This window comes from Nocardia sp. NPDC059240 (assembly GCF_042753865.1).
Taxonomy (GTDB): domain Bacteria; phylum Actinomycetota; class Actinomycetes; order Mycobacteriales; family Mycobacteriaceae; genus Nocardia.
This window is the reverse complement of sequence record NZ_JBHZAC010000006.1, coordinates 455766-510095: the sequence shown is the minus strand read 5'-3', so window position 1 is coordinate 510095 and position 54330 is coordinate 455766. Positions and strand designations below refer to the sequence as shown.

The 54330-nt window shown below is 67.7% G+C and carries 64 protein-coding genes (2 of these 64 running past the window's edge); 40 read left to right on the top strand and 24 right to left on the bottom strand.

Features of this window, described 5'->3' with window-relative positions:
* Positions 1-21 carry the 3' end of a CocE/NonD family hydrolase gene (locus tag ACFXHA_RS24435; RefSeq protein WP_379360445.1) on the top strand. Its footprint begins 2028 nt before the window's first position, so the window shows 21 of its 2049 coding nt (coding positions 2029-2049); its start codon lies off the left edge, out of view; it ends in the stop codon at positions 19-21.
* 93 nt (positions 22-114) lie between these two features.
* On the opposite strand, the gene ACFXHA_RS24430 is transcribed toward ACFXHA_RS24435, so the two are convergent.
* The 3 genes from ACFXHA_RS24430 to ACFXHA_RS24420 form a co-directional block, all read right to left on the bottom strand.
* A complete protein-coding gene (locus ACFXHA_RS24430; RefSeq protein WP_379360443.1) occupies positions 115-1152 on the bottom strand; it encodes a medium chain dehydrogenase/reductase family protein in 1038 nt (345 codons plus the stop codon).
* Positions 1153-1233: 81 nt separating this feature from the next.
* Positions 1234-1797 (bottom strand): TetR/AcrR family transcriptional regulator, encoded by a 564-nt coding sequence (locus ACFXHA_RS24425; protein ID WP_379360441.1) that lies wholly within the window; start codon positions 1795-1797, stop codon positions 1234-1236.
* 16 nt (positions 1798-1813) lie between these two features.
* Positions 1814-2485 carry an NADPH-dependent F420 reductase gene (locus tag ACFXHA_RS24420; protein WP_379360439.1) on the bottom strand — a complete coding sequence of 224 codons (672 nt, stop codon included), beginning with the start codon at positions 2483-2485 and terminating at the stop codon, positions 1814-1816.
* 88 nt (positions 2486-2573) lie between these two features.
* Between ACFXHA_RS24420 and ACFXHA_RS24415 the strand changes: the two genes are divergently transcribed.
* From ACFXHA_RS24415 to ACFXHA_RS24405, 3 genes are all read left to right on the top strand, one after another.
* Entirely contained in the window at positions 2574-2981 is a 408-nt protein-coding gene (locus ACFXHA_RS24415; RefSeq protein WP_379360437.1) for a winged helix-turn-helix transcriptional regulator, read from the top strand.
* A 164-nt stretch (positions 2982-3145) separates the two neighbouring features.
* A complete protein-coding gene (locus tag ACFXHA_RS24410; RefSeq protein WP_379360435.1) occupies positions 3146-4396 on the top strand; it encodes a sensor histidine kinase in 1251 nt (416 codons plus the stop codon).
* A complete protein-coding gene (locus tag ACFXHA_RS24405) occupies positions 4393-5082 on the top strand; it encodes a response regulator (RefSeq protein WP_379360433.1) in 690 nt (229 codons plus the stop codon). The genes ACFXHA_RS24410 and ACFXHA_RS24405 overlap by 4 nt, the downstream gene beginning before the upstream one ends.
* A 172-nt stretch (positions 5083-5254) precedes the next feature.
* Here the strand turns inward: ACFXHA_RS24405 and ACFXHA_RS24400 are convergent, their stop codons facing one another.
* From ACFXHA_RS24400 to ACFXHA_RS24380, 5 genes are all read right to left on the bottom strand, one after another.
* Positions 5255-5611, bottom strand: a complete 357-nt coding sequence (locus ACFXHA_RS24400; RefSeq protein ID WP_379360431.1) for a hypothetical protein — start codon at positions 5609-5611, stop codon at positions 5255-5257.
* Positions 5612-5804: 193 nt separating this feature from the next.
* Positions 5805-6260 carry a hypothetical protein gene (locus ACFXHA_RS24395; RefSeq protein WP_379360429.1) on the bottom strand — a complete coding sequence of 152 codons (456 nt, stop codon included), beginning with the start codon at positions 6258-6260 and terminating at the stop codon, positions 5805-5807.
* A 26-nt stretch (positions 6261-6286) separates the two neighbouring features.
* Complete coding sequence (locus ACFXHA_RS24390; RefSeq protein WP_379360427.1) at positions 6287-6850, bottom strand: hypothetical protein; 564 nt, start codon at positions 6848-6850, stop codon at positions 6287-6289.
* 51 nt (positions 6851-6901) lie between these two features.
* Positions 6902-7558 (bottom strand): hypothetical protein, encoded by a 657-nt coding sequence (locus tag ACFXHA_RS24385; protein ID WP_379360425.1) that lies wholly within the window; start codon positions 7556-7558, stop codon positions 6902-6904.
* Between the two features lie 100 nt (positions 7559-7658).
* Positions 7659-8567, bottom strand: coding sequence for a hypothetical protein (locus tag ACFXHA_RS24380; protein WP_379360423.1), 909 nt, complete (start codon positions 8565-8567; stop codon positions 7659-7661).
* A 65-nt stretch (positions 8568-8632) separates the two neighbouring features.
* Here ACFXHA_RS24380 and ACFXHA_RS24375 point away from each other — a divergent pair, with 65 nt between their 5' ends.
* From ACFXHA_RS24375 to ACFXHA_RS24335, 9 genes are all read left to right on the top strand, one after another.
* Positions 8633-9625, top strand: coding sequence for a hypothetical protein (locus ACFXHA_RS24375; protein WP_379360421.1), 993 nt, complete (start codon positions 8633-8635; stop codon positions 9623-9625).
* Positions 9622-11409 carry a hypothetical protein gene (locus ACFXHA_RS24370; protein ID WP_379360419.1) on the top strand — a complete coding sequence of 596 codons (1788 nt, stop codon included), beginning with the start codon at positions 9622-9624 and terminating at the stop codon, positions 11407-11409. Before ACFXHA_RS24375 ends, ACFXHA_RS24370 begins: the two co-directional genes overlap by 4 nt.
* A 13-nt stretch (positions 11410-11422) precedes the next feature.
* On the top strand, positions 11423-12352 hold the full coding sequence (locus ACFXHA_RS24365; protein WP_379360417.1) for a sugar phosphate isomerase/epimerase family protein: 930 nt from the start codon (positions 11423-11425) through the stop codon (positions 12350-12352).
* Positions 12353-12506: 154 nt separating this feature from the next.
* Positions 12507-13328, top strand: coding sequence for a thioesterase family protein (locus tag ACFXHA_RS24360; protein ID WP_379360415.1), 822 nt, complete (start codon positions 12507-12509; stop codon positions 13326-13328).
* 179 nt (positions 13329-13507) lie between these two features.
* The gene (gene proC, locus ACFXHA_RS24355; RefSeq protein ID WP_379360413.1) at positions 13508-14326 is read left to right on the top strand and encodes a pyrroline-5-carboxylate reductase; all 819 of its coding nucleotides are present in this window, start codon (positions 13508-13510) and stop codon (positions 14324-14326) included.
* Between the two features lie 213 nt (positions 14327-14539).
* Complete coding sequence (locus ACFXHA_RS24350) at positions 14540-14782, top strand: excisionase family DNA-binding protein (RefSeq protein ID WP_040813644.1); 243 nt, start codon at positions 14540-14542, stop codon at positions 14780-14782.
* A 197-nt stretch (positions 14783-14979) separates the two neighbouring features.
* Complete coding sequence (locus tag ACFXHA_RS24345) at positions 14980-15081, top strand: 30S ribosomal protein bS22 (protein ID WP_003402602.1); 102 nt, start codon at positions 14980-14982, stop codon at positions 15079-15081.
* A 227-nt stretch (positions 15082-15308) separates the two neighbouring features.
* Positions 15309-16340, top strand: a complete 1032-nt coding sequence (locus ACFXHA_RS24340) for an NAD-dependent epimerase/dehydratase family protein (RefSeq protein ID WP_379360411.1) — start codon at positions 15309-15311, stop codon at positions 16338-16340.
* Entirely contained in the window at positions 16337-17359 is a 1023-nt protein-coding gene (locus ACFXHA_RS24335) for a lysophospholipid acyltransferase family protein (RefSeq protein ID WP_379360409.1), read from the top strand. Before ACFXHA_RS24340 ends, ACFXHA_RS24335 begins: the two co-directional genes overlap by 4 nt.
* Positions 17360-17427: 68 nt before the next feature.
* Here ACFXHA_RS24335 and ACFXHA_RS24330 read toward each other — a convergent pair whose 3' ends face one another.
* Positions 17428-18462, bottom strand: a complete 1035-nt coding sequence (locus ACFXHA_RS24330) for an HAD family hydrolase (RefSeq protein ID WP_379360407.1) — start codon at positions 18460-18462, stop codon at positions 17428-17430.
* 101 nt (positions 18463-18563) lie between these two features.
* Between ACFXHA_RS24330 and ACFXHA_RS24325 the strand changes: the two genes are divergently transcribed.
* From ACFXHA_RS24325 to ACFXHA_RS24300, 6 genes are all read left to right on the top strand, one after another.
* The gene (locus tag ACFXHA_RS24325) at positions 18564-18824 is read left to right on the top strand and encodes a glutaredoxin family protein (protein WP_379360405.1); all 261 of its coding nucleotides are present in this window, start codon (positions 18564-18566) and stop codon (positions 18822-18824) included.
* Between the two features lie 329 nt (positions 18825-19153).
* Entirely contained in the window at positions 19154-19972 is an 819-nt protein-coding gene (locus ACFXHA_RS24320; protein WP_379360403.1) for a redox-sensing transcriptional repressor Rex, read from the top strand.
* Positions 19969-21369: a glutamyl-tRNA reductase gene (locus ACFXHA_RS24315; protein ID WP_379360401.1), complete on the top strand. Its 1401-nt coding sequence runs from the start codon at positions 19969-19971 to the stop codon at positions 21367-21369. Before ACFXHA_RS24320 ends, ACFXHA_RS24315 begins: the two co-directional genes overlap by 4 nt.
* Before the next feature lie 8 nt (positions 21370-21377).
* Entirely contained in the window at positions 21378-22406 is a 1029-nt protein-coding gene (hemC, locus tag ACFXHA_RS24310; protein ID WP_379360709.1) for a hydroxymethylbilane synthase, read from the top strand.
* Positions 22403-23965 carry a uroporphyrinogen-III synthase gene (locus tag ACFXHA_RS24305; RefSeq protein WP_379360399.1) on the top strand — a complete coding sequence of 521 codons (1563 nt, stop codon included), beginning with the start codon at positions 22403-22405 and terminating at the stop codon, positions 23963-23965. Before hemC ends, ACFXHA_RS24305 begins: the two co-directional genes overlap by 4 nt.
* 155 nt (positions 23966-24120) lie before the next feature.
* Positions 24121-24405: a hypothetical protein gene (locus ACFXHA_RS24300; protein ID WP_379360397.1), complete on the top strand. Its 285-nt coding sequence runs from the start codon at positions 24121-24123 to the stop codon at positions 24403-24405.
* A gap of 206 nt (positions 24406-24611) precedes the next feature.
* Here the strand turns inward: ACFXHA_RS24300 and ACFXHA_RS24295 are convergent, their stop codons facing one another.
* Entirely contained in the window at positions 24612-24929 is a 318-nt protein-coding gene (locus ACFXHA_RS24295) for a hypothetical protein (RefSeq protein ID WP_379360396.1), read from the bottom strand.
* A gap of 187 nt (positions 24930-25116) precedes the next feature.
* Here ACFXHA_RS24295 and hemB point away from each other — a divergent pair, with 187 nt between their 5' ends.
* From hemB to ACFXHA_RS24270, 5 genes are all read left to right on the top strand, one after another.
* Positions 25117-26094 (top strand): porphobilinogen synthase, encoded by a 978-nt coding sequence (gene hemB, locus ACFXHA_RS24290; RefSeq protein WP_379360394.1) that lies wholly within the window; start codon positions 25117-25119, stop codon positions 26092-26094.
* A 31-nt stretch (positions 26095-26125) separates the two neighbouring features.
* Positions 26126-26629, top strand: a complete 504-nt coding sequence (locus ACFXHA_RS24285) for a hypothetical protein (protein ID WP_379360707.1) — start codon at positions 26126-26128, stop codon at positions 26627-26629.
* Positions 26630-26907: 278 nt separating this feature from the next.
* Positions 26908-27420, top strand: a complete 513-nt coding sequence (locus ACFXHA_RS24280; RefSeq protein ID WP_379360392.1) for a hypothetical protein — start codon at positions 26908-26910, stop codon at positions 27418-27420.
* Entirely contained in the window at positions 27420-27656 is a 237-nt protein-coding gene (locus ACFXHA_RS24275) for a hypothetical protein (RefSeq protein ID WP_379360390.1), read from the top strand. The genes ACFXHA_RS24280 and ACFXHA_RS24275 overlap by 1 nt, the downstream gene beginning before the upstream one ends.
* A 124-nt stretch (positions 27657-27780) precedes the next feature.
* Positions 27781-28002, top strand: coding sequence for a hypothetical protein (locus ACFXHA_RS24270; RefSeq protein ID WP_379360388.1), 222 nt, complete (start codon positions 27781-27783; stop codon positions 28000-28002).
* A gap of 49 nt (positions 28003-28051) precedes the next feature.
* Here the strand turns inward: ACFXHA_RS24270 and ACFXHA_RS24265 are convergent, their stop codons facing one another.
* Complete coding sequence (locus tag ACFXHA_RS24265) at positions 28052-28435, bottom strand: hypothetical protein (protein ID WP_379360386.1); 384 nt, start codon at positions 28433-28435, stop codon at positions 28052-28054.
* A 249-nt stretch (positions 28436-28684) separates the two neighbouring features.
* On the opposite strand from ACFXHA_RS24265, the gene hemL reads away from it, so the two are divergent.
* From hemL to ACFXHA_RS24230, 7 genes are all read left to right on the top strand, one after another.
* Complete coding sequence (gene hemL, locus ACFXHA_RS24260; protein WP_379360384.1) at positions 28685-30022, top strand: glutamate-1-semialdehyde 2,1-aminomutase; 1338 nt, start codon at positions 28685-28687, stop codon at positions 30020-30022.
* Between the two features lie 836 nt (positions 30023-30858).
* Positions 30859-31458, top strand: a complete 600-nt coding sequence (locus tag ACFXHA_RS24255; RefSeq protein WP_379360705.1) for a histidine phosphatase family protein — start codon at positions 30859-30861, stop codon at positions 31456-31458.
* Entirely contained in the window at positions 31455-32057 is a 603-nt protein-coding gene (locus tag ACFXHA_RS24250; RefSeq protein WP_379360382.1) for a TlpA family protein disulfide reductase, read from the top strand. The genes ACFXHA_RS24255 and ACFXHA_RS24250 overlap by 4 nt, the downstream gene beginning before the upstream one ends.
* 5 nt (positions 32058-32062) lie before the next feature.
* Positions 32063-32887 (top strand): cytochrome c biogenesis CcdA family protein, encoded by an 825-nt coding sequence (locus tag ACFXHA_RS24245; RefSeq protein WP_379360703.1) that lies wholly within the window; start codon positions 32063-32065, stop codon positions 32885-32887.
* Positions 32887-34506: a cytochrome c biogenesis protein ResB gene (locus ACFXHA_RS24240; protein ID WP_379360380.1), complete on the top strand. Its 1620-nt coding sequence runs from the start codon at positions 32887-32889 to the stop codon at positions 34504-34506. Before ACFXHA_RS24245 ends, ACFXHA_RS24240 begins: the two co-directional genes overlap by 1 nt.
* A complete protein-coding gene (gene ccsB / locus ACFXHA_RS24235; protein WP_379360378.1) occupies positions 34506-35486 on the top strand; it encodes a c-type cytochrome biogenesis protein CcsB in 981 nt (326 codons plus the stop codon). Before ACFXHA_RS24240 ends, ccsB begins: the two co-directional genes overlap by 1 nt.
* A 142-nt stretch (positions 35487-35628) precedes the next feature.
* Positions 35629-36819 carry a Rieske 2Fe-2S domain-containing protein gene (locus ACFXHA_RS24230; protein ID WP_379360376.1) on the top strand — a complete coding sequence of 397 codons (1191 nt, stop codon included), beginning with the start codon at positions 35629-35631 and terminating at the stop codon, positions 36817-36819.
* 73 nt (positions 36820-36892) lie between these two features.
* On the opposite strand, the gene ACFXHA_RS24225 is transcribed toward ACFXHA_RS24230, so the two are convergent.
* Entirely contained in the window at positions 36893-37315 is a 423-nt protein-coding gene (locus tag ACFXHA_RS24225) for a 4-oxalocrotonate tautomerase family protein (protein WP_379360374.1), read from the bottom strand.
* Between the two features lie 92 nt (positions 37316-37407).
* Here ACFXHA_RS24225 and ACFXHA_RS24220 point away from each other — a divergent pair, with 92 nt between their 5' ends.
* Positions 37408-37971, top strand: coding sequence for a TetR/AcrR family transcriptional regulator (locus ACFXHA_RS24220; RefSeq protein ID WP_379360372.1), 564 nt, complete (start codon positions 37408-37410; stop codon positions 37969-37971).
* Positions 37972-37973: 2 nt separating this feature from the next.
* Here ACFXHA_RS24220 and ACFXHA_RS24215 read toward each other — a convergent pair whose 3' ends face one another.
* Positions 37974-38321, bottom strand: a complete 348-nt coding sequence (locus ACFXHA_RS24215) for a hypothetical protein (RefSeq protein ID WP_379360370.1) — start codon at positions 38319-38321, stop codon at positions 37974-37976.
* 71 nt (positions 38322-38392) lie between these two features.
* Positions 38393-39019 carry a TetR/AcrR family transcriptional regulator gene (locus tag ACFXHA_RS24210; protein ID WP_379360368.1) on the bottom strand — a complete coding sequence of 209 codons (627 nt, stop codon included), beginning with the start codon at positions 39017-39019 and terminating at the stop codon, positions 38393-38395.
* A gap of 112 nt (positions 39020-39131) precedes the next feature.
* Between ACFXHA_RS24210 and ACFXHA_RS24205 the strand changes: the two genes are divergently transcribed.
* Positions 39132-39842, top strand: a complete 711-nt coding sequence (locus ACFXHA_RS24205; RefSeq protein ID WP_379360366.1) for a Dabb family protein — start codon at positions 39132-39134, stop codon at positions 39840-39842.
* Positions 39843-39908: 66 nt separating this feature from the next.
* Here ACFXHA_RS24205 and ACFXHA_RS24200 read toward each other — a convergent pair whose 3' ends face one another.
* Positions 39909-40139 carry a BldC family transcriptional regulator gene (locus ACFXHA_RS24200; protein ID WP_379360364.1) on the bottom strand — a complete coding sequence of 77 codons (231 nt, stop codon included), beginning with the start codon at positions 40137-40139 and terminating at the stop codon, positions 39909-39911.
* A gap of 220 nt (positions 40140-40359) precedes the next feature.
* Here ACFXHA_RS24200 and ACFXHA_RS24195 point away from each other — a divergent pair, with 220 nt between their 5' ends.
* Both ACFXHA_RS24195 and ACFXHA_RS24190 read left to right on the top strand, forming a co-directional pair.
* On the top strand, positions 40360-40671 hold the full coding sequence (locus ACFXHA_RS24195) for a DUF4229 domain-containing protein (RefSeq protein WP_379360362.1): 312 nt from the start codon (positions 40360-40362) through the stop codon (positions 40669-40671).
* Positions 40668-41753, top strand: a complete 1086-nt coding sequence (locus ACFXHA_RS24190) for a PLP-dependent cysteine synthase family protein (RefSeq protein WP_379360360.1) — start codon at positions 40668-40670, stop codon at positions 41751-41753. Before ACFXHA_RS24195 ends, ACFXHA_RS24190 begins: the two co-directional genes overlap by 4 nt.
* Before the next feature lie 37 nt (positions 41754-41790).
* On the opposite strand, the gene ACFXHA_RS24185 is transcribed toward ACFXHA_RS24190, so the two are convergent.
* Complete coding sequence (locus tag ACFXHA_RS24185; RefSeq protein ID WP_379360358.1) at positions 41791-42675, bottom strand: helix-turn-helix domain-containing protein; 885 nt, start codon at positions 42673-42675, stop codon at positions 41791-41793.
* A 207-nt stretch (positions 42676-42882) separates the two neighbouring features.
* On the opposite strand from ACFXHA_RS24185, the gene ACFXHA_RS24180 reads away from it, so the two are divergent.
* The 4 genes from ACFXHA_RS24180 to ACFXHA_RS24165 all read left to right on the top strand — a co-directional run bounded on the left by ACFXHA_RS24180 (position 42883) and on the right by ACFXHA_RS24165 (position 44438).
* Positions 42883-43068 (top strand): hypothetical protein, encoded by a 186-nt coding sequence (locus ACFXHA_RS24180; protein ID WP_379360356.1) that lies wholly within the window; start codon positions 42883-42885, stop codon positions 43066-43068.
* Between the two features lie 98 nt (positions 43069-43166).
* A complete protein-coding gene (locus tag ACFXHA_RS24175) occupies positions 43167-43388 on the top strand; it encodes a helix-turn-helix domain-containing protein (protein ID WP_379360354.1) in 222 nt (73 codons plus the stop codon).
* On the top strand, positions 43388-43978 hold the full coding sequence (locus tag ACFXHA_RS24170) for a Clp protease N-terminal domain-containing protein (RefSeq protein WP_379360352.1): 591 nt from the start codon (positions 43388-43390) through the stop codon (positions 43976-43978). The genes ACFXHA_RS24175 and ACFXHA_RS24170 overlap by 1 nt, the downstream gene beginning before the upstream one ends.
* Before the next feature lie 79 nt (positions 43979-44057).
* Positions 44058-44438 (top strand): phage holin family protein, encoded by a 381-nt coding sequence (locus ACFXHA_RS24165; RefSeq protein ID WP_379360350.1) that lies wholly within the window; start codon positions 44058-44060, stop codon positions 44436-44438.
* Positions 44439-44454: 16 nt separating this feature from the next.
* On the opposite strand, the gene ACFXHA_RS24160 is transcribed toward ACFXHA_RS24165, so the two are convergent.
* Complete coding sequence (locus ACFXHA_RS24160) at positions 44455-45330, bottom strand: 1,4-dihydroxy-2-naphthoate polyprenyltransferase (protein ID WP_379360348.1); 876 nt, start codon at positions 45328-45330, stop codon at positions 44455-44457.
* Positions 45331-45390: 60 nt separating this feature from the next.
* Positions 45391-45846, bottom strand: a complete 456-nt coding sequence (locus ACFXHA_RS24155) for an SRPBCC family protein (protein ID WP_379360346.1) — start codon at positions 45844-45846, stop codon at positions 45391-45393.
* Between the two features lie 145 nt (positions 45847-45991).
* On the opposite strand from ACFXHA_RS24155, the gene ACFXHA_RS24150 reads away from it, so the two are divergent.
* On the top strand, positions 45992-49552 hold the full coding sequence (locus ACFXHA_RS24150) for a BTAD domain-containing putative transcriptional regulator (protein ID WP_379360344.1): 3561 nt from the start codon (positions 45992-45994) through the stop codon (positions 49550-49552).
* 9 nt (positions 49553-49561) lie between these two features.
* Here ACFXHA_RS24150 and ACFXHA_RS24145 read toward each other — a convergent pair whose 3' ends face one another.
* From ACFXHA_RS24145 to menE, 6 genes are all read right to left on the bottom strand, one after another.
* Positions 49562-50398, bottom strand: coding sequence for a cytochrome c biogenesis CcdA family protein (locus tag ACFXHA_RS24145; protein WP_379360342.1), 837 nt, complete (start codon positions 50396-50398; stop codon positions 49562-49564).
* Positions 50395-51129 carry a DsbA family protein gene (locus ACFXHA_RS24140; protein WP_379360340.1) on the bottom strand — a complete coding sequence of 245 codons (735 nt, stop codon included), beginning with the start codon at positions 51127-51129 and terminating at the stop codon, positions 50395-50397. Before ACFXHA_RS24140 ends, ACFXHA_RS24145 begins: the two co-directional genes overlap by 4 nt.
* Positions 51130-51191: 62 nt before the next feature.
* Positions 51192-51533 (bottom strand): hypothetical protein, encoded by a 342-nt coding sequence (locus ACFXHA_RS24135; RefSeq protein ID WP_379360338.1) that lies wholly within the window; start codon positions 51531-51533, stop codon positions 51192-51194.
* 161 nt (positions 51534-51694) lie between these two features.
* A complete protein-coding gene (locus tag ACFXHA_RS24130; protein ID WP_379360336.1) occupies positions 51695-52534 on the bottom strand; it encodes an ABC transporter permease in 840 nt (279 codons plus the stop codon).
* On the bottom strand, positions 52531-53538 hold the full coding sequence (locus ACFXHA_RS24125) for an ATP-binding cassette domain-containing protein (protein WP_379360334.1): 1008 nt from the start codon (positions 53536-53538) through the stop codon (positions 52531-52533). Before ACFXHA_RS24125 ends, ACFXHA_RS24130 begins: the two co-directional genes overlap by 4 nt.
* A gap of 285 nt (positions 53539-53823) precedes the next feature.
* Positions 53824-54330, bottom strand: the 3' portion of a protein-coding gene (menE, locus tag ACFXHA_RS24120) for an o-succinylbenzoate--CoA ligase (RefSeq protein ID WP_379360701.1). 630 nt of this gene lie beyond the right edge of the window; 507 of the gene's 1137 nt are visible here — the last part of the coding sequence; its start codon lies off the right edge, out of view; the stop codon is at positions 53824-53826.

Here is a 54330-nt window from a genome sequence, read left to right as displayed (position 1 = left end):
CGCGGTAACACCGGCTGGTGAATCCGTCCCTCCGGGATTGAAGCCCCGGGTGTGCACAACGGCGTGCACACCCGGGGTTTTGTTATTGGACACCGTATTTTGTGGCATGCCTTTTCAGGCTTCGGTGTCGCCGACCAGGACGACTTTGCCGGTGACAGTGCCGGATTCGGCGAGCGTCAGTGCACGGGCGGCCTCCCGCAACGGGATTCGGGCCGCGATCTGCGGGTGCAGCGCGCCGCGCTCGGCCAGCTCGAGCACCGCGCCGAGGTCCTCGGCGATCCGCGAACGGAACCGGCTCAGCCGACGGCGTCCGGCCCAGATGTTGTAGAACGACGCATTCCGATTGTTGGGCAGCGCATTCCACCACAGCAACCGGGCGAACAGCTTCAGCACCGGCAGCCGGGAAGCGCCCTCCTCGTTCTTGGTGGCCGCGCTGCCGTACGAAACGAGGGTGCCGCCGGGCGCGAGCAGCTCGAACGAGTCCACGATTCCGGGCCCGCCCACGTGATCGAAGACGGCGTCCACCCCGCCCGGCGCGAGCGCCCGCACCTGCGCGACGACATCCCCGCGATAGTCGACCGGCTCCGCGCCCAGTGCCGCCACCGCGGCCGCATTGCGTGCCGACGCCGTCCCGATCACCCGGATGCCGGCCGCGCGTGCCAGCTGCACCAGCGTCGAGCCGACGCCACCGTTCGCGCCGTGCACCAGAATGGTCTGCCCGGCACGGACTTTCGCGTTGCGGTGCAGCATCTGCCACGCGGTGATGCCATTGACGACGAAGGTCTCGGCCGCGTCCGCCGCCAGCCCGTCCGGCACCGGCACCAGATCACCCGCTTGCACGGTCAGGTGACTGCTCCAGCCGCCGATCTTGGTCAGTGCGGCGACCCGACGGCCGATCAGTGCCGGATCCACCCCGGCCCCGACCTCGAGCACGGTGCCGACCACGTCGTAGCCGGGCACGAACGGGAACGCGGGCTGGTCGTAGTACTTGCCGCGCCGCATCTGCTGCTCGGCGAAGGACACGCCCGTCGCCTCCATCCGCAGCAGCGCCTCGCCCGCTGCGGGCGGCGGCAGTTCACGGTCGGTGACGGTCAGGCCCTCCGGCTCGACGCGGCCCGGCAGCACGATCTCGGTGGCGGTGATGTTCGACATCGGTCTTTCCCTTCAGGATGAGTGACTGGTCAATCACTCGATGGTCGAAAGAAAGCGCCCTCGTCGGAGGGCGCGTGCAGCTCAGTTGAAGTGGCGGATTCCGGCGGTGAGAGTGGCGGCCCAGGGGCCTTCGCTCGCGTCCAATCCGAGGGTGGTGATCAGGTGACACAGCTGGCCGTAGGCCATGAAGTGCTGCACCTGTTCGCCGCTGCCCTCGGACCGGGACTCGGCGAACTCGGTGACCCGTTGCAGGCCGCGGCGCACGGCCTCGGCGATATCCGGCACATCGGCCGCCGAGAGGGCGTGCACCTGCAGCATGAGCAGCGACTTGTCGACGATCAATTCGGCGTAGGCGCCGCCCATTTCATGCAGCACCTGCTCCGGATCGCCGCCCGGTACCCGAGCGGCCCCGGCGGACAACGCCCCCTCGACCCGCTCGAAACACCGGTCCAGCGCGGCGACGAACAACTCCACCTTGCTGGGGAACAGCTTGAACACGTACGCGGGCGAGATCCCGGCCGTCACGGCGACGGTATTGATCGGGGTCCCGTGGAAGCCGGTCTTGGCGAACTCGGTGATGGCCGCGTCCAGGACGGCTTCCCGTCGAACATCCGAGGTGGAGAGTGCGATCCCGCGTCGGTTCATGTGAGTGACCGTACACTCACTCTTCGTTGCCGCGCAACCCCTCCTCATCGTCCGGAACCGCGAAAGCGGCCTCCACCGGCGGAAACATGGCCCGCGCGTCCTGACCCGAGAACCACAGGCCGACAACGAAAGCCGACGTGGCCTCGAGATACCGGGCCCGGCTCAAACCACCCGCGTGGATGGCGTGCAGCTTCAGATCGCTGGCGAGCGCGGCCACCGTCGCGATGGCGTCCGCATCGTCGCCGCACAGCGGGACGGTCAACGGTCGACCCTCGAACTCGCGATGCGGACCCGCCCACACCTCGGCCGCGAGCAGATTGAACGCCTTCACCACCCGCGCCCCGGGCGCGCTCGCCGCGATCCGTTCGGCGACAGCCGGTTCCGAGAGGCCGAAGCCGCCGGTATCCGGTGCGAAGGCATTGGTGCAGTCGATCAGCGTGCGGCCGCCGAAATCGCCCGCCCGCAGTACCGGGGTGAGCGCTTCGACCGGCACGGCCAGCAGTGTCACCGCTCCGAATCCGGCCGCCTCTTCGATGCTCGTGCCGCGCGCGCCGTGCCCGACGGCGGTCGCCGCCTCCCGCGCGCGGGCCGATGTGCGGGCCCCGAGTGCGATGTCGTGCCCGGCCGCGGCCCACCCGCCGCCCAGTGCCCGTGCCATCGCTCCGGCCCCGATGATTCCGATTCGCATGTGAACTCCTTGGTCTCGCTGGTGGATTCGACGCTAGGAATCCCGATGCGCACCCGCGGGTGCGCATTGCCGGTGGCAGGCTGTATTCATGACGGCCGAGAGCACCGAAGCGGAGGCATCAGCGGCGGAGCCGGTGGAATTCGCGGAATACGGCGGCCTCGAATCCGACTGCCCGGCACGCCTCGCCGTGGACGTTTTCGGCAATTCGTGGCTGACTGTGATCGTTTACACACTTCGCGAGGGGCCCATGCGACCCGTGGAGCTGCGCCGGACCATCGGCGGCATCAGTCAGAAGATGCTCACCCAGACCCTGAACCGGATGACCGCGATGGGGTTGCTGGAACGTCGCCGCTACGCCGAAGCTCCACCGCGCGTTGAATATTCGCTGACTCCCGCCGGCCGCGATCTGCTGGTCCCGATCTTCGCGCTGGGGGAGTGGGCGGACCGGCACGGCGACTCCGTGCGCACGGCTCTCTACGGCGATCCGGAGGACTGAACGGTCGTCCCGAACGCGGTTGCCGCGAGGCCGCTCACCAGCGAGGACACGCTGACCGAACATTGCGTAAACGCCGGGCTAACAAGGGTGGAAGTGCCTATGACCTGCGTGAAACTTCCAGCACCCCGGGTTGGACCCTGCTTAGTCGACCGTACGATTCAGATGTGAGCGTTCCACAGGCCGTGCTTTTGGCAGTCCTGGCGGCCGTAGTTGGACTGGCCGTCGGCGGACTGCTCATTCCGTATGTGAATGCTCGCCAGGAGCGGCTGCGGGCCGCCACCGACACCGGGCTGACCATGTCGCAGGTCCTCGACCTGATCGTGCTCGCCTCGGAATCCGGCATCGCGGTGGTCGATCAGTACCGCGACGTGGTGCTGGTGAACCCGCGCGCCGAGGAACTGGGCGTGGTCCACGACCGCCTGCTCGACGAACGCGCCTGGGCCGCGGTCGAACAGGTGCTGTCCAACGGCCAGGACGTGGAGTTCGAACTCACCGCCAAGATCCCCATGCCCGGCCGCGCCCGCCTCGCTGTCCGAGGAGTTGCTCGATCGCTGTCGCAGGAGAACCCGAACTTCGTGGTGCTCTTCGCGGACGACGATTCCGAGCAGGCCCGCATGGAGGCCACCCGCCGCGACTTCGTCGCCAATGTGAGCCACGAGCTCAAGACCCCCGTCAGTGCGATGAGCCTGTTGGCCGAGGCGTTGCTGGAATCCGCCGACGATCCGGATTCGGTGCGGCACTTCGGCGAACGCCTGCACGGCGAATCCCGCCGCATGGGCAAGATGGTCACCGAGCTGATCGCGCTGTCCCGCCTGCAGGGCGCGGAACGACTGCCGGAGCTGGAGGCCGTGGACGTCGACACCGTCGTCACCCAGGCCCTCGAGCGCTCCCGCAATGTCGCCGAGGCCGCGGGCATCACCGTCTCCACCGACGCCACCAGCGGCCTCGAGATCCTCGGCGATCAGACGTTGCTGGTGACCGCGCTGTCCAACCTGGTCGAGAACGCCATCGCCTACTCCCCGCGTGGTTCGCACGTGTCGGTGAGCCGGGCGCTGCGCGGCGGCTACGTCAATATCGCGGTCACCGATCGCGGTATCGGCATTTCCAAGGAGGACCAGGAGCGCGTTTTCGAACGTTTCTTCCGGGCCGACAAGGCGCGCTCGCGTGCCACCGGCGGTACCGGCCTCGGGCTGGCTATCGTCAAGCATGTGGCCGCCAACCACAACGGTGAGATCACCCTGTGGAGCAAACTGGGCACCGGATCGACGTTCACCCTGCGTATCCCGGCCCACCCTGCCGATTCCAACGGGCAGGTCGAAAAGAAGCTTGCCGCCGGTGTTCCGGTGGCCAAGAAAGAAAACGGCCAGCGTCCCCTCGGGCGGGCCAGAACCAACGGTGTGGAGGCAACCCGATGACGAGTGTGCTGATCGTCGAGGACGAGGAGTCGCTGGCCGATCCGCTCGCGTTCCTGCTGCGCAAGGAGGGGTTCGAGGTCACCGTAGTGGGCGACGGCCCGTCCGCGCTGTCCGAATTCGACCGTTCCGGCGCGGACATCGTCCTGCTCGATCTCATGCTCCCCGGCATGAGCGGCACCGACGTGTGTAAGCAGCTGCGCGCTCGCGGCAGCGTCCCGGTCATCATGGTGACCGCGCGCGACAGCGAGATCGACAAGGTGGTCGGCCTGGAACTGGGCGCCGACGACTACGTCACCAAGCCCTACTCCTCGCGCGAGCTGATCGCTCGCATCCGCGCGGTGCTGCGCCGCGGCGCGGGCGAGGAGCCCGACAACGGCAGCGAGACCAGCGTCCTCGAGGCCGGCCCGGTGCGCATGGATGTGGACCGCCACACCGTGCAGGTCAACGGCAAGGGGGTGACCCTGCCGCTCAAGGAATTCGACCTGCTCGAGTACCTGCTGCGCAACTCGGGTCGCGTGCTGACCCGTGGCCAGCTCATCGACCGCGTCTGGGGCGCCGACTACGTCGGTGACACCAAGACCCTCGACGTGCACGTCAAGCGCTTGCGCTCCAAGATCGAGTCGGATCCGGCCAAGCCGGAACACCTGGTCACCGTGCGTGGCCTGGGCTACAAGCTCGAGGCCTAGCGCCCCGAGCTCGAGGCCTAGCGCCCCGAGCTCGAGGCCTAGCGCCCCGAATACGAAAAGAACCCGCCCGCTTCGGTTTTCCGAAGCGGGCGGGTTTCATGCCTTCTCCCCGACAGAGATTCGTGCATCCCCCGCCCAGGTCCGTACTGCCCCCGCCGAGTTCGGGCCGGGACTACGCGTTCGGGTCGGACTGCATGGTGTCGACCCATGCGGTGCCGAGGCCCGGAAGCTCCTGCTGCTGCAGGATGATCCAGCCCAGGCCCGGGTTGTCCTGCTGCATGCAGCCGTACCACGGCACATCCGCGCCGTTGCCGCGGCAGGCGATGGTGTGGCTGGTGCCGTACGGGCTGACGATGAGCATCTTGCCCGCGTCCTTGGCGCCGATCGCGGCGGGATCGTTGTAGGGCACGAAATCGGCGGTGCGATCGGAGAACGCGGCCGGATCGGGGGTATCGGCGAACGCTTGCGGCGCAATGGAGATAACGGCACCGGCGGCCAGTGCCGCGACGGCGAGGGTTTTCTTGATCATGGCCTGGATGTCTAACACGTTCCGGTGAATTGGCAATAGCCGGACGATGTCACGCATACTTCCGGCTATTCACACGCCGAGGTCACCGGGCTGATGGGGAATCGAAATATACTTCCACGCAGCCTGATTCGATGGTCGGCCGCCGGCACCGATTGTTCACCTGCCGGACACCCCGCCTACGAACCCGGGGCCGCTAATTTCCCGTGGTACCGCTGCTCCCGCTGCCGAGCGGTCCGGCCGGGCCGAAGCCGCTCCCGGAACTCGACGAGCCCGAGCCGAGCGACGCGTCCGCCACCTGCACCACGGTCGACTGGCTGTTGGGCCCCTGCGACGCGGTGATGGTGTGCTTTCCGGCGGTATCGGGCTTCCAGCCGATCGAGGCGTGCCCCGGAGGCCACGGCATCTTGGGCGCGCCGATGTCGTGGCCGTTGTCGGTGAAGGTCACCAGCAGGCCGATCGACGCCCCGCTGAGCGTCGCCGAGACGGTGTAGGTGGTGCCGACCACCAGATTGCCCTGATCGACGCTGACGGTGTCGACCGCCGCCAGGGACGCGGGGGCGGCGATGATCGCGGCGGCCGCCAGCGCGGTAAGGCCGGTGAGCCCTACCGCGGCACGGCGCGCACCGACCCCGGATGGTGTGTTGCGCATGGTTTCTCCCGGATTCCGGACCCGTACTAGCTGCTGCCGAGGAGTCCGTGCAGCAATCCGCTGATCAGCGAGCCCGCACTGCCGGTGGCGCTACCCGTCCCGGCACTGCCCGAACCGCCACTGCCCGTCCCACCGCTGTTCGGCTGGGTGGTGGCCGGTGCGGTCGTGGTCGGCTGCGCCGGGTTGGCGGGCGTCGGCGGGGTGTAGGTCGGTGTCGGAACGGAGGTATCCGCCACGGTCAGGATCAGCGGCTTGGTGCTGCTGCCCTGGGTGAGGGTGATGACGTGCGGGCCCGCGGCGGTGGGCTTCCAGGTGACGCTGCTGTGGCCGGTCGGGAAGGGCGCCGTTTCGGCCGGGGTGTTGAGGTTGACGCCGTTGTCGGCCCAGACGACCGGCAGGCTGCTGTCGTTCCCGGAGAGGTCGGCACTGAGGGTGTAGGTGCCGCCGACGACCGGCGTGGTGCTGGAACTGCTCAAGGCGTCGACGGTGGCGTTCGCGGGTGCGGTCGTCATCGTGATCGCGGCGGTGCCGGCGACGGCCACCGCGGCCAGTCCGGCCCCGATCACACGGCCGGAAGTGTTGCTGCGCATGGGTACTCCTGTGAGGCGTCGGGCTGCGGCCCGAGGAAACTGGAAGGTCTGTCAGAGACCGAAGGGCAGGCCGTTGGCACTACCGGTGCCGCCACCGCTGGGCTGGGTGCTCGCGGTCGGCGGAGTCGTCGTGGTGACCGGCGGCTCGGTGGTGGTCGTGGGCGGCACCGTCGTCGTCGTGGGCGGCACCGTGGTCGTCGGCGGGACCGTGGTGGTCGGCGGCTCGGTGGTGGTGGGCGGCACCGTGGTCGTCGTCGGCGGGACGGTCGTGGTGGTGGGCGGCACCGTCGTGGTGGTGGTCGGCGGGACCGTGGTGGTGGTCGGCGGGGTGGACCCGTCGGTCACGTTGACGATCACCGTCTTGGTGCTGCTGCCCTGCGAGATCGCGATGACGTGCTGGCCGACGCTGCTCGGGGTCCAGTCGAGGCTGGCGTGGCCGATCGGCATCGGGACCTTGCCGACGTCGGTGAGGTTGTGGCCGTTGTCGGTCCAATAGACGAGCAGACCGAACGATGCGCCGCTGACGGTGGCGCTGAGGGTGTAGGTCTGGCCGACGATGTGATCCGTGCCCGAGACGCTGATCGTGTCGACGGTCGCGTTGGCGGCCGGTGCGGGGCTACCCACCAGAACCGCGACGGCCCCGGCCGCGACGGCGACACCGGCCACGCCGAGGCCGAGATGTCGCCGTGCGGGCGAAGTCTTGCTCATGTGTTCTCCTGTGCTGGACCCATGAGGGGTTGGGTCAGTCGCACAGTAAGTGACACTAGTTCTGAAAATCTCAGTTTTCAGAAAGTTACCGAACGGTCAGCTAACTCTTCTTGGTCTTGGGTCCAGTTTTGCCGCCGCCAGCCTGCGCGGCCTCGCTCGCGGCCTTCTCCTGCGCGATGACCGTGGCCGGGTGCACCGCCACGATGCCGAGCCCCTGTCGCCGCTTGCAGTGCGCGGCCAGCTCGTCGTACGCGGGCTTGCCGATCAGCTCGATCAGCTCGGGGGCATACGCCTCCCACACCGGCCGGGTGCCCACGTGCGCGTCCGGTGAACCCGTGCAATACCAGTTCAGATCCAGGCCGCCCGGACCCCAGCCGCGGCGGTCGTATTCACCGATCGCGGTGCGCAGGATCTCCACCCCGTCGGGCCGGTCCACCCACTCCTGGGTGCGCCGAATCGGCAGCTGCCAGCAAACTTCCGGCTTGACGGTGAGTGGCTCCAGGCCCTTGCGCAGCGCCATGGTGTGCAGCGCGCAGCCGATGCCTTCGGAGAAACCCGGACGGTTGAGGAAGATGCACGCGCCGTCGAAACGCCGGGTGCGCAACGCCGGTTCGTCGTCGAGGTCGTCCTCTTCCAGATACAGCTTCTTGCGGACCCGGCCCTTGTCGTCGGTGGCCTCCGGCATCAGCTGCCAGTCCTCGGGTGTGAGCATTTTCACAGCCTCGTGCAGCTTCTTGCCGTCCTCCTCGTCGGAGAGGAACGCGCCGTGCGAGCAGCAGCCGTCGTTCTCGCGGCCGTCGATGATGCCCTGACATGCCGGAGTTCCGAACACGCAGGTCCAGCGCGACAGCAGCCAGGTCATATCGGCCGCGATCAAGTGCTCATCATTAGCTGGATCGACGAACTCGATCCATTCCCGTGGGAAGTCGAGTTCCACCTCGGGCGTCGGGTCGATCTTCGCCGCTGGTCGCAGCCCGGTCGGTCCGCTCGCCGATGCCCCTGTCGTCACAACGCGGAACGCTAACAGCTCAGTCGCCTGGCCAGAAGTCGTGACGCACCCAGTACCGTGTTCTTGTGCGGCTCGGTGTACTCGATGTGGGAAGCAATACCGTCCACCTGCTCGTGGTGGACGCGCATCGTGGTGGACACCCGATGCCTATGAGCTCGACGAAGTCGGCGTTGCGGCTATCGGAGAGCATGGACGACGAGGGCCGGATCACGGCCGCGGGCGCGGCTCGGCTGACCGCTACGGTAGCCGAATTCGCAAGCATCGCAAAGACTTCCGGCTGTGTGGAGTTGATGGCATTCGCCACCTCCGCGGTCCGCGAGGCGACGAACTCCGAAGAGGTGCTCGCCCGGGTGCGCCGCGAGACCGGCGTCAATCTGAAGGTGCTCTCCGGTGTCGACGAGGCTCGACACACCTTCCTCGCGGTGCGCCGCTGGTACGGCTGGAGCGCCGGACGGATTCTCAATCTGGATATCGGCGGCGGCTCACTCGAGATGAGCAACGGCGCGGACGAGGTCCCGGATGTGGCGCTGTCCCTGCAACTTGGCGCGGGCCGGCTCACCCGGGACTGGCTGCGGCACGACCCGCCGGGCAAACGCCGCGTCGCCGTGCTGCGCGACTGGCTCGACGCCGAGCTCGTGCTGCCCAGCAAGCAGCTACTCGAGCTGGGCCGCCCGGATCTGGCCGTCGGCACCTCCAAGACCTTCCGTTCGCTGGCCAGGCTGACCGGAGCCGCCCCCTCTGTTGCGGGTCCCCGAGTTCGGCGTACCCTCACCAGTTCCGGCCTGCGGCAGCTGATTGCGTTCATATCGAGAATGACGGCCGCGGACCGGGCAGAATTGGAAGGCGTTAGTTCTGATCGGTCACAACAACTCGTGGCCGGCGCGCTGGTCGCGGAGGCGAGTATGCGGGCACTGTCCCTGGACACGCTCGAAATCTGTCCCTGGGCACTGCGAGAGGGATTGATCTTGCGCAAGCTGGATACCGACCTGGATAGCGAACCGATAGTCGGCAGGCCCGACAGCGGCCTGTCGGGCCCGATCGAAACGGTGTCTCGATGACCGAGGATGCAAGTCAGCTGTCCGTCGCCGAGCTATTGGCGCGGAACGGGCAGCAGAGTGGTGCCCCCGCCGGTGGTGGGGGACGCAGACGTCGAAGTGGCCGTGGCATTTCCGTCGCGGAACTGACCGGTGATATTCCGGTGGTGAAGGCGGGATCGTCCTCACACGCCGCGCCGGACGAGGACGTAGCCGCTTCCGCACCCGAACCAGCTCCGAACGAATCGGACTATTCAAACTTTTCGAATTATTCTGATTACTCGAACTTTTCGGATTACTCAGACTTTTCAGGTTCCGGATCCCCAGCGCAGCCGGACTATTCATCCCCGGCGCAGCCGGACTATTCGTCGTACGCCCCGGTACCCGATCCGGACCCCGCGTATTCGCCACTGTCCGGTCCGATCTCGTACTACAACCCGCTGGCCCCGGCCCCGCAGCCGCCATCACTACCCGAGCCGTCCGGTCAGAACTGGTCCGCCGGCCTGGACTGGCCGCCGACCGAGAACCCGCTACAGCCGGACGGTCGCTCCACCGGCGGGGGCCGCCGCCGCAAGCCGGATCCCCTCGATGCCGACGTCTCGCCGGCTCGCCTGAACGGCACCGAAACTCCCGCGCCGCCGCGCGAGGGCGGTCGCCGCCGCCGCTACGACCCGGAAGACGACACCACCGACGAGGTGCACCCCTTCCGCGGCAACGGGGCGACCCGCGACGCCGCCTCCGACGCGATGCGCGACATCGCCGCCCGCGCCTCCCGGCCGATGGACTCCGGCCCGCGCCCGCCGCTCGACGAGCCCCCGCGCACCCAGTTCAATCCCGCGGCGTTCAATCCCGCGCCCCGGCAGCCGTTCGACGATGCGGCCCGCACCCAATTCAATCCGGCCGCCCAGCCCTGGGCCCCGCCCGGCCCGGAACCGCTGCCGCGCAACGGCCGTCCGGCCTTCGATCCGCCGCAGGCCCCCGCCGCCCCGCCGATGTCGCGTTCGGCCCGCCGGCACGCGGAGGCCCAGCAGGCCCCGCCGCAGGCGCCCCCCGGTGAGCGCCGCGGCGGCGTCGATCATGGTGCGGCCGACGGCCTTCCGGCGTGGTCCGCGCGAAGACGGCCCGGCCGTGACGATCAGCCGGTCCCCGATCAGGCCGCGGTGCCGACCGCCGCGTGGTCGTCGCTGGCGGACTCCGATCAGCAGCTGCTCTCCGGTGAATCGGTTGCCGGGGATTTGATGCGTGATGCGCAGAGCCGCGAGGACGAGCGCAATTCGCGTGCCGCCGGCAACGGCGGCAAACGGCGCGGTGGCCGCGGCCATGCTCCGGTCGCGCCGGAGCCGGAGCCCGACGACCATCTCACCGATTTCTACGAGCCGCTCGACGACGACGAGTACGAGGACGACTACGACGACGAGCCTGCGCCTTCGATGGGTGCGCGGTTCTCGGCGCTCACCCGCAAGGCCGGTGCGCTCGGCCGCAAGCCCGGACGCGCGTCGTCGGCACCCGCGCGCTCCCGCGCCAAGGGCCGTTCCGACGAGGACGAGAACCGGCGGCAGTGGCTGGTGATCGCCGGCCAGAGCGTGGGTGCGGCGGTCGCGGGCATGTTGCTGTTCAAGGGCTTCGAGCGCATGTGGGAAATGCTCCCGTGGGTTGCCCTGGCGCTGGCGATGATCGTGATTCTCGGCCTGGTCGCGCTCGTGCGCGTGCTGCGGCGCACCGATGACATTTTCTCCACTGTGATTGCCGTCGTCGTAGGCGTCTTCGTCACGCTCGGACCGCTAGCCTTTCTACTCAGTACGAACTGAGCAGGGAGCAGCAGTGGGGAATTTCGGGCAGACGCAGGGGGCGGGCACCGAGAACGGGGCGGGGGGCAGGGACGTCCGGGTCGGGCTCTCGACCGCGTCGGTGTATCCGGAGAACACCGAGGCCGCCTTCCGGTACGCGGCCGAACTCGGTTATGACGGTGTGGAACTCATGGTGTGGGCCGAACCGGCCAGCCAGTCCATTTCCACCGTGCAGCATTTCGCGCACAAATACGACATCCCCGTGCTGGCCGTGCACGCCCCGTGTCTGCTGATCTCGCAACGGGTCTGGGGGTCGGACCCGATCGCGAAGCTGACCCGCAGCGTCCACACCGCCGAGGCGTTGGGCGCGGCCACCGTGGTCGTGCATCCGCCCTTCCGCTGGCAACGGCGCTATGCCGACGGCTTCGCCAAGCAGGTTGCGGAACTGGAGAATTCGAGCCCGGTCGCGGTGGCGGTGGAGAACATGTTCCCGATGCGCGCCGACACCCTGTTCCGCGGCAGTTCGATTCAGCGCCTGGAGCGGCGCGGCGGCCCCGGCCCCTCGATCACCACCTTCAGCCCGTCCTACGACCCGACCGATGTGGGTTTCCGGCACTACACGCTCGACACCTCGCATACCGCCACGGCGGGCGTGGACCCACTGCTGCTGGCGGGTCGCATGGGATCCGGCCTCACCCATCTGCACCTGGCCGACGGCCGTGGCGCCGCCACCGACGAGCACCTGATTCCCGGCGAGGGCACCCAGCCGGTGGCCGAGCTGTGTGAAATGTTGGTGCACAACGGATTCGACGGTCAGGCGGTGATCGAGGTGAACACCCAGATGGCCCGCACCACCATGGATCGTGCCGCCATGCTGGGTCGCGCGCTGACCTTCGCCCGCACCCATCTCAACGGTTTCACTCCCGCCCCGACCCCGGAGCCGACCGCCGCGCACCGCGGATAGTGATTCATCCCACCACTGTTCCGGAATGACAGCGGGATCCGTTTACGCTGTACAAACCACACGGTGGAAGGACAGCTGGATGACAACGGAGTTGACCGTCGAATCGGATTTCACGAATGAACTGGCGAATGCGCCATTCAGTCGCGTCTGCCGCATGACCGAACTCGATTCGGCGACTCCGGAACTCGGCCGCTTTTCGGGCCTGATCGAGCCCACCTGGACCATCGGCAACAAGGTGCACGGCGGCACCATCGTCGCGGGCAGCGCGGCCGCCGCCACCGAATGGCTGCGCCGCACGGCCCCCGAACAGGCCGGCATGTTCCCGATCTCGGCCAGCACCGACTTCCTCGGCGCCCCCGATCCCGGCGAGGTCGAGTACGAGGTCCGGCTGCGCAAGGTGGGCCGCCAGATCGCCCTCGCCGACGCGAGCCTGATCCAGAACGGCCGCACCCTGGTCCGCACCGCCCTCACGTTCAGCCACCTTGACGAGGCCGATCCGCAGTACGCCGACGACCACGCCGGTGACATGCCCACGGAACCTCCGGCCGACGCCCTCGCCTACGACGAGCGCAATCCCATGGGCAAGCTCGTCCATGTGGCCCAGGGCTCCTCGGTCGCCATCGACCCGAAGTGGGCCTGCTTCCTCTCCGGCGAAAAGTCCGAACCCCGCCTGCGCCTCTGGATCCGCCCCTTCGACGGCGACGAGCAGGACCCGGACGTGTCCGCCTTCTTCGCCATGATGTCCGCCGACATGAGCCCCCCGGTCCCGATGAACCTCGGCCACTTCGGCTGGGCCCCCACGGTCCAGATGACCACCTACCTCCGCCGTCGCCCGGCCCCCGGCTGGCTGCGCGTCATCGCCCACAGCCGCGAGGTAGGCCACCGCATGTTCGATGAGGACCAACTCGTCATCGACTCGACCGGCGCAATCGTCGCGCAAAGCCGCCAACTCGCCCTGATTCCGCAACCGCGCTGACCGTTTCGGGCGGATCGTCCGGACCGTGCTCGCGGTCTTCGCTCACGCTCGATCCCCGCAGCTTCCGGGGTTCGAGGGCTTGCCCCCTGTCCTCTCCGGGGGTTCGGGGGCGGCGCCCCCGAGTTGCTTCCGGGGGTTCGGGGGCGAAGCCCCCGGGAGCCTGGCGCTAGCCTTTTCCCATGACGAGGATTGCGGTAATCGGCGGCGGCCGGATCGGGGAGGCCCTGATCGCGGGTCTGCTCGAGTCCGGGCGGGCCAACAAGGATCTGGTGGTTGTCGAGCCGGTTGCGACGCGCGCGGAGTTGCTGGCCGACCGGTTCGGTATTCGGGCTACCGACAACATCGCCGATGCCGCGAAGTCCGCCGATGTCATCGTGATCGCGGTCAAGCCGAACGATGTGGACGGCGTGGTCGCCGAGCTGGGCAAGGCCGAATTGGGCGACGACCACGATCAGGTGCTGGTCTCGCTGGCCGCCGGTGTGCCGACCGCCCGCATGGAGTCCAAGCTGCCCGCCGGTTTCCCGGTGGTGCGGGTCATGTCGAACACTCCGATGCTGGTCGGCCAGGGCATGAGCGCGATCGCGGCGGGCCGCTACGCCCGCAAGGAACAGCTGACGCTGGTCGCCGAGATGCTGGAGTCGGTCGGCAGGGTGGTGACGGTCGCGGAGTCGCAGATGGATGCGGTGACCGCGGTGTCGGGTTCGGGCCCGGCGTACTTCTTCCTGATCGTCGAGGCCATGATCGACGCCTCGGTGGGCCTGGGTCTGACCCGCGATGTGGCCACCCAGCTGGTGGTGCAGACCATGCTGGGTTCGGCCGCGCTGCTGGACGAGTCGGGTCAGTCTGCTCCGGAATTGCGTGCGGCCGTCACCTCGCCCGCGGGCACCACCGCGGCGGGTCTGCGGGAGTTGGAGCGGGGCGCGGTGCGTTCGGCTTTCCACGATGCGTTGCACGCCGCAAAACGTCGTTCCATGGAACTCGGCGCGACGTCGGACTAACGTTGACGGTGCGGGTGTAAGCGTTCCCCGCATTCCAATACTGCTCGGTTGCTAGTTTGCTGCCGGAGGCCGACTCGCCACAGCAAAGGCTGATTTCTCACACCCGTCGCAGCAATCCCACTGGTCCCGCTAAGCTTCAAGGAGCACGTGCGTGTCTGTTCCGCCGGTGGGGAAGCCGGCGGCGCGGACGTGCCGGAGGTCAGTGACGCGATGATGTCTGGAAACAGTCAAGCGAGGTCCGGAAACAGCCCAATCAACGCAAGTTCGGTCATCGGCGGAGGAACCCAGTTCCTCACCGTCGCCGAGGTCGCGAATTTGATGCGGGTATCCAAAATGACGGTGTACCGGCTGGTGCATTCGGGAGAGCTGCCCGCGGTGCGGGTGGGGCGTTCCTTCCGGGTGCACGCCAAGGCGGTGCACGACTATCTGGAGACGTCCTACTTCGATGCGGGGTAGAACGCCGGGGTAGTCCATTCGGCCCCACCCGTTTCGTTCGCCGGAGAGTGGCCCGGTAGCATGGACCGGCATCCTGTACGTGCCGGTGGTGCCGCCGGGTCCATCTCGGCCCGTATACGGGTAGGGACTGTGCAGGGTCAGACAGTGTGCACCCCGCGAAAGCGGGGATGACCCGAGAGAACGCGAGGAACAACCCTATGGGTTCTGTGATCAAGAAGCGCCGCAAGCGCATGTCGAAGAAGAAGCACCGCAAGTTGCTTCGCCGCACGCGTGTTCAGCGTCGCAAACTCGGCAAGTAAGCCCGCTGCGTCGTAGCTGGAAGCCCGTCACCGTCGGTGGCGGGCTTTCGTTTTTCACGGGTGATTGAAGTCATCGTTAGATCCTGGTTAATACCCTTCGGATGGCACCTACTCGCCGGTTACCCTTGGAGCGCGGGAATACGTGCGGTGACATTTCAAGAGCTTGGGGGCTGCGAGTGGGATCCGGTGCGGCAGGGACCCGAGACGGGCAGGCGCCCAAGGTAGTGATGGTGACCGGTGCGAGCCGGTTCTTCGGCGGCAATGTGGTGGCCCGGCTCGCGGCCGACCCTGCCATCGAACGCATCATCGCTGTGGACGCCAAACAGCCCAGTCGAGAGTTGCTGCGCCGCATGGGCCGCGCCGAATTCGTGCGCGCCGATATTCGAAATCCGTTGATCCGCAAGGTGATCGACGGTAATCAGGTGGACACGGTGGTGCATCCCGCGGCCCTGTCGCGGCCGCCTGCCGGTGGCGGTCGCGCCGCCATGAAGGACATGAACGTGCTGGGGGCCATGCAGCTGTTCGCGGTGTGCCGCAAGGCTTCCAGCGTGCGGCGGGTGGTGGTGCGTTCCTCGTCCGCCGTCTACGGGTGCAGTGCCAAGGATCCGGTGAAATTCACCGAGGAAATGGGTGCGCGCACCCCGCCGCGCGGCTGGTTCGCGCGGGACATGATCGAGGTGGAGGGTTTCGTGCGCGGGCTCGCGCGTCGGCGCCCGGATATTTCGGCCGCCATTCTGCGTTTTCCACCCATCGTGGGTCCGCAGTTGGCGAAACGTGGTGTGCAGTATTTCCGTTCGCCGATCACGCCCACCATCCTGGGTCGTGATCCGCGCATGCAACTGCTGCACGAGGAGGACGGCATCGCCGCCCTGGTGCACGGGGCCATGACGGCCCCGGGTGGCACCTTCAATGTGGCCGGGGACGGCGCCATGGCGTTGTCGCAGGCCATCCGTCGGGCCGGGCGGATCGAATTGCCCGTGCCCTACGCGGTTTTCCGCAGTGTCGGGCGCACCGTGATGGGCCCGGTGATGCGGGAGTTCACCGCGGAACAGATCGACTACTTCCATTTCGGTTGTGGTCTGGACACCACCCGGATGCGTACCGAACTCGGATTCCAGCCGCGCTGGACCACGGTGCAGGCATTCGACGACTTCATAGGGGGCGCAGCGTTGCGGCCCGTGATCGATCCCACGTGGATCGACGCCGCAGAGAACAAACTTCTCGGCCTGCTCGGGGCCGGGACGGGAGCACACCAATGAGTGATGTAGCGAAGGTGATTCGACTTCACGATGTGGACTTCGAGGCCCGGCACAATCGCCCGGCTCGAGTCTGGCCGGCGGGGGAACCGGCCGCGCTGACCCCGGTGACCTCGCTGACCGATCGGCTCGCCGAAGTCGAAGCGCGTCAGCCCAAGTCGCTGGGGGACATGATTCGGGGGACGGTCGCCGACGGGGTTCGCTACACCGCCGACTTCGCGCGCCGTCGCCTCACCGGCGACTACCTGGTCGACGAATTCGGTTTGGACGAGCACCTGCTCGAATCGGTGATCCTGCCGATGCTGCGGCCGCTGTCGGAGCTGTGGTTCCGGGTCGAGGTGTCGGGCATCGAGAACATTCCCGAGGTGGGTGGCGCGCTGATCGTGGCCAATCACGCGGGCACGGTGCCGCTGGACGGACTGATGCTGCAACTGGCCGTGCACGACCGGCATCCCAAGCAGCGCGCGCTGCGCATCATGGCCGCCGACCTGATCTTCGAGACGCCGATCATCGGCGGGCTGGCCCGCAAGGCCGGGCACACGCTGGCCTGCCCCGCGGATGCCGAAAGGCTGTTGCGCGCGGGCGAAGTCGCGGGCGTGTTCCCGGAGGGCTTCAAGGGCATCGGCAAGCCGTATTCGGACCGGTACAAGTTGCAGCGTTTCGGCCGTGGCGGTTTCGTGTCGGCGGCGGTGCGCACGGGCGTGCCGATCATTCCGTGCTCGATCGTGGGTTCGGAGGAGATCTATCCGAAGCTCGCCGATCTGAAGCCGCTGGCGCGACTGTTGGGGATCCCGTATTTCCCGGTGACACCGCTGTTCCCGCATCTGGGTCCGCTGGGCGCGATTCCGTTCCCGTCGAAGTGGTACATCGAATTCGGCGAACCGATTTCGACCGCCGGATACGAACCCGCGGACGCGGATGATCCGATGACCATGTTCGAAGTGACCGATCAGGTGCGCGAAACCATTCAGGGGACGCTGTACAAGAATCTGATCAAGCGCCGGAATCCGTTCACCGGTTAGACAATTCGCACATACATACGAGTGGCCCGGTCCAATTGGACCGGGCCACTTCGTTTTTCGACCGTGTTCTAACTGGCCTTGGCTTCGCGTTTGCGGGACAGTACCGCGGCCGCCGCGCCCCCGGCCGCGCCGAGCGCGAGTGCCGTGGGCACACCGACTTTCGCGGCCTTGCGGCCGGTGCGGAAGTCGCGAATCTCCCAGCCGCGGTTCTTGGCGACCTCGCGGAGGTCCGCGTCCGGGTTGATGGCCACCGCGGTGCCGACCAGCGAGAGCATGGGCACGTCGTTGTGGCTGTCGGAGTAGGCGGTGCAGCGCTTGAGGTTGAGGCCCTCGCGGATGGCGAGCGTGCGCACCGCGTGCGCCTTGCCGAGTCCGTGCAGGATGTCGCCGACCAGGCGGCCGGTGAAGATGCCGTCCTCGCTCTCGGCGACGGTGCCCAGCGCGCCGGTCAGTCCGAGGCGTTTCGCGATCACCTGCGCCAATTCGACCGGTGTCGCGGTGACGAGCCAGACCTGCTGGCCCGCGTCCAGATGCATCTGTGCGAGCGCCCGGGTGCCCGGCCAGATCTTGTCGGCGATGATCTCGTCGTAGATCTCCTCGCCGAGCGCGGCGAGTTCGGCGGTCGGGCGGCCGGCGATGAACGACAGCGCCTTCTCCTTGCCCGACGTCATGTCCGAGTGGCTCTCCTTGCCGGTCACCCGGAATTTGACCTGCTTCCAGGCCATATCGACGAGGTCGGAGGTCTTGAAGTATTTGCGCGTGGCCAGGCCGCGGGCGAAGTGCACGATGGACGCGCCCTGCACCATGGTGTTGTCGACGTCGAAGAAGGCCGCGGCGGTGAGGTCGCGGGCGATCGCGTGGGTCGGCGTGTCGTCGTCGTCCCGCAGCGCGAGTTCGGCGTCGTGCAGGGCGAGGGCGGCATCGGCGCTGGCCTCACCGGCGAGATTGGCGCGGACCTCTTCCTCGCTCGGACCGAACGGGCTGCGGGTGATGCGATTGAACTGATCCTGCAGGTCGGCCAGGCCCTGACCCCAGCGCGGCGCGAACTCGCCGAAGCGCCCCGCGATGAAACCCGCCCCCGGCTCTTTCGAACGTTCCGGCACCAGTACCTCCGCCTGTTAATGCGACAAGTCAACAGTAACGCCCAGGGATGACCGGAACGTAGACGCCGAACGACATATCGGGAAGTTGTTAGATGGTGGCTATGAGCGATTCCCCACATGCAGTGACTCTGTTGACCCGCAGCGGCTGTGGACTGTGCGGTACGGCACTCGAACAATTGCGCCCGATCTGCGCGGAGTTCGGGATCGAGGTCGCCACCGTGGATGTCGACGAGGCCGCCGCGACCGATCCGGGCCTGCGCGCCGAATACGGCGACCGGCTGCCGGTGGTGCTGCTGGATGGTCGTGAGCACAGCTATTTCGATGTGGACGAACCTCGTCTACGCGCCGACCTCGCGAAATAGGGTGCGATAGGGGCGTGCGCGAATGCGTGGCGCGGGGTTCTGCAACCCGAACCCCCTTCCCCGTCGCCTCCGGTGTGTCCCGTAGCGGGTTCGCGCCGATGAGGGTTGAATGAACGCGGGGCCGGAGCCCGTAGCAAAGTGACTGAATTCACCGACTTTGTGCAGGGCTTCACAAGCGGTTACGGTGGTGGCACGCAACCCGCGTTCAGCGGAAGCGACCCCCTGAACCTGACTCGACCTCGCCTGCAAGGACCGCGATGGTCTCCCGGCGTCGGGTCGACAAAAGAACCCGGACACTCACCCCCGGCCGGACGAGGAGCGCAAGCGACGTGACAGAGCAGCACGAGACGCCGCCGACTGGCGTCTCCAAGGCTCTGCAGAAGGACATCCCGCAGGCCACGGTGGCCCGGCTGGCTACGTACCTTCGCGTGCTCGCCGTACTCGCCGACGATGCTGTAGCCATCGTATCGAGTGAGGAACTGGCTGTCGCGGCGGGTGTCGGTTCGGCGAAGTTGCGCAAGGATCTTTCGTTCCTCGGGCCCAATGGGGTTCGGGGTGTCGGCTATGACGTGATCAAGCTGCGCGACCGCATCGAGGATGTGCTCGGCCTGTCCGAGGGACACCGGGTGGTGCTGGTCGGGGCGGGTCATCTGGGCCGGGCGCTGGTCGGGTACGGCGGCTTCCGCCGGCGTGGTTTCGCCATGGTCGGGTTGTTCGACAACGATCCCGCCGTGATCGGCACGGTCGTGTGCGGACTGGTCGTTCGCGATGTGGCCGAATTGGCCGATGCCGTGGCCACTCTGGAGCCGACCATCGCCGTCGTCACCGTGCCGGACACCGCCGCGCAGGGCGTCTGCGATCTGCTGGTGGCCGCCGGTGTGCAGTGCATTCTGAGTTTCTCGGCGCTGGCGCTGGACGCGCCGCCCAGCGTGGAGGTGCGGCGGGTGGATCTCGCGGTCGAGATGCAGCTGCTGTCGTTCGAGCGGGCCCGCAATGCGGAATCGGCCGCGGAGGAAGCGATGAGCGCCGCGTCCGGCGCGGCGAGCGTGGTCGCTCCCGAACTCAGCGTGATGTCGACCCCGATTCGCCGGGTCGCGACGATTCAAACCGCGGACACAACCAGCAAGGGAGCGGTGGTCCAGCCATGAGTGTGCTTCTCGTCGGCATCTCGCATCGCAGCGCACCGGTGGCGGTGCTCGAGAAGATCGCCATCACCGAGACCGACCGGCCGAAGCTGACCGACAAGATGCTGGCCTCGAGCCACGTGTCGGAGGCGATGATCGTCTCCACCTGCAACCGCATCGAGGTCTATGCGGTCGTCGACGCCTTCCACCCGGCGCTGGGTGAGATCGGCGAATTGCTCACCAAGCATTCGGGTCTGCCGCTGCCGGAGCTCACCAAGCACGCTTATGTGCGGTACGCGGAGGCCGCGGCCGAGCACCTGTTCGCGGTGGCCTCGGGCCTGGATTCGATGGTGGTCGGCGAGCAGCAGATCCTCAGTCAGATCCGCGCCGCGTACTCGGCGTCGGACGCGCAGCAGGCGTCCGGGCGCACCCTGCACGAACTGGCCCAGCACGCTTTGCGGGTCGGCAAGCGGGTGCACTCGGAGACCGGGATCGACCGCGCGGGCGCGTCGGTCGTGTCGGTGGCGCTGGATCGTGCTCGGGCCGTGCAGGGTCCGCTGGCCGGCCGCACCGCGCTGGTGCTGGGCGCGGGCGCGATGGGCGGGCTCGCGGTGGCGCAGTTGGCGCGCGGCGGGGCCGCGAAGATCCTGGTGGTGAACCGGACGCTGGAAAAGGCGCAGCGCCTGGCCAATACGGCGACCGCCATGCACGGTGTCGCGGCCGAGGCCATGGAGATCGACCGGCTGGACGAGGCGATGGCCGCCGCGGACGTGGTGGTCACCTGTACCGGCGCGGTCGGCACCGTGGTGACCCTCGCGGATGTGCATCACGCGCTGTCGGCCAAGGCCGGAACCGCTTCGGGGACGCGCGAACTGGTCATCTGCGACCTGGGCCTGCCTCGCGATGTGGACCACGCGGTGGCCGGGCTGCCGGGTGTGACCGTGATCGACATGGAGACGCTGCAGCGCGATCCGTCGGCCGGCGCGGCCGCCGACGACACCGCCGCCGCGCGCACCATCGTCGCCGACGAACTGTCCAAATACCTTGCCGGACAGCGCATGGCCGAGGTCACCCCGACCGTGGCGGCGCTGCGGCAGATGGCCGCCGACGTGGTCGAGGCCGAGCTGCTACGCCTGGATTCCCGACTACCGGGACTGGAATCCACCGAACGCGACGAAGTGGCCCGTACCGTGCGACGGGTGGTCGACAAACTGCTGCACGCGCCGACCGTCCGGGTCAAACAGCTGGCGTCCACGCCGGGCGGGGACAGCTACGCCGAGGCGCTGCGCGAGCTTTTCGAACTCAAACCCGGTGCGGCACAAGCGGTTGCCGCGCCCATGGAGATCTCTGCCCTGCAGGGCGAACTGGCGGACGATTTCACCGCCGCCCACCCGGGTGAGGAACAGGGGCTGACCCAATGACCGGAGCTATGGTGCACGAGAACGAGACAACGATCCGCGGGACATCCGATGCCCCTTGGCGCATCGGAACACGCGGTAGTCTGCTGGCCCTCACCCAGGCCGGGCATGTGCGCGACGCCCTGATCGCCAATGGTCAGCAGGCCGAGCTGGTGATCGTGAAGACCGCCGGTGACCAGAACGCCACCGATCCGGTGTCGAAGATCGGTGTCGGTGTGTTCACCGCCGCGCTGCGCGAGGAATTGGCCGCCGGCGCCGTCGATATCGCGGTGCACTCGTACAAGGATCTGCCGACCGCGCAGGACCCGCTGTTCAATATCGCGGCGATTCCGCCCCGCCAGGATCCGCGCGACGCGCTCGTCGCGCGTGACGGCCTGGTGCTGGGCGAGTTGCCCGCGGGCGCTCGGGTCGGCACCTCCGCGCCGCGCCGGGGCGCGCAGTTGAAGGCGCTGGGCCTCGGCATCGAGATCGTGCCGCTGCGCGGCAATCTCGACACCCGCATTTCCAAGGTCGTCAACGGTGAACTCGATGCCGTCGTGGTGGCGCGGGCCGGGCTGGCCCGTATCGACCGCCTCGACGCCGTCACCGAATCCCTCGAACCGGTGCAGATGCTGCCCGCGCCCGCCCAGGGCGCGCTGGCGGTCGAATGCCGCAGCGAGGACACCGAACTCGTGACCATCCTGTCCGCCCTCGACGATGCCGGGACCCGGGCCGCGATCACCGCGGAACGGTCGCTGCTGGCCGAACTGGAGGCGGGCTGCACCGCACCGATCGGTGCGCTGGCCGATGTCGTCGAATCGCTCGACGATGACGGCCGGGTGGTGGAGGAACTGTCGCTGCGCGCCTGCGCGGCGGCGATCGATGGCTCGGATGTGATCCGGGCTTCAGTGGTCGGTCCAGTGGCGGATGCCGAAAAACTGGGTCGTGCACTGGCGCGTGAGCTCTTGGAGCTGGGGGCGCGCGAACTGCTCAGCGTGACAGAGGAATCCGCTGAGACCGATGACGACCGCAATCCCAGCCCAATGGAGAACCAAGGATGAGCCGAGTGACGAAGAAGAATCCCGGTCGGATCCTTTTCGTGGGGTCCGGGCCCGGCGATCCGGCGCTGCTCACCGTGCGTGCTCGGGAGGTGATCGGCCGGGCGACGCTGGCGTTCACCGATCCCGATGTCGACAAGGGCGTGCTCGCCCTGATCGGCAGCGCGGTCGAGGAGGATCCGGACGGTACCCGTCCCGTCGATGTGCGCCCCGCGCTGGGTGACGCCGCCGAGGTGGCGAAGACCCTGATCGCCGAGGCGCGCAATGGATCCGACGTGGTGCGGCTGGTGTCCGGCGATCCGATGACCACCGATTCGGTCATCCTGGAGATCAATGCCGTCACCCGCTCGCACCTGAACTTCGAGGTGCTGCCGGGTCTTTCGGCCGGGAGCACCGTGCCCGCCTACGCGGGTATCGAATTGGGCTCCAGCCACTCCGAGGTGGATGTGCGCGGTGAGGTGGACTGGGCGGCCGTGGCGGCCGCGCCGGGACCGCTGGTGCTGCACGCCACCTCCGGGCATCTGGCCGAGACCGCTTCCGCGCTGGTGGAACACGGTATGGCGCCGCAGACCCCGGTCGCGGTGACCGTGCGCGGCACCACCCGGCAGCAGCGCACCATCGATGCCACGCTGGCGACGCTGAACAATGCCGCTTCCGAACTGGTCGGGCCGCTCGTGGTCACGGTCGGTAAAGAGGTGGAGCGGCGTGCCAAGACTTCCTGGTGGGAGTCGCGGGCGCTCTACGGCTGGACCGTCCTGGTGCCGCGCACCAAGGAGCAGGCCGGCGAGATGAGCGAGAAGCTCGTCAACCACGGCGCCATCCCCATGGAGGTCCCGACCATCGCGGTCGAGCCGCCGCGCAGCCCCGCGCAGATGGAGCGCGCGGTCAAGGGTCTGGTCGACGGCCGCTACCAGTGGGTGGTCTTCACCTCCACCAACGCGGTGCGCGCGGTGTGGGAGAAGTTCGGCGAATTCGGTTTGGACGCCCGTGCTTTCAGCGGCGTGAAGATCGCCTGCGTCGGTGAGGCGACCGCGGAGAAGGTGCGCTCCTTCGGCATCAACCCCGAGCTGGTGCCGTCGGGTGAGCAGTCCTCCGAGGGCCTGCTGGCCGACTTCCCGCCCTACGACGACGTTTTCGACCCGGTCAACCGGGTGCTGCTGCCGCGCGCGGACATCGCCACCGAGACCCTCGCCGAGGGTTTGCGCGACCGCGGCTGGGAGATCGACGACGTCACCGCATACCGCACCGTCCGTGCCTCCCCGCCGCCCGCGGAGACCCGCGAGATGATCAAGACCGGCGGTTTCGACGCGGTCCTGTTCACCTCGTCCTCCACGGTCCGCAACCTGGTCGGCATCGCCGGCAAGCCGCACGCCCGCACCATCGTGGCCTGCATCGGCCCGAAGACCGCCGAGACGGCAATCGAATTCGGCCTGCGCGTAGACGTCCAGCCCGAAATCGCCCAGGTAGGCCCCCTCGTCGAGGCCCTCGCCGAGCACGCCGCCCACCTCCGCGCCGAGGGCCTCCTGCCCCCGCCCCGCAAGAAGAGCCGCCGCAGCCGCTGAGCTCCGGCACAGATCAGGCCACGGGCCCCGCATCCGACGATGCGGGGCCCGTACCGTTTTCGGTCCTCGGCCCAGCCCATAGAAATGCTGGCATTTCAATTCTTGGCTGAATGCCTACTCTGCGTTGAGCATTCGATCCCGAAGGGGGAACGCCGATGAAGCGCACCGCAGCCGGCCTGGCCATGATCACGGGGACCGCTCTCGCGGCCCTCGCTCCCGCGGCGCAGGCCGTGCCCGTCCCACTGGAACAGGCTCCCGCGGTGACGCAGACCGCTACCCCGGTGGACCTCTCCCCGGGGAGTTCGGCGATCTGGAACGTGCTCTATGCGGGCAGTGGGATCGGGCGCACGCTGGACCAGATGCTGGGCGACCCGGTCGGTTCCCTGTTGTACGACACCGGCTCGATGCATACCCCCGGTGGTGGTGATTCGCACACGTGATCAGCGCTGGGCCGCCATCGGACCGGGCAGGTGCCCATGGAAGTGCTGGCGGTGGAAGTTCCGGCGTTTCGGATCGACTCGGAATGCGTAGGCTGCGTTCGGGATTCGATCTCCGCAGACCGACGCCCCGTGGTGGAGGCTCTCCGACGTCCTCTTGTGCGGTCGTCGGAGAGCTTCCCTCGTCATTCAGCGCTGTGTTCGCAAGTTCAGCGCTGGGCCGCCATCAGGCGGCGGACCATGCGGCAGGTGGCATCCGAGGGCCAGTGCACGCCGACGACTTCGGCGGTCTCGCGGATCCTCTCGTTCGTAGCCTGGTCCGGGCTGAAAGACCCGGAGTCCAGGAGCGCGATGGCCAGTCGCATCGCCTTCAGCCGGCGATTGTGCGAGATGTACCACGAGCGCGGACGGCCCGCGGGCAGTGGCTGCTTGGCGAGTGGCATCCACGGGTGATCGATCGCTTCCCCCTTCTTCGGCACTCCGCTCTGGTTCCTCTTGTCGGACATGCTGGTAACAGCTGCGAGCACGACCATTCCTCCCGTCGCGATCAGAGATCACGCCGACTTTCGAACGGCGCGATCTCATCGAACACATCTTCGATTCTACTCGGGACCACCGACAAAAATCGCTGCTCACAATGACTTTCAAGGTCACGGTCGACCGGCCCGACCGGGCGCGCGCACCCGGTGCACGGGGCGGGCATATCATGCGGGTATGACCGGAATGGACCGCCCTCGGCGGTTGCGCCGCACTCCCGCCATGCGTCGGCTCGTCGCCGAGACCAGCCTGGAGCCGCGGCATCTGATTCTGCCCATGTTCGTCGCCGACGGGCTCGACGAGGCACGCGAAATCTCTTCCATGCCAGGCGTTTACCAGCACACCATGGATTCGCTGCGCAAGGCCGCCGTGGAGGCGGTGACGGCGGGGGTCGGCGGGCTCATGCTGTTCGGCGTGCCGAAGACGGAGGACAAGGACGCGATCGGCAGCGGCGCCAGCGATCCCGACGGGATCCTGAACCGCGGGCTGCGGGCGCTGGTGCACGAGGTCGGCGGGTCGACGGTCGTGATGGCCGACACCTGCCTCGACGAGTTCACCGACCACGGGCACTGCGGCGTGCTCGACGCCGACGGCGCGGTCGACAATGACGCCACCCTGACCCGCTACGTGGAAATGGCGCTGGCACAGGCGGAAACCGGCGCCGACCTGCTCGGCACCAGCGGCATGATGGACGGCCAGGTGGGCGCGATCCGCGACGGCCTGGACGCCGCCGGATACGCCGACACCGGCATCCTCGCCTACGCGGCCAAGTACGCCTCGGCCTTCTACGGCCCGTTCCGGGAGGCGGTCGGTTCCTCGCTGCAGGGCGATCGCCGCACCTACCAACAGGATCCGGCCAACCGCCGCGAGGCGATCCGCGAGCTGGAACTGGATCTCATGGAGGGCGCGGACATCGTCATGGTCAAGCCGGCCATGTCGTATCTGGATATTCTGCGCGAGGTCGCGGACCGCTCCACCGTGCCGGTGGCGGCCTATCAGATCTCCGGCGAGTACGCGATGATCACCGCGGCCGCGCAGAACGGCTGGATCGATCGCAAGGGCGCGATCCTGGAATCGCTGTTGGGCATCCGGCGCGCGGGTGCGGATATGGTGCTCACCTACTGGGCCACCGAAGCCGCGCACTGGCTGGCGTGAGCCGGATCGAGTAGCTGTAGACGTGAATCCGATGGTCCCGCCGGGCATTTCGCGCCCGGTTCCGGAAGACGTGCGCACCGCCGGTCAACTCTGGTACGCGGCCTTGGCGGTCGGTCTGGTGCAGTTGATCGCCACCCTGATCGCCCAGTTCGGGCAGCGGCAGGAACTGGCGCAGCAGATGTTCGACCAGGTGAAGGCGCAGCAGCCGACCGTGACGCTGTCGCAGGTGCAAGCCATGACCACGATCGTGTTCGTGCTGGTGGCGCTGTTCTGGCTGGTGCTCACCGGCATCGGCGTGGCGGTGGTCTATCAGCTGGGTCGCGGAAAGAACTGGGCGCGTGCGCTTCTCGCCGGCTTCGGGATCTTCCTGGTGATCGGCGCGGTGAGCACCCTGTTCGGATTCGGTGGCAAGGGCGGGGCGGCCGGATTGGTCGCGGGCGGTGCCGGAATCGTGCAGGCGGTGCTGGCCGGCGGAGCCGTATTCCTTTGCTACCGAGCCGAATCCGAGGCTTTCTTCCGTCCCCCGCCCCAGTAAGTACTCCCGAGTTTGTTACGGGCGTACTAACGGGTAAGGTGAGGGCAGTCACACGGAATTTCGGGAACCGGCAGCCCACCGCCATACGTTGTGTTTTGGCGCATCGGGCTCTGGGAAGGCGGAGGCAACGATGCGAGTGGTGATCCAGCAGCCGCACAGCCTGCGGCGCGATGTGTTGGTGCTGAGTCTGCTGTTCCTCTTCGGACTGCTCACCCTCGCCGTGCTGTTGATTCCGGGCCTGGCCCGCTGATCGATCCCGCGCTCTCTACGCTCGACCCATGAGTGAGTCCATCGACGCCCCCGGGGCCGTGCTGTTCTCCGAACCCGGCGCGCGCTGGCGGACCATCGCCTACGGGCCCGCGCTGTGCGCGATCATCCTGCTGGTCGAGGTGATTCGCGGCGGCGCCATCCACTGGTTCGGACTGCTGTTCTGCGGTCTGCTGCTGGCCGGATTCGTCTGGTTGCAGGTGGTGGCGGGCAAGCGGCACATCAGTGTCGAGCTGACCGCGGACACGCTGCGGGAGGGCACCGAAACGCTGGCGCTGCGCGACATTGCCGAGGTGCTGCCGGAGGATGACGAGGAGTCCTGGGATTATGAGGACTGGCAGTCGGCGCGGGCACTGGGTGAACTGAGCGGAGTGCCGCGGCGGCGCAAGGGAATCGGGCTCAAGCTCACCGACGGCCGGCTGGTGCAGGCCTGGGCGCGAGACCACGTCACCTTGCGTGCCGAGTTGACGGCCGCGCTGGAGCGGTCGAACGGTGGATCGGTCGAGGAGAAGGAGGCGCAGTGATGCGGTGGCTGACCGTGTTCGCCGAATTCGTGCTCGTACCGCTGCTGGTGGTGGCGGCGGTGTGGTGCTGGCGCAATGGCATTCAGACCACCGTGTTCCAGCCGCAGGGTGAAGTCCCGCAGTACAACGCCACGCGATATGCGGGGCCGTGGCTGGCCGTCGGCGCGGTCGCGGCGATCGGGGCCGGGTTGCTGCTGATCGATGTGCTGGCGCGGGCCTTCCGCCGGGCGCGCTGACTTTTCGTCGGGCGCGCGTTATTCGTCGGGCGCGCCGCCTGTTTCACCGCGACACACCGCTGCCGGGGGTGCGAAGTCGGGTTTTGTCTTGGTGGGGCCGGGGTAAGCGCGGAACATGATGGGCATGAAGCGCACAGATCTCGTGAAACGTATCGCCGCGGCGGTGCTGGCCACCGGGGTTGTCGGCGCTGTGGCCGCGGCTCCGGCCGCCGCCTCGGTGGCTACCGTCCCGGATTTCCGGTCGCAGCCCGCATCGACATCGTGGCAGGACCTACTACCGCCACAATTGGATTGCCTGCTGTCCACCGGATGGGCGGCATTCTGCCTGGGGATTCCGCTCTCGTAGCGGATCGTGTCAAGGGCGGGTGGCGGCGCGACCGCAGACCGTGCCGCCATTAGCCCCAGTTCTGGTAAATATCCAGCACTCGTCCGCCGCGCGACCCCGGAGCATTGAAGAAGACCACCACGTTGCCGTCCGGGTGATCACCGGCTTCCATGATCACCTGCCGCAGTGAGGCGTGCACGCCGCCCTTGTCGTCCTTATAGATCGCGGTATCGGGTTGCAGTCCCGCGCCCATTCGGCTCAAGGGGACGAACATGCTGATCACTGCGGGTAATGGACCATCGGCGATGGCGACGGTCTCGTCGTGTGACAACGCCACACCGACGCGGCCCTGATCGATCTGAGCCACCGGCACTCCGGCGGACGCCACGCCTCCCGCGGCCATCATCCCGATCGCAGCCGCTGCGATTCCAACCCCGAACAGAACGACTCTCATCCGTCTCGCCCTCTCGCTGAAGCCGCCACCTGCGTCGAGACATTACGCACCGGCAATCCACTAGCGAATAACGTTGTCCGAAACTCACTCCGGCGTGTTGCGCTCGGCGCGTCCAGGGGGATGGCGGGGTTGCCTCCGGGATGCGGAGTTCACCTCGAGGTGCGAGTATGGCGGGTTCGGCTGTGGGAGAGCCCACTCGACTACACCCTGTCGTCGACGGAGCCGGGGGCGGCTGAGAGACTGGGTGCCGTGAGTTCTTCTCCGCGTGTGAGCCAGGTGTCGGTCCCGGTCTCAGCTCAACTTTTCGAACGCGCCGCGGCGGTCATTCCGGGTGGCGTGAATTCGCCCGTGCGCGCGTTCAACTCCGTGGGCGGGACGCCGCGATTCATCGCGTCCGCGCGCGGTTGCACGCTGACCGATGCCGACGGCAACGAGTACGTGGACCTGGTGTGTTCGTGGGGTCCGATGATTCTCGGGCACGCGCACCCGGCCGTGGTCGAGGCGGTGCAGCGCGCGGCCACCGGCGGGCTGTCCTTCGGTGCGCCGACCGAGGCGGAAATCGAACTCGCCGAGGCCATCGCGGGCCGGGTCGCACCGGTCGATCGGGTCCGGCTGGTGAACTCCGGCACCGAGGCCACCATGAGCGCGGTCCGGCTGGCGCGCGGTTTCACCGGGCGCAGCAAGATCGTGAAGTTCAGCGGCTGCTACCACGGTCATGTGGACGCGTTGCTGGCCGACGCGGGTTCGGGTGTCGCCACCCTCGGCCTGCCGACCTCGCCGGGTGTCACCGGCGCGCAGGCGGCCGACACCATCGTGCTGCCGTACAACGACCTCGAGGCCGTGGCCGCGGTGTTCGCGGCGAATCCGGGCGAGATCGCCTGTGTCATCACCGAGGCCGCGGCCGGCAATATGGGCGCGGTCGCGCCGGTCCCCGGCTTCAACGCGGGGCTGCGCAAGCTGACCGCCGAGCACGGCGCGCTGCTCATCATGGACGAGGTCATGACCGGGTTCCGGGTCAGCCATTCGGGCTGGTTCGGTATCGACGGGGTGGCCGGTGACCTCTACACCTTCGGCAAGGTGATGAGCGGCGGCCTGCCCGCCGCCGCGTTCGGCGGGCGCGCCGACATCATGAACCACCTGGCCCCGATGGGCCCGGTCTATCAGGCGGGCACATTGTCGGGGAACCCGGTCGCGGTGGCCGCGGGTCTGGCCACCTTGCGCACCGCCGACGAGCAGGTCTACGCGACGCTGAACAAGAACGCCGAACGACTGGGCGGGCTGATGACCGACGCGTTGACCGCCGAAGGCGTCGCGCACCGGGTGCAATTCGCGGGCAATATGGTGAGCGTGTTCTTCGCCGAGAACCCGGTCACGGACTACGCCGCCGCGAAGGCGGCCGAAACCTGGCGTTTCCCAGCCTTCTTCCACGCACTGCTGGATGCGGGCGTGTACGCGCCGCCGAGCGCCTTCGAAGCCTGGTTCGTCTCCGCCGCCCTCGACGAGGACGCGTTCGATCGCATCGCCGCCGCCCTCCCCGCCGCCGCGCGCGCCGCGGCGGCCGCCACCCCCGAAGGATCCGCCGCGTGAGCTCCGCCCACCCCGACTCCGGCCTACCCGCCCCCGCCCCCCACGAGGCCCCTCTCTCCGCCGCCGAGGCCAACCGCCTGCTGGACTCCATCCGCCAGGCCGAACACGAACTGGCCGTCACCGGCGAACACATCGCCGTCTCCCCGTCCGAACCCGCCACCGCCACACCGGAATCCGACACTTCCGGCGAGGTTTCGGCGGTTGCGGCGCTGGCCGACACAGTCCTCGCCGAGTCGATCGACTCTGCTACCGCGGCAAACGAATCCGGCGAGTCCAGCCAGGTGTCGGCGGCTCCCGCGCAGGGCGACGTCCCCGCGGAGGCCGTCGAGCAGGTCTTCGAGGCGGCAGTGTCTGCTGCCGAGGAATTTGCGGCGCCGAATATGGAAGAGGCCGTCGTCGGTGCGGACGAGTATCCTGCGGCGGTCGCTATCGACGCCGTGGTCGAGTCCGCCGCTCCGGCAGGCGAATCGGGTGAATCCGGCGTGATCGGTGCGCTGCCGGGGCAGTTCGCGGCCGAGGTGGCCGGGCACGGTTCCGATGGTGTGGTCGTCGGTTCTGCCGCCGAGGTGTTCGCGGCCGTGGCCACGGCCGCCGATGAATTCGTCGCGGGTGAGGACGATCCCGAGTCCGCTGCGCGGGTGTCGGAGTTCGTCGAGTCTGCCGCGTTCGTCGCCGAAGTTGTGGTCGAGATCGACCCTGCCGACGATGCTGCCGAGGCGCCCGTGGCCGACGAGCCGATCACGGACGAGGTCGAGGTGGTCGAGTCCACCGTCGCCGTGAGCGGGCTGATTCTGCCCGGTGATGTGGCTAATGATGTCGAGACGATCGTGCATGTGATGCGGCACGGTGAGGTGCACAATCCCAAGGGGATTCTGTACGGGCGGTTGTCCGGGTTCGGGTTGTCGGTGACGGGCCGGGCGCAGGCGCAGACGGTGGCGCGGTCGCTGGTCGATCACGATATCGCGCTGGTGGTGGCGTCGCCGTTGCAGCGGGCGCAGGAGACCGCGGAGCCGATCGCGCTCGGGCACGGGCTGACCATTCGCACCGACGAGAACTTGATCGAGGCGGGCAATACCTTCGAGGGCCTGCGGGTTTCACCGAAGGCGCTGCGTAAGCCCCGGCACTGGTTGAAGCTGCGGGACCCGTTCACGCCGTCGTGGGGTGAGCCGTATCTGCAGATCGCGCACCGCATGCTGGCCGCGGTGAACAAGGCGCGGGTGGAGGCCGCCGGTCGGGAGGCCGTGCTGGTTTCGCATCAGCTGCCGGTGTGGACGCTGCGCCGCTTCCTGCAGGGGCAGCGGCTGTGGCACGATCCGCGCAACCGGCAGTGCTCGCTCGCCTCGCTGACTTCGCTTGTCTACCAGGGCGATACGTTGATCGACATCGTGTATTCGGAACCGGCCGGTGCGTCGGATCCCGCGGTGACCGGAGCATGAGACTGCGGCGTGCGGCGGTGGCACTGGCGGGCCTGAGTGTGGCCGCCGTGCTGACCGGGTGTTCGACGGCGGGCAAGGACGCGGTGGCGCAGGGCGGCACCTTCGACTTCGTCTCGCCGGGCGGCAAGACCGAGATCTTCTACGATCCGCCGTCCGCACGCGGCACCATCGGCAAGCTGTCGGGTCCGGATCTGATGCACGACGGCAAGACCGTCGGCGTCGACGATTTCCCGGGCAAGGTCGTGGTCGTCAATATCTGGGGCCAGTGGTGTGGCCCGTGCCGCGCGGAAGCCCCGGCGCTGGAACAGGTTTACGACGCGAGCAAGGACAAGGCCGTCGCCTTCCTGGGCATCAATGTCCGCGACAATCAGAAGGACAAGGCCCAGGATTTCGTGACCGACAACAAGGTCGGTTACCCCTCGATCTACGACCCGTCCATGCGCAGCCTGCTCGCCCTCGGCGGCAAGTTCCCGACCAGCGTCATCCCGACCACCATCGTGCTGGACAAGCAGCATCGGGTGGCGGCGGTGTTCCTGCGCGCGCTGCTGGCGCAGGATCTGCAGCCGGTGGTCGACAAGCTGGCGCAGGAGCCGTCGTGAACCAGGTGACCGTGCTTGCGAGCGTGGGTGATTCGTTCCAGCAGACCGCCGCGACCGGCCCGTTGCTGCTGGCCCTGGGCGCGTGCCTGCTGGCCGGTCTGGTGTCGTTCGCTTCGCCGTGTGTGGTGCCGTTGGTGCCCGGCTACCTGTCGTATCTGGCGGGTGTGGTCGGCGCGGAGGCCCCGCCGGTGACGGTGGAATCGGCCAAGAACGCCAAAACCGCCGTGGCGAACCGTAATTCCGCGCGTTTGCGGGTGGCGGGCGCGGCGGGCCTGTTCGTGGCGGGTTTCACCGTGGTGTTCGTGCTGGCCTCGGCCACCGTGTTCGGTGCGATCCAGGCCCTGAACGTGAATCGTGATCTGCTGCAGCGCATCGGCGGCGTGGTGACCATCGTGATGGGCCTGGCGTTCATCGGTCTCATCCCCGCCCTGCAGCGCGACACCCGCATGGAGCCGCGCCGACTGAGCGGTCTGCTCGGAGCCCCGCTGCTGGGCGCGGTTTTCGCGCTCGGCTGGACGCCGTGCCTGGGCCCGACCCTGTCGGGTGTGATGGCCGTGTCGGCGGGCACCGACGGCACCACCGCCGCCCGCGGCGTCGCCCTCATCGTGGCTTACTGCCTGGGGCTGGGGTTGCCGTTCGTGATCCTGGCCTTCGGTTCGGCGACCGCGTTGCGCGGCGTCGGCTGGCTGCGCCGTAATTCCCGCACCATTCAGGTGATAGGCGGTCTGCTCTTGGTGGCCGTCGGTATCGCCCTGGTGACCGGGGCGTGGGACCAGTTCGTTTCCTGGGTCCGCGACGCCTTCGTCTCGAATGTGACCCTGCCGATCTGATGACTGCCACTATCGAAACCCCCAGCGCCCCCGCTCTGCCGCCGCGTCAGTCGCCGCCGCGGCGGGCAATCGCCCTGCTGCGCAACGGCTGGCGCGGGCTGACCAGCATGCGCACCGCGTTGATGCTGCTGTTCCTGCTGGCCCTGGCCGCGATTCCGGGCGCGCTACTGCCGCAGCGCAGCCTGAACGCGGGCAAGGTCGACGACTACATCCGCAACCGCTCGACCCTGGGCCCGTGGATGGACCGGCTGCAACTGTTCGACGTGTTCTCCAGCTTCTGGTTCACGGCCGTCTATGTGCTGCTGTTCGTTTCGCTGGTGGGCTGCATCATGCCGCGCTGCCTGGATCACTATCGGGCGTTGCGGACGCCGCCGGTCAAGGCGCCGCGCAACCTGTCTCGGCTGCCGCATCACTGGTCGGGCGCCGACGCGGCGAGCCCGGACGAGGTGATCGATCGCGCCCTGAAGCAGATGCGCGGCTGGCGCACGGTGGTGCAGCCGGGCAGTCGTGAAGGGGAAGTGACCCTTTCGGCTGAGAAGGGCTACACCCGCGAGCTCGGCAATCTGGTCTTCCATCTGGCGCTGGTGGGTCTGCTGGCGTCGGTGGCGCTGGGCAAGCTGTTCGGGTACGAGGGCAATGTCGTGGTCATCGCCAATGACGGCCCGGGTTTCTGCACCACCTCGCCCGCCGTGTTCGACTCGTTCCGCGCGGGCAATGTCAACGACGGCACCGGCCTGACGCCATTGTGTGTGCGGGTCAAGGACTTCAAGGCCGACTACCTGTCCAACGGGCAGGCGGCCATGTTCACCTCGAACATCCAGTACCAGACCGGCAAGGATCTGGATTCCGGCACCTGGCGCGACACCAGCATTTCGGTGAATCATCCGCTGCGGGTCGCCGGCGACCGGGTTTACCTGCAGGGCCACGGTTTCGCGCCCAAGTTCACGGTGACCTTCCCGAACGGGCAGACCCGGACCGAGGCCATCCAGTGGAAGCCGGACGACGCCACCACCTTCCTGTCCTCGGGTGTGCTGCGCATCGATCCGCCGGGCGGCATGTACCCGAACGAGGATGAGCGGCGTAAGCATCAGGTCGCCATCCAGGGGCTGTTCGCGCCGACCGCGCTCATGCACGGTTCGCTGCTGACGTCGATGTATCCGGCGATGCGGGATCCGGCCGTGGCGGTCGACATCTATCAGGGCGATACCGGTCTCGACACCGGTCGCGCGCAGTCGCTGTTCTCGCTGGATCCGGAGATGATCAAGCAGGGTCGCCTGGTCAAGGAACAGCGGGTGAACCTGAAGCCGGGGGAGACCTCGACCCTGTCCGACGGCACCAAGGTGACCTTCGACGGCGCGGAAGAGTTTGTGAACCTGCAGGTTTCGCACGATCCGGCGCAGCAGTGGGTGCTGGTGTCGGCGCTGACCATGATGGCGGGCCTGCTGGTTTCGCTGCTGGTGAAGCGCCGCCGCATCTGGCTGCGCGTGTACCCGTCGCCCGAAACCGATGGTGTACGACATACTGTAGTAGAAATGGGCGGTTTGGCCCGCACCGACCAGGCCGGGTGGGGCGGCGAATTCGACCGCCTGCGTGAGCGGCTGCTGACGGGAGACAAGTAATGCCGATCGACGAGAACATCGCCTCCTACAGCGATCTCGCGTTCAAGTCGGCCATCGTGATCTACGCGCTGGTCTGGATCATGCTGGTGTGGCAGTTCGCGCTCACCCGCACCGTGCCGGTCGCCGCGCGCCAATTGGTCACCGTCGGTGGCGGATCCGACGAGCCGCTCGCCCCCGACGTCCCCGGCAAGGTCGCGCCGCGTGGTGAGCAGCGCCCGTTCCCGGAACGACTCGGCAATATGGCCTTCGCCGTCCTGTTCGTCGGCTTCGGCGTGCATGCGGCCTCGATCGTCTTGCGCGGCTTCGCCACTCACCGCTTCCCGCTCGGCAACATGTTCGAGTTCATCTCGATGGCCACGGGAGCCGCGGTCGGCCTGGGCCTGGTCCTGCTGCGCGACCAGCGCTACCGCGCCATGTGGTCGTTCCTGCTGATCCCGGTCCTGATCCTGCTGTTCCTGGCGGGCACCAAACTTCACGTAGACGCCGCCCCCGTGGTCCCGGCCCTGAAGTCCTACTGGCTCCCGGTCCACGTCACCGTCGTCTCCATCGGCTCCGGCGTCTTCCTGGTCTCCGGCGTAGCCAGCCTGCTGTTCCTGTTCCGCCTCTGGCAGCCCGCAGGCGCGGAAGCCGACAACATCTTCGGCCAACTCGCCCGCCGCCTCCCCGACGCCCAACTCCTCGACCGCCTCGCCTACCGCACCACCATCATCGGCTTCCCCATCTTCGGCATCGGCGTCATCCTCGGCGCCATCTGGGCCGAAGCCGCCTGGGGCCGCTTCTGGGGCTGGGACCCGAAGGAAACCTGCTCCTTCATCGCCTGGGTCCTCTACGCCGCCTACCTCCACGCCCGAGCCACCTCGGGTTGGCGAGACACCAAGGCCGCCTGGATCAACATCGCCGGCTTCATAGCAATGCTCTTCAACCTCTTCATCATCAACATCGTGGTCAGCGGCCTCCACTCCTACGCGGGCCTCAACTAGCCCAACCGTTTTCGAGGACCCCGGCACTGTGGTGCCGGGGTTTTCGTGTTTTCGGGGGGATCTACCGGAGCGTAGGGATGGGATGTACCGTGTTAAGCGACGGTGATTAGAACACGTTCTAGTTTGTGGGTGGAGGCTCATAATGGCAGTGGCGCCGCAGGGTCGGGTCGGTAAGGTCCGGGAGATCGATGTGGGGACTGCGCCTACTCGGTTTGCTCGGGGGTGGCACTGTGTGGGGCTGGCCAAGGATCTTCGGGATGGGAAGCCGCATCAGGTTTCGGCGTTCGGGACGAAGCTGGTGATTTTCGCCGACAGTCAGGGTGAGCTGCATGTGCTCGACTCCTACTGCCGGCATCTCGGCGGCGATCTGAGCATGGGGGAGGTCAAGGGGGATTCGATCGCCTGCCCGTTCCATGATTGGCGGTGGGGTGGGAACGGGAAGTGCACGGGGATTCCGTATGCGAAGCGGGTGCCGCCGCTGGCTCGGACGCGGTCGTGGGCGACGTTGGAGCGCAACGGGCAGCTGTTCGTGTGGCACGACCACGAGGGCAATGCGCCCACCGACGAGGTGACGATTCCCTACATCGAGGGGCCGTACACCGACGCCGACGGCAACGGGACCGAGGGGCTGTCGGACGGGTGGACCGAGTGGACCTGGGAGTCCATGGTGATCGAGGGGTCCAACTGCCGCGAGATCATCGACAATGTCGTGGATATGGCCCACTTCTTCTACATTCACTTCGCGTATCCGACGTTCTTCAAGAACGTTTTCGAGGGCCATGTCGCGACCCAGTACCTGGATTCCACGGCCCGGCCGGACAAGGGCATGGCCACGCAGTACGGCGGGGATTCGACGCTCAAGTCGGTGGCTTCTTATTTCGGGCCGTCGTACATGGTGAATCCGCTGGTCAACAACTACAGTGGGTTCGAGCTCGAGACCGTGCTGATCAACTGCCACTACCCGATCTCGCAGGACGCATTCGTGCTGCAGTACGGGATGTCGGTGCGTAAGCCGACGGGTGTGAACGACGAGCAGGCCGACCGGATCGCCAAGAAGATGACCAAGGGCATCGGTGAGGGCTTCCTGCAGGACGTCGAGATCTGGAAGCACAAGTCCAAGATCGAGAATCCGCTGCTGACCGAGGAGGACGGTCCGGTCTACCAGCTGCGTCGCTGGTATGACCAGTTCTATGTGGACGTGGCCGATATCGACCCGAAGTCGGTGCAGCGCTTCGAATTCGAGGTCGACACCACGAAGGCCAATCAGGCTTGGGAGGCCGAGGTCGCCGAAAACCTCCGGCGCAAGGCCGAAGAGGACGCGCTGCAGAGCTGACGGCGGCGAATCGCGTATTCGGGGCGAGGCGGGGGATTCCTCGCCTCGCCCCGAAATGTATTGGGCCGCTGCGTCAGTGGGCCGCTGCCGTGACCGCGGCGACCAGCGCCTCGCCGGTGTAGGCGCGGCCGCCGATGCCCCACGCCCCGTCGGGCGCGTTGAGAATATTGACCCAGATGTCCTCGCGCCGATGGGTTTCGGCGGTGAGGGCCGCGACGATGTCGGTGGCCGCGGTGATGAACGCCGCGCGCGTCGCCGGATCGGGCAATCCGATATTGGGCAGTTTGAGCTCGATCATGACGATCGGCCGGTTCACGCCCCCGGCGTAGATGTCCTCGGCGGGCAGCAAATGCACTGTCCCACCGATGATTCCGGTGAAGAAGTCATTGCCGGTGCCGCCGCTGACCGCGGCCAGCGTGGCGGTGAGGGCGGGCAGGATTTCGCGTTCGCCGCGATCGGTGAGGATGCCGCGGGGTGCGGTGACGGTGATGGGCACGAGGGACTCCATTCTCGACGAGCTAGTACGTACGTCCTAGCGAGTCGAGTGTGTACTAGTATGGCCGTACTAGTCAACGGTTGGGAGAAACCATGGCGGCCACCACCCGCGACCGCATGATCGACGCGGCGATCGACGCACTGCAGAAGAAGGGCGTCGCGGGCATGTCCTTCACCGCGGTCCTGGATGCTAGCGGCGCGGCGCGCGGCGCGATCTACCACCACTTCCCCGGCGGCAAGAACGAATTGGTGGCCACCGCCGCCGCCCGCAACGGCGACCAGGTCCGAGAGCACCTCGCCGCGCTCCCGGCCGCCGATCCGCTGAGTCTGGTCGAGGCGTTCCTGGCCCTGGTTCGCCCGGTCGTCGCGGCCTCCGCCGAGGGTGCGGGCTGCGCCGTCGCGGCCGTCACCGTCGACCCCGACAGTGGCGACCTGCGCACCGTTGCCGCCACCGCATTCGATTCTTGGACAACGACTCTCACCGAACGCCTGTCGGCCGCCGGGGTCGATCCTGCGGCCGCCGCCGACCTCGCCACCACCCTGCTCACGCTGCTGCAGGGCGCGCACGTACTGTGCCGGGCCGAGGGCGGCATCGAGCCCTTCGACCGAATGTCGCGTGCCGCAACCGATCTGGTGCGCTACCGCTTCGCGCCCTAGGCTCAGTCCTCGAGCGCCGGGGCTGCGTCCCCGAGCAGGTTGGCGGTGTCCTCGGGCTCTACGTCCTCGAATATCTGGGCCGCGCCGCCGAAATCTCCATTCGCCAAACGCATTTCGTCGTGCGCCGCCGACTTGGCCTCGTGCCGTTCGACGCGGGGGGTAATCGTCCGCTCCCGCTCGGTTGTCTCCGCCGCGTCCTCGCGGCTGGGCGGTTCGTAGTCCCCGCCCGTTTCCTGGCGGATCAGATTCATCTCCGCAAGGTGATCCCGCCGCTCGGCTCGCCGGATGGCGGCCCGCTCATCGCCGACCTTCCGGCGCGCGTCCTGGGACAGATTCTGTTGATGCTCCATCGAGGCACCTCCGGCCTGCGACCGCTGAGGAACAGGACCTGCTCAGTATGGCCCCGGGACGCGCCCGGCGCTCACTCGCGGTAGGCGCGCAGGAAGGTATCGGTGGCGGCCTCGGCCAGGGCCCGCAGCTCCGGCGCGGGAACCGCGCGATTGCCCTGGTGGGAGCGGATTTCCAGCGGTCCGCTGAGTAGGGCGAGGAATTGTTCGGCGGCCACGGCCGGGTCGCTGTGCCGTAGTGCGCCGGACAGGGTCAGTCGGGCCAGCCGGTCGGCGAGGGTTTCGCGGAGCCGCAGGGTGGTGCGCTGCAGAACGAGGTCGACGAGGTCGGGGAAGTCGGCGGCCTGCGCGTAGGTGAGCCGGTGCAGGGCGAGTGCGCGCTCGTCCGAGCAGGCGCGCAGCAGGAGTTCGGCGGTGTGGGCGAACGCGGCGGTGAGATCCGTGCCGGGCTCGCGCAGTGGCTCCAGCGCGGTCAGCGCATGTTCCCCGACCGTCTCGGCTGCCGCCGAAATCGCCTCCCGGAACAGGGTTTCCTTATCGGTGAGGTGGTTGTAGACCGTCGGTTTGGCGACGGAGGCGGCATCGGCGATCTCCTGGACGCATGCCTGGGCGTAGCCGCGCCGGGCGAAGACGGTCAGGGCTGCGTCGAGGATCGCCTGTCGCTTGTCGATACGGCCGCGGCTCGCCTTCGCTGTGGTCACCCCAGCATCTTACGCCCGGGTTAGAACTATTGAACTCACCGGTTCAATACGGTCTACTTGGACTCGCTGGTAACTATTTCTGAACCAGCAAGTTCAATTCAAGGGAGTAGTCATGATTGTTCACGTCCTGCGGTTCCGCTTCCGGGATGAGACGACCGAGGCGGGGCGCGCCGAGGTGCTCGCGGCCATGCGCCGCACAGCGTCGGTGGATTCGGTCAGCTTCTCGACCGTCGGGCAGAACCTCGGCGATCCCGCCGAGCGATTGACCCACGCCTTCTGCGTGGGCATCGAGGATCTCGCGGCCCTGGAGCGGTACTTGCACGACCCGGTGCATCTGGCCGGGGACCCCGAGATCGTGCCGCATTTCGCGAAACTGGTGATCGGACCGGACCTTTCGGATGACCCGGACCCCGAATTGGCCGCCAAGATCGAAGCGCTGCATCGGCGCAAGGTCGAGTTGTACCCGGAGTGGGAAGAGTTGATGGCCACCATCCCCGAGTTGACCTTCGCCTGGGCGGACTCGGAAACGACGCGTCCCCCGTGGGTTGCGCTGGCGCGTTTCCACGGGGGACGGTCACATTCGGCTATATGGCTAACTCGTTGGCGAGCTTCGGTAATTCAGGTGGATTCGCCATCTCGATGCTCCTGGGAGAGCTTGGCGAGGAAATCCGGATCGTCTTCTGGACCGATAACGCGGTGGTGCCGAGCGGGTGCTGGGCCGGTGCCGGCCGATCGCTGGGGTCCGAAAGCTTTCCAGCACAGCATCGCGATGGCGACTACCGCGATGAGTGCCAACAGGTACGTCACGTCGCTCACCTCCTGACATCGAGGGTAATCCGAGTGCGTACCGCAGGCACGTGAAGCGGGTGGTAATCCGTGAAAATGGGTGTTACACGCGGGCCTCGGTGGTGAGGGACCGCAGGAGTTGCATGACTTCGGATTCGCGGAACCGGCGGTGGCCGCCCGGAGTCCGCAGGGAGCCCAGTCGTCCGGCGTGAGCCCAGCGGGTCACGGTCTTCGGATCGACGTGGAACAGGGCAGCGACTTGGCCTGGCGTGAGCAGTGTGTCCTGGCCGTTGACGGAACCCATTACGCGGCTCGCCGCGGTGAACGCAGTCATTCGCAAACCTTTCCGTTTCGACAGATCCCTCATCAGTAGCGACATCGTTGCACTGCAACCCCCGGGTGTTCGAACGGTCTCGCTTTGGTAAAGAGGAAGTAATAGACAAAACGGATATCCGTTATGTGTTTACGGTCACGTTTGGCCGAGGGTCAGCGAATCTCCAGCGACATTCGGGCCTGTGGCGGCGGCCGCGGCCCGGTCACCTACGCTGGGCTGCGTGAGTGACGCAACCCCGACCGAAAGCGCGGGCCGCCGTCTGGCCCGCAGTTTCGCCCTCTACACGCTGGCCAGGCTCGGACTGGTCGCCGTCATCACCGTGGTCATCCTCGGGGTGGGCGCGCTCGTGCACGTCACCGTTCCGTTGCTGGTCGCCATGCTGTTCGCGCTGCTCATCGCCATGCCGCTGTCGCTGCTGCTGTTCAAGAAGCTGCGCCAGCGGGTCAATCGGGATATCACCGCCGTGGATGCCAAGCGCCGCAAGGAGCGTGAGCAGCTGATGTCGCGGCTGCAGGGCAAGGACGAGCAGTGAAACGCTGCGACCGCAGCGCACCCCGGGATTGGGTCGACAATGCCGTGCGGCTCATCGACGCCGACACCCAGCGCAGCGCGGATACGCATTTGCTGCGCTACCCGCTGCCCGAAGAGTGGGGCATTCAGCTTTATCTGAAGGATGAATCGACCCACCCGACAGGCAGTCTCAAGCACCGGCTGGCGAGATCACTGTTCCTGTACGCCATCTGCAACGGTTGGGTCACGGAAGGCACCACGGTGGTGGAGGCCTCGTCGGGGTCGACGGCCATCAGTGAGGCGTATTTCGCCAGGATGCTCGGACTGGATTTCGTGGCCGTGGTCCCGGCCAAGACCTCGCCGGAGAAGCTGGCGTTGATCGAGGCGCAGGGCGGGCGTTGCCATCTGGTCGATCGGGCCCCCGACATCTATACCGAGGCAGCGCGTTTGGCGGCCGAGTCCGGCGGTCACTACATGGACCAGTTCACCAATGCCGAGCGCGCCACCGACTGGCGCGGTAACAACAACATCGCCGAATCCATCTTTCAGCAGATGACTTTGGAGGACCATCCGATCCCGGAGTGGGTGGTGGTGGGTGCTGGTACCGGCGGTACCAGTGCGACCATCGGCCGCTACCTGCGCTACAAGCGGCATGCGACCCGGCTGGCGGTGGTGGATCCGGAGAACTCGGCCTTCTACGGCGGCTACGAGGTCGGCGACCTGGCGTATGGGACCGGAATGCCCTCGCGGATCGAGGGAATCGGGCGGCCGCGGGTGGAGCCCTCGTTCGTGCCGAGCGTGGTGGACTGCATGATCGAGGTGCCCGACGCGGCGTCGGTGGCGACCGCGCGGCATGCGGGGACGGTGCTGGGCCGGCGGGTGGGCGGTTCCACGGGAACCAACCTGTGGGGGGCGTTTGCCCTGATTGCCGACATGATCGCGGAAAACCGTACCGGCAGTGTGGTGACCCTGCTGTGTGACGGCGGAGACCGTTATGCCGGAACCTATTTCAATGACGAATGGGTTGCCGACCAGGGGCTGAGCTTGGCCGAGCCGGCCACGGTGCTGGCCGAATTCATCGCCACCGGTACTTGGTCGGGCTAGTTTTCGCACGGCACGGCAGTCCGCCGATTACCGATGATCAACCATCCTGAAGATTGCTATTGATTTGCTGTAGCGGTTTTGTGGGGGTTGGGTCGTTAGCTGGCGCAGCTTCTTCCGGCCCTACTGGTCGGTTTTTGAGGGCCTTATTGATGTTAACAGGCCTTGACGTTTCGGGGCGTCGGCGCACCACCGGACGGGTCACCGCGGTCGGTTGATCGACCGTCGTGCCCAACACCAACAGCCACGACTGCAGCGTCGATTGTGTCCGCCAGAGATTGATCCGCAACTCGGTGATGGCCAGCGTCCGGGGATCGCGGACCAGCTTGACCAGATGGCTGCGTTCGGCGGCGACCGCATCCGATCGCCACATCAGCGCGAAGTCCGAATCGGTCAGGCATTTGGCGAGGATCTCGCCGCCGCGCTCGTCCTCGCCGCTGCGGGCCAGCTGCATGCGGAAGCGGCTGGCGGCCATGCGGGTCTCGGCGTCCCAGTTCACCATCACCGTGCGCGCGACCGGATTGAAGATCAGCCACTCGAGGTAGTTGGTGCCCGGGTCGAGCTCGAGGAACAGTTCCCGGTGGGCGGTATTGATCGCGACGATGTCATAGAGTCCGGTGATGTAGGCACCGATCGCGGGGTTGAGCAGGTCCAGGTACTCCTGGTCGGCCGGGGTCGGATGGTCGGCTTCGATCCGCGGTAACGGCCCCTCGGCCAGCACCAGGGCGTATTCGAATTCGGCCGGCGGCAGTTTCAGTGCGGTGCCGAGGGATTCGATCACCCGGCGTGACGGGTTGGCGCCGCCTTCGATCTTGGTCAGATACGGCACCGAGAGGTTGGCCAACCAGGCCAGCTGCGGGCGCGTGAGATTCGCGGTGGTGCGGCGCTGGCGAATGTACTCGCCGAACGTGGGTACTCCATCCATTTACTTAGGCTGACCTTACTTGTATCGCCGTCAGGTACACGCTCGGTTGCCGACGGATACCCCCGCGGTCTCCGGGTGGGGGACTGGACGGTACACCGCTCTGCTCCAATAGTTTGAAACAACAACAAATCAGGAGTCGAATTGGGGCAGCAACCGCGGGCGGTTCTAGATATCAATGTCACAGTCGGGCTCGGTGGTGTCCGTTCGTTGACATTGCCGAGCGGGGAGCCCGCGGCTTATGGGCTGTACCGGGATCGGGACGGCGATATCTGGGAGAAGGATCCGCGCGGCTGGCGGCTGTGCCTGCAGGGTGGCATCCCCGTCGATCCGGACACCGTATGGGACTGGGCGGACTCCGTGCGTGAGTTCGCGCCCCTGACCCTCTGGGGCTGAACAACTTTCGAACCGGGCCCTTTCTCCGGCAGCGAACATCCTCCCGAATCTGTCAATTTTCGTTGACGCGCCGTGAGTGTCAACGTAAATTGACAGTCATGAGTGAAGCAACGACTCTGGCGGCCGCCGCCGGCAGCCCCGACCCCCAGGTCGGGCTCCGCGCGGTGCTGGCACTGCGTCGGTTGCTCGAGCGGCTCGAGACCATCCAGGTCGGCAATGCCCGCAAGCAGGGCTGGTCCTGGCAGGCCATCGCAGACGCGCTCGAGGTCAGCCGGCAGGCGGTCCACCAGAAGTACAACCGGAAGGGCGGTATCCGCTGATGTTCGAACGATTCGACAAGGCGGCCAAATACGCGATCGTCATGGCGCAGGAGGAAGCCCGGGACCTGTGCTCGTCGACCATCGAGGTCGAGCACGTGCTGCTCGGGTTGCTCGGCAGCCCGGACGAAGCGCTACGGGAAGTCCTTGGGGCACAAGGACTCACCGCCGAGCGGGTGCGAGACGCGGTGGCCCGCAAGCGGAGTAGCGAACCGCTCGGCCCGGAGGATGCGGAAGCCCTGCGTTCCATCGGCATCGACCTGGACGCCGTGCGCGAGAGCCTGGAGGCCACGTTCGGTGAGAACGCCCTCGACCAGGCGGCCGTCCCCGAGGAGAAGTCCCGCTGGGGCAAGTACTGGGGCTCGGAAGGCGGTCCGCGCGGCCACATTCCGTTCACCAAGGAATCCAAGAAGGTGATCGAGCTGTCACTGCGGGAGGCATTGGCCCGTAAGGATGACCGCATCGTGGCCGGGCACATGATGCTGGCCGTGCTGCGTGCGCCCAATGCCGTCACCCGCCGCCTGCTCGGCGACGACGACGCGGTGGCGGCCCTGCGGGACGCCGTATCCGGTCATCTCGACCGGGCGGCCTGACCGGGGCTGCCTCGAGTGAACACTCGAGCCGCGCCCCGGATGTCCGGCCTCCGCGCTGATCTCGCCCTACGATCGGGGCATGACGCTCCTGATACGTCTGCTGATCAACGGCGTGGCCATCTGGCTGGCTGCCGCCTGGGTGACCGGCATCGAGATCAAAACCCCCGAAGACACCACGCAGAGCAAGATTCTGGTGATCGCCGCCATCACCGTCGTGTTCGCCCTGGTGAACATGCTGGTGAAACCGATCGTGAAACTGCTCTCGTTCCCCTTCATCGTGGTGTCGCTGGGCCTGTTCCTGCTGGTGATCAACGCGCTCATGCTGTGGCTGACCGCGAAGATCACCGGCACCACGGATTACGGGCTGCGGGTGGACGGCTTCTGGGCCGCGGTACTCGGCGGCGTGATCATCTCGCTGGTGAACTGGGTACTCGGCGTCCTGGTGCCGGACAAAGAGTAAACAGCCCCGACGGCGACTAGAGCCCCGAGATCGCCAGCGCGACGGCGGTCAGGATCGACCACACCAGCATGGCCAGACCGGTACCGGCAAGGGCGGGAATCAGACCCGGCCCGTTCTTGCCGGACCGCACCGGCTCGTTGGCCTTCAAGGCCAACGGCAGCGCGATCAACCCGGCCAACGCCCACGGCGTCCGCGCCACCAGCACCAGGCTCGCCAGGAACGGCACCGCCAGCAGCACCAGATGCAGTGTGCGGGTGCGAGTGTCGCCCAGCCGCACGGCCAGGGTGAGCTTGCCGGACTCGGTATCGGTCGGAATATCGCGCAGATTATTGGTGACCAGCACGGCGCTGGAGAACGAACCCACCGCGACCGCGCACGCCAGCCCGGCCCAATCCACCTTCCCGGCCTGCACGAACTCGGTGCCCAGCACCGCCACCAGGCCGAAGAACACGAACACCGCGATCTCACCGAAGCCGCTGTAGCCGTAAGGGTTCCGGCCGCCGGTGTAGAACCAGGCGCCGGCCAGGCAGCCCGCGCCCACCAGGATCAGCCACCAGGCGCTGGTGGCCACCAGGATCAGGCCGATCACCGCGCCCAGGGCCAGGCAGGCGACGGCGGCATTACGGACGGCCGCGGGCGCGGCCAGCTTGGAGCCGACCAGGCGCAGCGGGCCGACCCGCTCGTCATCGGTGCCGCGAATGCCGTCGGAGTAGTCGTTGGCGTAGTTCACACCGATGATCAGGGCCACCGAAAGCAGCAGGCACAGTACCGCTTTCCACCACACGAACCCGCCGATCGAGGCGGCCGCCCCCGTGCCCGCCAGGACCGGGGCGATGGCGTTCGGAAGGGTGCGCGGCCGCGCGCCCTCGATCCACTGCGCTGCTGTAGCCATGCACCGCAGCCTAATGCGAGCGTCGGCGGGCGCGCCTCCCCGAGTACGGCTGTGCCGGGGTCAGGCCTCGGCGGCGGCCTTGAGCTGGGCCAGACCCTTCTCGAAGTCCTTGCCCACCAGGCGATCCATCGGCATCAGCTTGCCGACGATCGCCATGATGCCGTTCTGCTGCCCGGTCATCCGCCAGGTCACCGCGGTGGTGTCGCCGGCCGGCCGGAATTCGAAGGTGACATGGTTGGATGCCTTGAACGGCTTCTCGAAGTTGAGTTTGATGCCGATCGCCTCGGCGGTGGCGGAGGTGATCTCCATATCGCCGCGCCCGGCCTTGCGATTGCCGTTCCAGAAGTAGCGGGCCCCGATGCCGCGGTCCGCGCCGCTGTAGACGCGTTCCATGGCGGGGTCGGTGTCCTCCCAGGGCGACCACTTGCGCCACTGGTGGAAATCGTCGATGAGTGCCTGGAGCTGGGTGGGATCGGCCTTGATGACCGTTTCCCGGTGAATGTCGAATTCGGCCATGGCATGAGCCTAGGCGTTGCTGAGCCCCGCGGACCCGCCCTGCGCAAAACCTGTTGAAACGAGTCGGAACGATCGGGTAAACCAGGCAGCTCGCCATCGGACACATCCGGCATCGGCCCGATGGCTCACCTAGGATTGGCGAGGAATGATTTCGGAAAACGGCAGTTCGAGCACGGGAAGCGCGCGGGTGGCGGACGTGGTCGACTCGACCCTGGTGGCCCTGCTGGGCGAGATCGCACTGCGCCGCGACGGTGCGCTCGCCGCCGTACCCGGAGCCCGGGCCCGCCTGCTGGTGGCGGCGTTGGCCATCCACCCCGGTCGCAGTCGCGGCGCGCAGGCCCTGATCGACGAGGTCTGGGGCGACACCCCGCCGCGTGCGCCCATGAACGCGCTGCACACGCAGGTCTCGCGACTACGTTCCGCGCTGCCCGACGGCGCGCTGGAAATCGGCCCGGCCGGATACCGTCTGGTCCTCGCCCCCGAGCAGGTCGACCTGACCTTGGCCCAGCAGCTGGAAAAGCAAGCCCGCCAAGCCCATACGACCGGTGACGACCACACCTGCCTGACCCTGCTGACCGCCGCGCGGAGCCTCTGGCGCGGTGAACCCGCCGCCGATCTCCCGCCGGGCCCTGTCGCCGAGGAACTCGCGGCCCTCGGCGCCACCCGCCTCCGCGCCCTGGACGCCCTGGAACTGGCCGCCCGCGAGGCCATCGGTGACCTGCCCGCCGCCATCGAACTGGCCGAACGTGCCGTCGCCGCCGACCCTTTCGACGAACCGGCCCACGGCACCCTCATGCGCCTGCTCGCCGCGGCGGGCCGCACCAACGAGGCCCTCGACGTCTTCGCCACCCTGCGCACCCGCCTGGTCGATCAACTCGGCGCGGACCCCGGCCCCGCACTCGTCGCCCTGAACACCGCGATCCTGCGCGGCGAGCAGGGATCCTCGACCGGTCGCGGGACCGCGGACGCGGTGCCCGGATCGGCCGCCGTATCCGATATCGGCGCGGCAGTTTCCGAGGCCCACGGGCGCGGCGGTATGGCGCACGCCGAAATTTCGGGGTCGGGCGAAGGCCGCCCGCTGAATACCGGCAGCCTGCTGAACGGCGGTAACCCGCACCGGGATTCGTCGGGTGCACGGCGTGGCTTCGCATCCGGCGAGGGCCGTGCGCTGTCGAGTCGGGCGGCGACGGCCGAGGCGCGCGAACCGGCGGGGGAGCCTGCCATCGGGTTGCGGGCCGCCCCGAATCCGCTGTTGGGGCGGGAAGCGGATCTGGCCGCGCTGGAACAGATCCTGCGGTTTTCGCGCGTGGTGACCGTGCTCGGTCCGGGCGGGACCGGCAAGACCCGCATCGCCAATGAGCTGGGTGCGCGGATTGCGCACGAGACGGCGGTGACGCTGGTCGAATTGGCGTCGCTGCGTGCGGATTCCGAGAGCACGGCCGATACCCGGCTCGAGATCGAGACGGCCATCGCGACCACCCTCGGGGTGGCCGACATCATGCGGGACCCGGCCCTGCTGCGGCAGACGGCGACCGGCCGCGATATCCGGCAGAAGCTGCGCGACGCGCTGGCGGTGCGGCCGACGCTGCTGATTCTCGACAACTGCGAGCACCTCATCGAGCCGGTCGCGGAGGTGGTGGCCGATCTGGTCGGGGTGAGCGATCAGCTGACGGTGCTCACCACCAGCCGCGCACCGCTGGAGCTCATGGCCGAGGCCGTCTATCCGTTGCCGCCCTTGGCGATCGACGCCGCCGGATCACCCGCCACGGATCTGTTCGAGGCGCGTGCCCGCGCGGTGCGGCCCTCGGTGCGGCTGAATCCCGAGGTGGTGGCCCGGCTGTGCCGCACCCTCGACGGGCTGCCGCTGGCCATCGAGCTCGCCGCGGCGCGGGTGCGAACCATGAGCGTCGAGGAGATCGACTCCCGGCTCGACCATCGATTCGCGCTGCTGCGCAGCGGAGACCGCAGTTCGCCGCAGCGGCATCGCACCTTGCACGCGGTGATCGAGTGGAGCTGGAATCTGCTCGACGAATCCCAGCGGGTGGCCCTGCGCCGACTGTGCCGACTACCGGCCGGATTCACCCTGGAGACAGCCGAAAACCTGCTGTCCGGGCCCGAAATCGATGATCCCGCAATGGCTCTCGACGGACTGGTCAGCCAGTCACTGCTGGCGGTGCTGGAGGACGAGGCGGGCTGCACCCGCTACCGGATGCTCGAGACCGTCCGCGAATTCGGTGAGGAACAGCTGGCCGGCACCGGTGAGATCGATCTGGTCATGGACCGGATGTCGCGGTGGGCCAGGGAATTCGCGCTGGACACCGCGCGCCGCTACAGCACCGACGAACAGGTGCCCGCGCTGCTGGCGCTCGGTGCGGAGGCCGACAATCTGATCGCCGTGCTGCGCCGCGCGCTGGAGCAGCGCGACCTCGAGACCGTGCACACGGTGTTCCCGATCCTCGCCGGACTGTGGATGCTGCGTGGCGCGCACGCGGAACTGATCAGCTGGTCGCCGCGCATTCTCGCATTGCCGCCGGTCACCCCGCCGAGCGTGGCGGCCGAGACCGATCTGACCGTCTACGGCCAGTTGATGCTCGGCATGCATCTGATGTTCACCGCCGCCGGTTTTCGTGATGCCGCGCGCTTGCGGACCACCATTCGCCGTCTGCTGACCTCGGGCGCGCCGATGACCCCGGTGACCCGCTACCTCGGTGAACTGGCCACCGGCCCCCGAAACACCTGGCAACTGGCCCGGCGGTTGAGCGCGGGCGTCCGGTCGCCAGACGAGCAGATCCAGCTCGCGGCCCTGCTCCTGCGCGCCAACCTGGCCGAGAACGACGGCATGGTGTTCCGCTCGATCAAGGACGCCGAGACCGCCATGACGCTCACCGGCACGGGCGACACCTGGGGCATCGCCATGACCGCGCAGCATCTCGGCAGCATGCACGGCCAGTCCGCGAACTACGCCCGGGCGATCGGCTACTACCGGCAGGCCGTCGAACTGCTGGAGCGGTTGCGCGCCCGCGACGAGGCGGTGGAGATCCGTGCGCTGCTGGCGATCACGCTGGCCGGTGTCGGAGAGCCCGGCGAGGCCCGGCGGGCGCTCGCGCCCGCCCTCGACGTGGTGGGTGAGCTGTCCGCCGACGCCGTGATCACCAAACCCAACCACCGGCTCGCCGCCGTCGCCGCCGCGCTGGCGGAAATCGAACTCGCCGAAGGCGATATCGGCACCGGACTGCGCCGCTTCCGGCAGGTGCCGGCCCTGATGGACTTTCCGCACACCATCGGCATGCCGGGTCCGGCGACCTTCATCTACATCGCCGCCCTCGTCGACGCCCACGTGCTGCACGGGCACGCCGATCTGATGCGCGACACCACCGCCCAGCTCGTCGACGCCGCCGTCCGGGTCATGGGCGGCCAGTACTGGGACCTGCCCCAGATCGGCTCGATGAGCTGCGCGGTCGGCACCTACCTGCTGGCCACCGGGCAGCACATCGAGCGCGGTCTGGAGCTGATCGTCCTGACGCCCAAGGTATTCGGGCGTCAGGACTACCCGTCGATGCAGTGGCGGCGGCAACTGGACCTGCACCGCGCCCTGGTCGGCGAGGATCGGATCACCGCCGCCCGCACCGCGGTCTCCGGCCTGGGACGCCGCAAGGCGGCCGACCGGATCCTGACGCACCTCGCGGCGATCAACGGCACCTGCTGAGGCTGTGCCTCAACGGCTTTCGGTTTTCTCGCCACTGCGCAACCGCCACGCCGTGAGGCCGAGGACGCCCGCCGCGAGCACCAACAGCACCGTGCTGTTGGAGACCAGATCGCCGAGCTGTTTGACCCGGTTCTCCAACTCGAATTCGGTGTCGGCGCTGAGGATTCCGGGCAGCGCGGCGGTGCCGTCGAAGGCCAGGAACAGGGCGCCGAGGGCGATGAAGAACAGGCCCGAGAGCACCGAGGTGGTGTGCAGTTCGAGGCGGCCGAGCTGGAAGGTGCGGCCGCGCAGCCACTTTCGTTTGCCCAGTTCGAAGCGGTCCCACAGGGAGGCCAGCACGAACAGCGGGGCGGCCAGGCCCAGGGCGTAGACCGCCAGCAGCAGGCCGCCGTGGATCGGGGAGCCGCCGAGAGCGGCCACCGCGAGGATCGAGCCCAGGATCGGGCCCGCGCAGAAGCCCGCCAGGCCGTAGACCAGGCCCAGCAGGTACACCGCGCCGGTCTGCTCGGGTCGGCCCTGTTTGGCGGCGGCGCGCTGGGCGAAGCCGAAAGCGAAACCGCGGCCCAGGATCTGGACCGCACCGAGCACGATGATGGTCCAGCCGCCGATGGCGATCAGCAGTTCACGATGGCCGACCAGCAGCCGCCCGGCCATCGAGCCCGCCGCGCCGAGCGGCACCAATGTGGTGCACAGGCCCAGGTAGAAGACGCCGGTGCGGGCCAGCAGCTTGCCCTGGTTCTCGAAGGAGTAGGCGAAGAAGCTCGGCAGCAGCAGGGCGCTGCACGGACTCAGCAATGCCAGCAGGCCGCCCAGGAAAGCGGCGAAGAAGCCGATGCCGCCGGTCATTCCGTGGCCTCACCCGCGGCCTTGGCGGCGGCGTCGACGGTGGCGCGGAACTGCTCGATCGGCTGCGCGCCCAGGATCGGGCGGCCATTGATCAGGAACGCGGGGGTCGAGTTCACGCCGATATTGATGCCCTCGTTCACATCCGCCTGCACGGCCGCGGTGGCGGCGGGGGAGTCCAGGTCGGCGCGGAACTTGTCGAGATCGGGAACGCCTGCGGTGGTGGCCAATTCGGTGAGCTTGTCGCGGGTGAAAGCGCCGGTGTTCTTCTTCGCGGGCGCGTGATCGAACAGCGCCCGGTGGTACTCCCAGAACTTGCCCTGCTGCCCGGCCGCCCAGGCCGCGCGCGAGGCGTCCTCGGACTCCGCGCCGAAGATGGCCATGCTGCGCCATTCGATGCGCAGGACGCCCTTGTCGACATAGTCGGCGATGAGCTGTGGCTCGATCTTGGTGGCGAACACCTTGCAGTACGGGCACTGGAAGTCGGAGTATTCGACCATCACGACCGGGGCGTCGGCGCGGCCCATGGCCAACGGATCGTGGGCGTCGCGGCGGGCCATCTTCGCCAGCTGCGCATACGCGGGATTCACCTCGGCCGCCGCGGCCGGTTTATCGGATTTCTTGTCGTCGCCCAGCATTTGGAAGGCGGCAATGGCGAGCAGGCAGACGGCCGCCACCGCGGCGAGCCCGGCCAACGACTTTCTGGCCTTGGAATTCTTCAGTTTTCGGGACATGCGTGTACTCCTCAACGGCTGCATCGAGAATGACGAAAAGGTGCTGGATCATCGAGCAAGCTCTAAATGATCAGGACGGTCGTCAGATGCGGAGCCGCCACCGGAAGAGTGGGCGCGCGCGGTTGCTTTCCGAGTGAAAACAGTTGCGAATGATGGAATTCCGGCTGCAAGACCGCACAGGCCGCGGCGAGTTGATCGCCCAGGACCCGCGGCGGTGACACCAGCGTGCCGGTGGGATCGGAGGCCGGCTGCTCCTGCTTGCGGCAGACCGGGGCCGGATCGACCGCCGGATGCCCGGAATCCTGCGTGACCTGCGACTGTGTGGCAGCGACCACCGGCCCGCCCACCACCAGCGAATCGCGCTGTGACGAGCCCCATCCCGCGACCGCGGCAATGAGGCCCATGACAATCACGACACCCGTCAACCACGCACACCAATTCGACCGAATGGAGATTCGGTCTGTGGAGGCGGGGGACGGATGCACCGGACCGACCATAACAGAACGCCCGTCCATCGAATTTCTCGATGGACGGGCGTTCCAACCGCGGGGCGAGTAACAGCGCGTCAAGCGCGCCGCATGTACGCCTTCACCGCCAGCGGGGCGAAGATCACGATTACCAGCACCGAGCCGATGATCGAATACACCAGGTTGTGGCTGTAGATGTTGTCGTTCATCAGTTCACGGGCGGCATTGACCATGTAGTAGATCGGGTTGACCTTGTCGATGCCCTGCAGCCAGCCCGGCATGGTCGACACCGGGGCGAACGCGCCGGACATGAAGGTCAGCGGGAACATGATCATCATCGAGATGCCCTGTACCGCGGCCGCGCTCTTACCGGTGATGCCGACCAGCGCCCAGATCCAGCTGACCGCGAAGGAACAGAACACCACCAGCAGTCCGGCGACCACCACGGCGATGAACCCGCCGTGCGGTCGGTAGCCGAGGACCATGCCCATGCCGATGGTCAGCACCGTCGCCAGGCCGTAGCGCACCATATCCGCCAGCAGCGCACCCGCCAGGGCCGAAATACGGGCGATGGGAAGGGATTTGAAGCGATCGAAGACGCCCTTGTCCATGTCCTCGCGCATCTGGGTGCCGGTGACCACGGAGGTCAGCACCACCGTCTGCACCAGCAGACCCGGGATCAGGATCGGCAGGTAGCCGGACACGCTGTGCGCGATGGCCCCGCCGAAGATGCCCGCGAACAGCGCCGTGAACAGGATCGGCTGCACGGTGACATCGAAGAGCTGTTCGGGATTGTGCTTGATCTTGAGGATTCCGCGGTAGGCCATGGTGAACGAGTTCGCCACGGTCTGCTTGAACGGAATATGGTTGCTCACTTCGGGAATGGGCGCGGCCTCGGCCGCGTGCCGCCCGGTCGGGGCGGTGAGAGTCGTGGTCATGCCGCGCTCCGTTCGGTCTCGTCGTCGTCCTCGGCGGCGTGGCCGGTGAGTGCGAAGAACACTTCGTCCAGGCTCGGCTTGGCGACATTGATTTCTTCGATCCGGATGTCGTGCTCGCGCAACCGGATCAGGATGTCGGTGGTGATGGAGGGGTCGGGCAGGGGCGCGGTGATGCGGCCCGCCTCGGGGGAGACGGTGGCCTCGACCGGATGCCCGGCCGCGTGGGAAAGGAACTCGCCCAGCAGGATTCGGGCCTCCTCGATGCGGTCGCGGTCGGTCAGTGTCAGCTGCAGGGCGGACAGGCCGACCGAGGACTTGAGCTCGTCGGAGGTGCCGTCGGCGATCACCTTGCCGCGGTCGATGACCGCGATCCGGTCGGCCAGTTGGTCGGCCTCGTCCAGGTACTGCGTGGTGAGCAGCACCGTCGAGCCCTCCCGCACCAGGCGGCGGATGGTGTCCCACATCTGGGCGCGGGTACGCGGGTCCAGGCCGGTAGTCGGCTCGTCGAGGAACAGCAGCGGCGGGCGCGAGATCAGGCTGGCGGCCAGATCCAGGCGGCGACGCATGCCGCCGGAGAAGTTCTCCAGGGGCTTGTCGGCGGCCTCGGTCAGGCCGAACTCCTCGAGCAGTTCGGCGGCCTTGACCCGCGAATCGCGGCGGGACAGGCCGAGTAGTCGTGAGAAGATCACGAGATTCTCGGTGGCCGAGAGCTTTTCGTCGACGGACGCGTACTGGCCGGTCACGCCGATCAGGGAGCGCACCGCGGTCGGTTCGGTCAATACATCGCGGCCGAAGATCCGGGCGCTGCCGCCGTCGGGGCGCAGCAGGGTCGCGAGCATGCGGATGGTCGTGGTCTTGCCGGCCCCGTTGGGTCCGAGCACGCCGTAGACGGCACCCCGCGGCACCGCGAGACTCACGCCGTCAACGGCCCGCTGCTCCCCGAAGACCTTGACCAAGCCGTCCGCCTCGATGGCGAGAGTCTCAGCAGGTGTGTAAGAAGTCATGCCTAGACCATGCGGGGCGGGTCTTGCACCCCCCTTGCACCGGCATTGCGCGGCCGACGCAAGAGGGGGGAGACAACTCTCGTAACTCTCAGGGGCTTCGCCCCCGAACCCCCAGGAGCAACTCGGGGGCGCTGCCCCCGAACCCCCGGACAGGCCCGAACCCCCGGACAGGCCCGAACCCCCGGACAGGCCCGAACCCCCGGACAGGCCCGAACCCCCGGACAGGCCCGAACCTCCGGACAGGCCCGAACGCCCGGACCAGAGGGCTCTGGCCCGACTTCCGGATCAGTTCGGGGAGGCAGCCAGCAGTAGTTCGCGCAGCTTGGCGCGGTCTGGTTTGCCGGGGCCGCGGAGCGGGAGTTCTTCCAGGACGGCCAGTTCGCGGGGTGCGGCAATGGCGTCGAGTTCGGCGACCACGTGTTCGCGGAGTTCGTCGAGGACCGGGGCGGTCGCGCCCGGGGCCAGGACGATGGCGGTGGCCACACGCTGGCCGAGGCGTTCGTCGGGGAGGCCGAGGACGACGCATTCGGAGATGGCCGGGTGGGTGATGAGGACGGCCTCGACCACCTGGGGGATGACCAGGAGGCCACCGGTCATGATCGCCTCGTCGAGGCGGCCGGTGATGGCGAGCACGCCGTCCTCGAAGTGGCCCGCGTCCTCGGTGCGGAACCAGCCGGGTTCGGCGAAGGCGGGGTGGTCGGGGATATTGCGGTAGCCCTTGGCGACGGTGTCGCCGCCGAGCAGCACCCGGCCGTCCTCGATGCGTACCTTGGTGCCCGTCAGCGGTACTCC

Coding starts and splice junctions, on each gene's coding strand:
- ACFXHA_RS24175 (WP_379360354.1), top strand. CDS start 43,167: ATGAGTGAAGCAACGACTCTGGCGGCCGCCGCCGGCAGCCCCGACCCC.
- ccsB (WP_379360378.1), top strand. CDS start 34,506: ATGCCGATCGACGAGAACATCGCCTCCTACAGCGATCTCGCGTTCAAG.
- ACFXHA_RS24145 (WP_379360342.1), bottom strand. CDS start 50,398: ATGACCGGCGGCATCGGCTTCTTCGCCGCTTTCCTGGGCGGCCTGCTG.
- ACFXHA_RS24265 (WP_379360386.1), bottom strand. CDS start 28,435: ATGAGAGTCGTTCTGTTCGGGGTTGGAATCGCAGCGGCTGCGATCGGG.
- ACFXHA_RS24430 (WP_379360443.1), bottom strand. CDS start 1,152: ATGTCGAACATCACCGCCACCGAGATCGTGCTGCCGGGCCGCGTCGAG.
- ACFXHA_RS24220 (WP_379360372.1), top strand. CDS start 37,408: ATGGCGGCCACCACCCGCGACCGCATGATCGACGCGGCGATCGACGCA.
- ACFXHA_RS24250 (WP_379360382.1), top strand. CDS start 31,455: ATGAGACTGCGGCGTGCGGCGGTGGCACTGGCGGGCCTGAGTGTGGCC.
- ACFXHA_RS24165 (WP_379360350.1), top strand. CDS start 44,058: ATGACGCTCCTGATACGTCTGCTGATCAACGGCGTGGCCATCTGGCTG.
- ACFXHA_RS24270 (WP_379360388.1), top strand. CDS start 27,781: ATGAAGCGCACAGATCTCGTGAAACGTATCGCCGCGGCGGTGCTGGCC.
- hemC (WP_379360709.1), top strand. CDS start 21,378: ATGGTGCACGAGAACGAGACAACGATCCGCGGGACATCCGATGCCCCT.
- ACFXHA_RS24170 (WP_379360352.1), top strand. CDS start 43,388: ATGTTCGAACGATTCGACAAGGCGGCCAAATACGCGATCGTCATGGCG.
- ACFXHA_RS24160 (WP_379360348.1), bottom strand. CDS start 45,330: ATGGCTACAGCAGCGCAGTGGATCGAGGGCGCGCGGCCGCGCACCCTT.
- ACFXHA_RS24340 (WP_379360411.1), top strand. CDS start 15,309: ATGGTGACCGGTGCGAGCCGGTTCTTCGGCGGCAATGTGGTGGCCCGG.
- ACFXHA_RS24350 (WP_040813644.1), top strand. CDS start 14,540: ATGTCTGGAAACAGTCAAGCGAGGTCCGGAAACAGCCCAATCAACGCA.
- ACFXHA_RS24315 (WP_379360401.1), top strand. CDS start 19,969: ATGAGTGTGCTTCTCGTCGGCATCTCGCATCGCAGCGCACCGGTGGCG.
- ACFXHA_RS24370 (WP_379360419.1), top strand. CDS start 9,622: ATGACCGAGGATGCAAGTCAGCTGTCCGTCGCCGAGCTATTGGCGCGG.
- ACFXHA_RS24130 (WP_379360336.1), bottom strand. CDS start 52,534: ATGACCACGACTCTCACCGCCCCGACCGGGCGGCACGCGGCCGAGGCC.
- ACFXHA_RS24255 (WP_379360705.1), top strand. CDS start 30,859: ATGCGGCACGGTGAGGTGCACAATCCCAAGGGGATTCTGTACGGGCGG.
- ACFXHA_RS24240 (WP_379360380.1), top strand. CDS start 32,887: ATGACTGCCACTATCGAAACCCCCAGCGCCCCCGCTCTGCCGCCGCGT.
- ACFXHA_RS24185 (WP_379360358.1), bottom strand. CDS start 42,675: ATGGATGGAGTACCCACGTTCGGCGAGTACATTCGCCAGCGCCGCACC.
- ACFXHA_RS24335 (WP_379360409.1), top strand. CDS start 16,337: ATGAGTGATGTAGCGAAGGTGATTCGACTTCACGATGTGGACTTCGAG.
- ACFXHA_RS24200 (WP_379360364.1), bottom strand. CDS start 40,139: ATGACTGCGTTCACCGCGGCGAGCCGCGTAATGGGTTCCGTCAACGGC.
- ACFXHA_RS24395 (WP_379360429.1), bottom strand. CDS start 6,260: ATGCGCAACACACCATCCGGGGTCGGTGCGCGCCGTGCCGCGGTAGGG.
- ACFXHA_RS24125 (WP_379360334.1), bottom strand. CDS start 53,538: ATGACTTCTTACACACCTGCTGAGACTCTCGCCATCGAGGCGGACGGC.
- ACFXHA_RS24415 (WP_379360437.1), top strand. CDS start 2,574: ATGACGGCCGAGAGCACCGAAGCGGAGGCATCAGCGGCGGAGCCGGTG.
- ACFXHA_RS24230 (WP_379360376.1), top strand. CDS start 35,629: ATGGCAGTGGCGCCGCAGGGTCGGGTCGGTAAGGTCCGGGAGATCGAT.
- ACFXHA_RS24385 (WP_379360425.1), bottom strand. CDS start 7,558: ATGAGCAAGACTTCGCCCGCACGGCGACATCTCGGCCTCGGCGTGGCC.
- ACFXHA_RS24390 (WP_379360427.1), bottom strand. CDS start 6,850: ATGCGCAGCAACACTTCCGGCCGTGTGATCGGGGCCGGACTGGCCGCG.
- ACFXHA_RS24345 (WP_003402602.1), top strand. CDS start 14,980: ATGGGTTCTGTGATCAAGAAGCGCCGCAAGCGCATGTCGAAGAAGAAG.
- ACFXHA_RS24425 (WP_379360441.1), bottom strand. CDS start 1,797: ATGAACCGACGCGGGATCGCACTCTCCACCTCGGATGTTCGACGGGAA.
- hemB (WP_379360394.1), top strand. CDS start 25,117: ATGACCGGAATGGACCGCCCTCGGCGGTTGCGCCGCACTCCCGCCATG.
- ACFXHA_RS24360 (WP_379360415.1), top strand. CDS start 12,507: ATGACCGAACTCGATTCGGCGACTCCGGAACTCGGCCGCTTTTCGGGC.
- ACFXHA_RS24140 (WP_379360340.1), bottom strand. CDS start 51,129: ATGTCCCGAAAACTGAAGAATTCCAAGGCCAGAAAGTCGTTGGCCGGG.
- ACFXHA_RS24285 (WP_379360707.1), top strand. CDS start 26,126: ATGGTCCCGCCGGGCATTTCGCGCCCGGTTCCGGAAGACGTGCGCACC.
- ACFXHA_RS24420 (WP_379360439.1), bottom strand. CDS start 2,485: ATGCGAATCGGAATCATCGGGGCCGGAGCGATGGCACGGGCACTGGGC.
- ACFXHA_RS24150 (WP_379360344.1), top strand. CDS start 45,992: ATGATTTCGGAAAACGGCAGTTCGAGCACGGGAAGCGCGCGGGTGGCG.
- ACFXHA_RS24400 (WP_379360431.1), bottom strand. CDS start 5,611: ATGATCAAGAAAACCCTCGCCGTCGCGGCACTGGCCGCCGGTGCCGTT.
- ACFXHA_RS24280 (WP_379360392.1), top strand. CDS start 26,908: ATGAGTGAGTCCATCGACGCCCCCGGGGCCGTGCTGTTCTCCGAACCC.
- ACFXHA_RS24205 (WP_379360366.1), top strand. CDS start 39,132: ATGATTGTTCACGTCCTGCGGTTCCGCTTCCGGGATGAGACGACCGAG.
- ACFXHA_RS24305 (WP_379360399.1), top strand. CDS start 22,403: ATGAGCCGAGTGACGAAGAAGAATCCCGGTCGGATCCTTTTCGTGGGG.
- ACFXHA_RS24325 (WP_379360405.1), top strand. CDS start 18,564: ATGAGCGATTCCCCACATGCAGTGACTCTGTTGACCCGCAGCGGCTGT.
- proC (WP_379360413.1), top strand. CDS start 13,508: ATGACGAGGATTGCGGTAATCGGCGGCGGCCGGATCGGGGAGGCCCTG.
- ACFXHA_RS24135 (WP_379360338.1), bottom strand. CDS start 51,533: ATGGGCCTCATTGCCGCGGTCGCGGGATGGGGCTCGTCACAGCGCGAT.
- ACFXHA_RS24275 (WP_379360390.1), top strand. CDS start 27,420: ATGCGGTGGCTGACCGTGTTCGCCGAATTCGTGCTCGTACCGCTGCTG.
- ACFXHA_RS24155 (WP_379360346.1), bottom strand. CDS start 45,846: ATGGCCGAATTCGACATTCACCGGGAAACGGTCATCAAGGCCGATCCC.
- ACFXHA_RS24405 (WP_379360433.1), top strand. CDS start 4,393: ATGACGAGTGTGCTGATCGTCGAGGACGAGGAGTCGCTGGCCGATCCG.
- ACFXHA_RS24215 (WP_379360370.1), bottom strand. CDS start 38,321: ATGGAGCATCAACAGAATCTGTCCCAGGACGCGCGCCGGAAGGTCGGC.
- ACFXHA_RS24300 (WP_379360397.1), top strand. CDS start 24,121: ATGAAGCGCACCGCAGCCGGCCTGGCCATGATCACGGGGACCGCTCTC.